The 57,671-nt window shown below is 42.1% G+C and carries 45 protein-coding genes (2 of these 45 cut by a window edge); 24 read left to right on the forward strand and 21 right to left on the reverse strand.

Going from position 1 to position 57,671, the window contains the following annotated elements; genetic code table 11:
• Both ABJF11_RS13180 and ABJF11_RS13185 read right to left on the reverse strand, forming a co-directional pair.
• Positions 1-139, reverse strand: the start of a protein-coding gene (locus ABJF11_RS13180; protein WP_348120339.1) for a TonB-dependent receptor. 2,960 nt of this gene lie to the left of the window's left edge; 139 of the gene's 3,099 nt are visible here — the first part of the coding sequence; its start codon is at positions 137-139; its stop codon lies off the left edge, out of view.
• A 255-nt stretch (positions 140-394) separates the two neighbouring features.
• Positions 395-1,120: a FadR/GntR family transcriptional regulator gene (locus tag ABJF11_RS13185; RefSeq protein ID WP_348120340.1), complete on the reverse strand. Its 726-nt coding sequence runs from the start codon at positions 1,118-1,120 to the stop codon at positions 395-397.
• 360 nt (positions 1,121-1,480) lie between these two features.
• Between ABJF11_RS13185 and ABJF11_RS13190 the strand changes: the two genes are divergently transcribed.
• A complete protein-coding gene (locus ABJF11_RS13190; RefSeq protein WP_348120341.1) occupies positions 1,481-3,433 on the forward strand; it encodes a polysaccharide lyase family 7 protein in 1,953 nt (650 codons plus the stop codon).
• Between the two features lie 203 nt (positions 3,434-3,636).
• Here the strand turns inward: ABJF11_RS13190 and ABJF11_RS13195 are convergent, their stop codons facing one another.
• Complete coding sequence (locus ABJF11_RS13195) at positions 3,637-4,668, reverse strand: LacI family DNA-binding transcriptional regulator (protein ID WP_348120342.1); 1,032 nt, start codon at positions 4,666-4,668, stop codon at positions 3,637-3,639.
• 165 nt (positions 4,669-4,833) lie between these two features.
• On the opposite strand from ABJF11_RS13195, the gene ABJF11_RS13200 reads away from it, so the two are divergent.
• The 4 genes from ABJF11_RS13200 (at position 4,834) to ABJF11_RS13215 (ending at position 8,496) form a co-directional block, all read left to right on the forward strand.
• Positions 4,834-5,874, forward strand: coding sequence for a sugar kinase (locus ABJF11_RS13200; protein ID WP_348120343.1), 1,041 nt, complete (start codon positions 4,834-4,836; stop codon positions 5,872-5,874).
• A gap of 91 nt (positions 5,875-5,965) precedes the next feature.
• Positions 5,966-7,186: a 6-phosphofructokinase gene (locus ABJF11_RS13205; RefSeq protein ID WP_348120344.1), complete on the forward strand. Its 1,221-nt coding sequence runs from the start codon at positions 5,966-5,968 to the stop codon at positions 7,184-7,186.
• Between the two features lie 3 nt (positions 7,187-7,189).
• Positions 7,190-7,858, forward strand: coding sequence for a bifunctional 4-hydroxy-2-oxoglutarate aldolase/2-dehydro-3-deoxy-phosphogluconate aldolase (locus ABJF11_RS13210; RefSeq protein WP_348120345.1), 669 nt, complete (start codon positions 7,190-7,192; stop codon positions 7,856-7,858).
• A 197-nt stretch (positions 7,859-8,055) separates the two neighbouring features.
• Positions 8,056-8,496 carry a hypothetical protein gene (locus ABJF11_RS13215; protein WP_348120346.1) on the forward strand — a complete coding sequence of 147 codons (441 nt, stop codon included), beginning with the start codon at positions 8,056-8,058 and terminating at the stop codon, positions 8,494-8,496.
• Between the two features lie 70 nt (positions 8,497-8,566).
• Here ABJF11_RS13215 and ABJF11_RS13220 read toward each other — a convergent pair whose 3' ends face one another.
• The 4 genes from ABJF11_RS13220 to ABJF11_RS13235 all read right to left on the reverse strand — a co-directional run bounded on the left by ABJF11_RS13220 (position 8,567) and on the right by ABJF11_RS13235 (position 15,557).
• A complete protein-coding gene (locus ABJF11_RS13220; RefSeq protein WP_348120347.1) occupies positions 8,567-11,206 on the reverse strand; it encodes an ABC transporter permease in 2,640 nt (879 codons plus the stop codon).
• The gene (locus tag ABJF11_RS13225) at positions 11,191-11,544 is read right to left on the reverse strand and encodes a helix-turn-helix transcriptional regulator (protein WP_348120348.1); all 354 of its coding nucleotides are present in this window, start codon (positions 11,542-11,544) and stop codon (positions 11,191-11,193) included. Before ABJF11_RS13225 ends, ABJF11_RS13220 begins: the two co-directional genes overlap by 16 nt.
• Before the next feature lie 191 nt (positions 11,545-11,735).
• A complete protein-coding gene (locus ABJF11_RS13230) occupies positions 11,736-14,801 on the reverse strand; it encodes an ATP-binding protein (protein ID WP_348120349.1) in 3,066 nt (1,021 codons plus the stop codon).
• Positions 14,802-14,957: 156 nt separating this feature from the next.
• The gene (locus ABJF11_RS13235) at positions 14,958-15,557 is read right to left on the reverse strand and encodes a ribonuclease HII (protein WP_348120350.1); all 600 of its coding nucleotides are present in this window, start codon (positions 15,555-15,557) and stop codon (positions 14,958-14,960) included.
• 78 nt (positions 15,558-15,635) lie between these two features.
• Here ABJF11_RS13235 and ABJF11_RS13240 point away from each other — a divergent pair, with 78 nt between their 5' ends.
• The 5 genes from ABJF11_RS13240 (at position 15,636) to ABJF11_RS13260 (ending at position 19,534) form a co-directional block, all read left to right on the forward strand.
• Positions 15,636-16,256 (forward strand): L-threonylcarbamoyladenylate synthase, encoded by a 621-nt coding sequence (locus ABJF11_RS13240; protein WP_348120351.1) that lies wholly within the window; start codon positions 15,636-15,638, stop codon positions 16,254-16,256.
• 99 nt (positions 16,257-16,355) lie between these two features.
• On the forward strand, positions 16,356-17,543 hold the full coding sequence (locus tag ABJF11_RS13245; protein WP_348120352.1) for a phosphoglycerate kinase: 1,188 nt from the start codon (positions 16,356-16,358) through the stop codon (positions 17,541-17,543).
• Positions 17,544-17,710: 167 nt separating this feature from the next.
• Entirely contained in the window at positions 17,711-18,310 is a 600-nt protein-coding gene (locus ABJF11_RS13250; RefSeq protein ID WP_348120353.1) for a Crp/Fnr family transcriptional regulator, read from the forward strand.
• Between the two features lie 49 nt (positions 18,311-18,359).
• Positions 18,360-18,809: a DMT family transporter gene (locus tag ABJF11_RS13255; RefSeq protein WP_348120354.1), complete on the forward strand. Its 450-nt coding sequence runs from the start codon at positions 18,360-18,362 to the stop codon at positions 18,807-18,809.
• Positions 18,806-19,534, forward strand: a complete 729-nt coding sequence (locus ABJF11_RS13260; RefSeq protein ID WP_348120355.1) for a GNAT family N-acetyltransferase — start codon at positions 18,806-18,808, stop codon at positions 19,532-19,534. The genes ABJF11_RS13255 and ABJF11_RS13260 overlap by 4 nt, the downstream gene beginning before the upstream one ends.
• On the opposite strand, the gene ABJF11_RS13265 is transcribed toward ABJF11_RS13260, so the two are convergent.
• Positions 19,535-21,232: a pseudouridine synthase gene (locus tag ABJF11_RS13265; protein WP_348120356.1), complete on the reverse strand. Its 1,698-nt coding sequence runs from the start codon at positions 21,230-21,232 to the stop codon at positions 19,535-19,537. It lies immediately after the preceding gene.
• A gap of 387 nt (positions 21,233-21,619) precedes the next feature.
• Between ABJF11_RS13265 and ABJF11_RS13270 the strand changes: the two genes are divergently transcribed.
• Positions 21,620-22,654: an adenylate/guanylate cyclase domain-containing protein gene (locus ABJF11_RS13270; RefSeq protein WP_348120357.1), complete on the forward strand. Its 1,035-nt coding sequence runs from the start codon at positions 21,620-21,622 to the stop codon at positions 22,652-22,654.
• Between the two features lie 29 nt (positions 22,655-22,683).
• Here ABJF11_RS13270 and ABJF11_RS13275 read toward each other — a convergent pair whose 3' ends face one another.
• Complete coding sequence (locus tag ABJF11_RS13275) at positions 22,684-23,232, reverse strand: TetR/AcrR family transcriptional regulator (protein WP_348120358.1); 549 nt, start codon at positions 23,230-23,232, stop codon at positions 22,684-22,686.
• 108 nt (positions 23,233-23,340) lie between these two features.
• Between ABJF11_RS13275 and yiaA the strand changes: the two genes are divergently transcribed.
• The 5 genes from yiaA (at position 23,341) to ABJF11_RS13300 (ending at position 28,458) form a co-directional block, all read left to right on the forward strand.
• Positions 23,341-23,751 carry an inner membrane protein YiaA gene (gene yiaA, locus ABJF11_RS13280; RefSeq protein ID WP_348120359.1) on the forward strand — a complete coding sequence of 137 codons (411 nt, stop codon included), beginning with the start codon at positions 23,341-23,343 and terminating at the stop codon, positions 23,749-23,751.
• Between the two features lie 78 nt (positions 23,752-23,829).
• Entirely contained in the window at positions 23,830-25,380 is a 1,551-nt protein-coding gene (locus tag ABJF11_RS13285) for a phospholipase D family protein (protein ID WP_348120360.1), read from the forward strand.
• Between the two features lie 235 nt (positions 25,381-25,615).
• Positions 25,616-26,281, forward strand: coding sequence for a hypothetical protein (locus ABJF11_RS13290; RefSeq protein ID WP_348120361.1), 666 nt, complete (start codon positions 25,616-25,618; stop codon positions 26,279-26,281).
• A gap of 30 nt (positions 26,282-26,311) precedes the next feature.
• A complete protein-coding gene (locus ABJF11_RS13295; protein WP_348120362.1) occupies positions 26,312-26,776 on the forward strand; it encodes a hypothetical protein in 465 nt (154 codons plus the stop codon).
• A 98-nt stretch (positions 26,777-26,874) separates the two neighbouring features.
• On the forward strand, positions 26,875-28,458 hold the full coding sequence (locus tag ABJF11_RS13300; protein WP_348120363.1) for a DUF4157 domain-containing protein: 1,584 nt from the start codon (positions 26,875-26,877) through the stop codon (positions 28,456-28,458).
• A 22-nt stretch (positions 28,459-28,480) separates the two neighbouring features.
• On the opposite strand, the gene ABJF11_RS13305 is transcribed toward ABJF11_RS13300, so the two are convergent.
• The 3 genes from ABJF11_RS13305 to ABJF11_RS13315 all read right to left on the reverse strand — a co-directional run bounded on the left by ABJF11_RS13305 (position 28,481) and on the right by ABJF11_RS13315 (position 30,838).
• On the reverse strand, positions 28,481-29,050 hold the full coding sequence (locus ABJF11_RS13305; protein ID WP_348120364.1) for a hypothetical protein: 570 nt from the start codon (positions 29,048-29,050) through the stop codon (positions 28,481-28,483).
• Positions 29,043-29,858, reverse strand: a complete 816-nt coding sequence (gene murQ / locus ABJF11_RS13310) for an N-acetylmuramic acid 6-phosphate etherase (protein WP_348120365.1) — start codon at positions 29,856-29,858, stop codon at positions 29,043-29,045. Before murQ ends, ABJF11_RS13305 begins: the two co-directional genes overlap by 8 nt.
• A 137-nt stretch (positions 29,859-29,995) precedes the next feature.
• On the reverse strand, positions 29,996-30,838 hold the full coding sequence (locus ABJF11_RS13315) for an N-acetylglucosamine kinase (protein ID WP_348120366.1): 843 nt from the start codon (positions 30,836-30,838) through the stop codon (positions 29,996-29,998).
• 155 nt (positions 30,839-30,993) lie between these two features.
• On the opposite strand from ABJF11_RS13315, the gene ABJF11_RS13320 reads away from it, so the two are divergent.
• The gene (locus ABJF11_RS13320; protein ID WP_348120367.1) at positions 30,994-31,554 is read left to right on the forward strand and encodes a hypothetical protein; all 561 of its coding nucleotides are present in this window, start codon (positions 30,994-30,996) and stop codon (positions 31,552-31,554) included.
• Positions 31,555-31,758: 204 nt separating this feature from the next.
• Entirely contained in the window at positions 31,759-33,192 is a 1,434-nt protein-coding gene (locus ABJF11_RS13325) for an ATP-binding protein (protein WP_348120368.1), read from the forward strand.
• A gap of 29 nt (positions 33,193-33,221) precedes the next feature.
• Here the strand turns inward: ABJF11_RS13325 and ABJF11_RS13330 are convergent, their stop codons facing one another.
• From ABJF11_RS13330 to ABJF11_RS13340, 3 genes are read right to left on the reverse strand one after another with little or no spacing between them, the layout of a single operon-like run.
• Positions 33,222-33,455 (reverse strand): cytochrome b5 domain-containing protein, encoded by a 234-nt coding sequence (locus tag ABJF11_RS13330; protein ID WP_348120369.1) that lies wholly within the window; start codon positions 33,453-33,455, stop codon positions 33,222-33,224.
• A complete protein-coding gene (locus ABJF11_RS13335; RefSeq protein ID WP_348120370.1) occupies positions 33,455-35,842 on the reverse strand; it encodes an endonuclease MutS2 in 2,388 nt (795 codons plus the stop codon). The genes ABJF11_RS13330 and ABJF11_RS13335 overlap by 1 nt, the downstream gene beginning before the upstream one ends.
• A gap of 21 nt (positions 35,843-35,863) precedes the next feature.
• Positions 35,864-36,304 (reverse strand): DUF4296 domain-containing protein, encoded by a 441-nt coding sequence (locus tag ABJF11_RS13340; RefSeq protein ID WP_348120371.1) that lies wholly within the window; start codon positions 36,302-36,304, stop codon positions 35,864-35,866.
• Between the two features lie 53 nt (positions 36,305-36,357).
• Between ABJF11_RS13340 and ABJF11_RS13345 the strand changes: the two genes are divergently transcribed.
• The 3 genes from ABJF11_RS13345 to ABJF11_RS13355 are packed head-to-tail and all read left to right on the forward strand — an operon-like array spanning position 36,358 to position 39,167.
• Positions 36,358-37,236, forward strand: coding sequence for a DUF58 domain-containing protein (locus tag ABJF11_RS13345; protein ID WP_348120372.1), 879 nt, complete (start codon positions 36,358-36,360; stop codon positions 37,234-37,236).
• A complete protein-coding gene (locus ABJF11_RS13350) occupies positions 37,229-38,122 on the forward strand; it encodes a hypothetical protein (RefSeq protein ID WP_348120373.1) in 894 nt (297 codons plus the stop codon). The genes ABJF11_RS13345 and ABJF11_RS13350 overlap by 8 nt, the downstream gene beginning before the upstream one ends.
• Positions 38,115-39,167, forward strand: a complete 1,053-nt coding sequence (locus tag ABJF11_RS13355; RefSeq protein ID WP_348120374.1) for a VWA domain-containing protein — start codon at positions 38,115-38,117, stop codon at positions 39,165-39,167. The genes ABJF11_RS13350 and ABJF11_RS13355 overlap by 8 nt, the downstream gene beginning before the upstream one ends.
• 12 nt (positions 39,168-39,179) lie before the next feature.
• Here ABJF11_RS13355 and ABJF11_RS13360 read toward each other — a convergent pair whose 3' ends face one another.
• The 3 genes from ABJF11_RS13360 to murB all read right to left on the reverse strand — a co-directional run bounded on the left by ABJF11_RS13360 (position 39,180) and on the right by murB (position 41,961).
• On the reverse strand, positions 39,180-40,316 hold the full coding sequence (locus ABJF11_RS13360) for an MBL fold metallo-hydrolase (protein WP_348120375.1): 1,137 nt from the start codon (positions 40,314-40,316) through the stop codon (positions 39,180-39,182).
• 1 nt (position 40,317) lies between these two features.
• On the reverse strand, positions 40,318-40,878 hold the full coding sequence (locus ABJF11_RS13365) for a TetR/AcrR family transcriptional regulator (protein ID WP_348120376.1): 561 nt from the start codon (positions 40,876-40,878) through the stop codon (positions 40,318-40,320).
• Positions 40,879-40,941: 63 nt separating this feature from the next.
• Positions 40,942-41,961: a UDP-N-acetylmuramate dehydrogenase gene (gene murB, locus ABJF11_RS13370; protein WP_348120377.1), complete on the reverse strand. Its 1,020-nt coding sequence runs from the start codon at positions 41,959-41,961 to the stop codon at positions 40,942-40,944.
• Positions 41,962-42,200: 239 nt separating this feature from the next.
• Between murB and gyrB the strand changes: the two genes are divergently transcribed.
• The gene (gyrB, locus tag ABJF11_RS13375) at positions 42,201-44,171 is read left to right on the forward strand and encodes a DNA topoisomerase (ATP-hydrolyzing) subunit B (protein ID WP_348120378.1); all 1,971 of its coding nucleotides are present in this window, start codon (positions 42,201-42,203) and stop codon (positions 44,169-44,171) included.
• Between the two features lie 74 nt (positions 44,172-44,245).
• Here gyrB and ABJF11_RS13380 read toward each other — a convergent pair whose 3' ends face one another.
• From ABJF11_RS13380 to ABJF11_RS13390, 3 genes are read right to left on the reverse strand one after another with little or no spacing between them, the layout of a single operon-like run.
• Positions 44,246-44,971 (reverse strand): hypothetical protein, encoded by a 726-nt coding sequence (locus tag ABJF11_RS13380; protein WP_348120379.1) that lies wholly within the window; start codon positions 44,969-44,971, stop codon positions 44,246-44,248.
• Between the two features lie 59 nt (positions 44,972-45,030).
• Entirely contained in the window at positions 45,031-45,414 is a 384-nt protein-coding gene (locus ABJF11_RS13385; RefSeq protein WP_348120380.1) for a DUF423 domain-containing protein, read from the reverse strand.
• Positions 45,407-46,642, reverse strand: coding sequence for a pyridoxal-dependent decarboxylase (locus ABJF11_RS13390; protein WP_348120381.1), 1,236 nt, complete (start codon positions 46,640-46,642; stop codon positions 45,407-45,409). The genes ABJF11_RS13385 and ABJF11_RS13390 overlap by 8 nt, the downstream gene beginning before the upstream one ends.
• A gap of 693 nt (positions 46,643-47,335) precedes the next feature.
• On the opposite strand from ABJF11_RS13390, the gene modA reads away from it, so the two are divergent.
• Both modA and ABJF11_RS13400 read left to right on the forward strand, forming a co-directional pair.
• Positions 47,336-48,100: a molybdate ABC transporter substrate-binding protein gene (gene modA / locus ABJF11_RS13395; protein WP_348120382.1), complete on the forward strand. Its 765-nt coding sequence runs from the start codon at positions 47,336-47,338 to the stop codon at positions 48,098-48,100.
• Between the two features lie 320 nt (positions 48,101-48,420).
• On the forward strand, positions 48,421-57,671 hold the 5' portion of the coding sequence (locus ABJF11_RS13400; RefSeq protein ID WP_348120383.1) for a DUF2341 domain-containing protein. The gene runs 4,555 nt beyond the window's last position; 9,251 of the gene's 13,806 nt are visible here — the first part of the coding sequence; the start codon lies at positions 48,421-48,423; its stop codon lies beyond the right edge, outside the window.

The raw sequence follows: 57,671 nt of genomic DNA on the forward strand, positions 1-57,671 counted from the left end.
TGTCTTCTGAGCTGACTGCTCCTGACACTTTGATGTCCTGAGCAAATACCGGAGTTATTATCATCACATGCAACACCATCAGCAACAAAGCAAAATTGTGCTTCTGGTAGCGTTTAGATAATAGTAAAATGTTTTTCATTTTAAATGATTTTGTTCACACTTAGTATAATAGTTAGATGCTGATGCGGGTAGTTAAAAAAGACGATCCTTTCCTGTAGAATAACAGTAATTGGTTATCTTTGTATCAGCAATTGATCGCTTCAATGGAAATACCGATGGCCAAATTGATATTTTATACATTGATTTGATCGATCCCGCGACGGATGGGTTAACCCTTGGTTAATCCATCTTTGTTTTTGGTTTTGCGTCAGTTCTTCATTAGCCTCTTTTTTTCTTAGTTATATAATTGTTCTACTTGTATCGTTTTCGAATAGTCCAGGATATCTCCTAAATGCTCTCGCATCACCTTCCCTACTTCCGTAGCATCCTGGTTTTTTATATGTTCTAATATTTGTTCGTGCTGCTCCACAGCCTTTAAGGATCTCCCATCACCACATACATCGTGTTGCTTGAAATAGGACAGTATATCAGGCGTAATAATCAACATCAGCGACTTCAGTACAGAATTCTTACTGGCTTCAGCTATTTTGAGGTGAAACATCAAATCTTCTTCTACGGCATGATCCTTTTGCTCAATTTTAGCTCTGTGAGCAAACAAGGCCTTTTCGATTTCTCTAATATCATTACCTGTTCTGCGCTCTGCAGCCAACACTGCACTATTGGTTTCGAGAATTACACGCGTTTCCACTAAAGAACTGAAATCATTTCCTTCCAGCTTAAGTACATCCGAAATCAACCCCTCTAAAGCAGTAATTCCCATTCCTGCCACAACTGTACCGCTCTGTGGCAAGGTTTTTAGTATTCCGTAAAATTCCAGTTTTTTGATAGCATCTCTCAAATGAGTCCGTCCAACCCCAAGCACATCACACAATTTTCTTTCTGAGGGTAGCTTATCTCCCGGTTTTAGCTGCCCTGATGTAATGAGTTGCTTGATCTGATTGATGATCTGATCAACAGGTGTTTCGATAACTATCTGACTAAAGTTCTTAAGCAATTCCATTGATTTGTTTTAATACAATTATTAATTGGTCGACCAATCTAATATTATTTTTTTTGAAACACAAGGAATAGCATATAAATACCTGTCTTTTCGCAGATATCAGCATTTTAATTGATCTCTATAAATCGGCCAAAGCATTTCATTAAAAGCCATTTAGGATAAAATAGGGTCAATATTGGCTGTTTTTATAAAAAATTTCAAATTCCTGTTTGAGTTACAAAAAAACACTGATCAACCAGTTGATATTTTGAAAACGAGTTGTTAAAAATGGCGATTTTCTACTTATTACTAATTGGTTTACCAGTTAGTCATCGACTAAAATAGACCAATCTAAATACTTATTCATCTAACTAAAACAAAATGAAAAACAATTCAATTTCTTCTAAAAATGGGGCGTATACCCTTTTTATGAGTCTTTTTCTCCTTCTTTCTACCAGTTGTCAAGAAGAAAATCTAGAGCCTGGAGCCTCAGGAATTCAAAATGAAAAAATGGCCGCTGGTGACATCGTTAGTTTATCGAATGCTGGATTTGAGAGCAGCTGGTCCGGATGGAATGACTCTGACCCATCAGCGATTTCAAGTAGTGCAAACTCGGGATCAAAATCCGCTAAAATCACCGGCTCAGCGGGAAGATTTGAGCAGACAGTAGGCGTATCTGAAAATACTAATTATGTCTTGTCCGCCTATATACTTGCAAAAGGCACAATCGGTGTCACAGCAGGGAGCAGTGATCACAATGATGGCGGTGACTATAGCGAATGGACACAGGTCAGTGTTTCCTTCAATTCAGGAAGTAGTACAAGTATCACCATTTATGGAAAGTACAACGGAGGTACAGGCAGATTTGATGATTTTAGCCTGGTTGAGGGAAGTAGTTCTGGATCAGGATCATCAGGAAAATTGGCAATTTCATCCTCCTCGGCTAGTGCTAATGATGGCAATGTACCATCCAATACTTTGGATGGTAATTTGGGCACCCGATGGTCTGCCAATGGAAGCGGCCAGTATATCACATATGATCTGGGAAGTAGTAAGAGTGTCCACAGCATGAAAATTGCCTGGTACAAGGGAGATCAAAGAAATTCATATTTCAAAATACGTGCAGGAGCAAGCACATCCAGTCTTAGCACAATATATGATGCTTCTACCTCTGGCAGCTCTGGGAATACCACCGCATTAGAAACTTATTCTTTTGATGCCATAAATGCCCGATATGTGAGAATTACGGGATTTGGCAACTCGAGTAATACCTGGAACAGTGTAACAGAAGCTGAAATCTGGGGGGCTACTGGTGGCGGTGGAGATAACACTCCCCCTGGAGCCGTATCGAACCTTAGTGCTACTGCTGGCTATGGTCAAGTCAGTCTGTCCTGGAGCAATCCATCAGATTCGGATTTTGACCACGTATTGATATCTTATAGCGGCGGGAGTACCATTTCATCGTCTACTAGCAAGACAATTACAGGATTAACTAATGGCACCCCTTATACTTTTAGCGTAGTTGCCTTTGACGCCTCAGGAAATGGGTCGAGTAGCAAGTCTGTTACTGCTACCCCATCTGGTGGAAGCGGTGGAACAGCCCAATATCCTTCTGACTTGATGGCTAACTACAATCAATGGAAAATCACCTACCCAGATGGAGTCGAGGATAAAACACTCTATCAGGAATCGAATGAGTACTTTTATGTAAATGATGATAAAGATGCCATCGTCTTTAGAGTACCGATCAGAAGCAACAACGGCTCAACTCCCAATAGCGACTACATCAGGTCTGAACTGAGAGAAAGAAAAGCTGACGGCTCATCGGACATCTATTGGACGACCTCAGGAACACACGTAGTGTATTCTAAGCAAGCGATTACGCATCTCCCAATCAATAAAGATCATCTGGTCGCCACGCAGATCCATGGCAACAAGTCTGATGGCATTGACGATGCCATGGTGCTAAGACTAGAAGGTTCTCATCTATTCTTAAGTTTTAATGGAGGCGTACTCAGAAGCAATCTCACAATCAAGACTAATTATACTTTGGGCACTCAGCATGAGGTGATATTTGAAGTGGTGAATGGTAAGCACTATTGTTACTATAGCGAAGACGGAAATCTAGCCAGCGCATATGCCAATGGAAGCGCATCCGGTTATCTGGTCAAAGATGGAAGCAACTCGTATGTGATGAACCTTAACTATGATCAATCGTATTTCAAAATCGGAAATTATACACAAAGTAATCCAAACCAAGAGGGAAGTGATACAGACAATCCCAATAATTATGGAGAAGTATTGGTATACGATTTCTGGGTTTCGCATGACTAGAACACATCATCAGTGAGCTAGGTCATGCGTGGCTGCTCATTGATTGCAACAATTTAGAAGAGGCCATTTCAAAAGTCAAAACAACCGTCATCGCAGTGAGCGCAGTAAACTCAATCTTCGCTTCACGTCGTTCGCAATGACGAAATACTTTTGAGATGGTCTCTTTGAATTTAACCTGGATTCAATGCCGTTTAGTTAAGAGTTTAATTCGCAAACTCAACATTCTCTTTCGTGAGTATATCCAGAGGCATGTATTGGAGTGGTGCAACTTCTCCTTTGATTATCAGATGTTTGTACAAGGCCTGGACGCCCAAATAGCCTTGTCTATACGGATTTTGATTAATTATAAAATCGACCTTATTATCTTTTAGAACATCTACATTCAACTGGATTTTATCATATCCGATGATTCTGGTCAATCCTTCGTATTGTGTGCTTTCCAGGCGTTTTACAATTTGATGTGTTCTCGAATTCGGAATGAACAGGTGTAACCTGCCATTGTTGATAGTCCACTCTTTCACTTCCTTGATCTCAAACCCACTAGGAATCTTTAATTCGCTTATCAAACTTAATGGCCAACCTTGTTCTAAATAGAATTTTTTAAACCCGGAAATTCTCTCATCTATCGTTTTGTTCAAGCTGTCAAAGTCCGTATATATCGTAATTACAGCTTGGTGTCCATTGTCAAATCCAATATTTAGCAGCTTAGCAGCTAAATATCCGCTTTGAAAGGTATCCTGACCAATAAATGCCAACGGTTCTGCAGACTTCAGATTAGAATCAACAAATACGTATGGAATATCACCTCGCTTCAACTGCGCACAGATCTGTTCCGCCTCATCAGTTATTATAGGCGCTAGTATTACCCCATCCGGCTTAGATTCAATGGCCAGGTTCGACTGCTCTAGAAAAGAATCACGATTACTTCGATCGAAAGTATAGAATTGTAACTGGACACCCAAGGATTCATATTCACTGGCAGCATCCTCTATTCCTTTTCGCTGAGTCTTCCAATATTCGTTGTCCTCCGGTAGTAAGATCGCCAAATGATAGGTCTTATTGAGCTTTAGGTTTCTTGCAAATACATTGGTTTGATAATTACCCTCCTTGGCAATTTTCAAAACCAACAGTTTTGTTTTTTCCGCTACCTCTCCCCTTTTATGCAATACCCGATCCACAGTTCCTACGGATACTCCAGCCTGCTGGGCGATTTCCTTTATAGTAATTCTCTTCATTGACAGCAAATATTAAAAAAAAGCACCAATCATTTTGTAATTACCAGCAATATACTACATTTGTATTCATCGTTAACGAAAACGGTATACAAATCCTTCTTCTGAGGGATTTATTTTTAAACAGTTCCGTTAACGTACACGGCAAAAGCAAAACATTATAAGATTATGAAAAAAGTGGTGACATTTGGAGAGATCATGTTGAGATTAGCTCCTCAGGGATATTTAAGGTTTTCTCAAGCTAACAACTTCGATGTGGTGTACGGCGGAGGCGAATCTAATGTAGCTGTATCACTGGCCAATTACGGTGTTCCAGTGGATTTCGTGACACGACTCCCTAAAAATGATATCGGCGAATGTGCTCTGATGGAAATGAGGAAAAGAGGTGTAAACACTGAAAATATAGTCTTCGGTGGGGATCGTCTTGGGATTTATTTCTTAGAAACAGGTGCTGTGAGTAGAGGAAGCAAAGTAGTATATGACCGGGCTCACTCTGCAATGGCTGAGATCAAAGCTGGCATGATAGATTGGAAAAAAGTATTCAAAGAGGCCGAATGGTTTCATTGGACGGGCATCACTCCTGCCATCTCACAAGGTGCAGCAGATGCTTGCCTGGAGGCGGTAAAAGCTGCTAGCGAAATGGGTATCACTATCTCCACTGATTTGAACTACAGGGCTAAACTATGGAAATTTGGTGGCGACAGAGAAGCTATCATGACAGAATTGACTTCTTATTGCGATGTCATTTTGGGCAATGAAGAAGACGCTGAAATGCACTTCGGTATTAAACCTGAAGGCCTGGACATTACTACTCAGGGGCACGACGTGAAGGCCGAGGCTTTCTTATCCGTTTGTCAGCAAATGATGAAAAAATTTCCAAAGGCTAAAAAAGTAATTACTACGCTCAGAGGGAGCATATCCGCCTCGCACAACACTTGGGCAGGCGTCCTGTATGACGGCAACAAAATGTTTGAAACCCGTCAGTATCAAATCACAGACATTGTGGATCGCGTGGGTGGCGGAGATTCATTCATGGGTGGTCTCATCTACGGTCTATTAAAATATCCTGAAGATGATCAAAATGCATTGGACTTTGCAGTAGCAGCCTCATGCCTAAAACATACTATTAAAGGAGATGCCAATCTGGTAACGGTAGCAGAAGTTGAAAAACTGATGGGTGGAGACGCATCAGGTAGAGTAGCAAGATAGTGCATCGGGGAGGGTTCAGTTAGAACAATAGTTTTTTCCTAGAACTCTAAAATAAACCATGACTGTCCCTCCCCTTATTAAAAAAGAAATTATGTCAAATCAATCAATAGCTATCATATGCGGCGGCGGCCCGGCACCCGGAATCAATACTGTGGTCAGCACTGTTGCCAAAACCTTTTTAAAAAGTGGCTATCGAGTACTTGGCGTACACGGAGGCTACAAAGGAATCCTGTCAGAAAAGCCAGACCTGATTGATTTTGACTTTGCATACGCAGATAGAATATTCAGCAGAGGTGGATCTACCCTGGTCATGAGCAGATTCAAACCTAAAGAAGAAGATTTCAATGCTAAGTTTTTCATTGATAACAATGTAAAACTGCTGGTAACTATCGGTGGTGATGATACGGCCAGTACGGCCAATCGGCTAGCCAAATTTCTAAAAAAGAGCCCTGCCGATGTAAAGAATATTCATGTACCTAAGACTATAGACAACGATCTACCTCTACCTGACAGGAATCCGACATTTGGATTTCACTCTGCTAAAGATGAGGGCGTGAAAATCGGCAATACTATATATGAGGATGCCATCACAAGTCAAAATTGGTTTATTATGTCTGCCATGGGAAGGTCGGCTGGTCACCTCGCTTTTGGGATCGCTTCAGCCTGCCACTTTCCCATGCTCATTATTCCAGAGATGTTCAATAAAACAAATATCACTTTGGACAAAGTGGTCAACCTGATTATCTCATCGATGATCAAAAGGAAGATAGAAAATATCAACTACGGCGTAGCTCTGGTAAGCGAAGGTGTTTTTCATTTGATAGACGAGCAAGAATTGAAAGATTCTGGCATCCTTTTTACTTATGATGCACATGGCCATCCTGAGCTGGGCAATGTGAGTAAGTCAAACATATTCAACGTCCTCGTTCAGGAAAAACTGAAATCGCTAGGCATTGAAATCAAAAGCAGACCTGTAGAATTAGGTTATGAACTTAGATGTTGTCGGCCCATCGGCTATGATCTGACGCTTTGTACGCTACTTGGAATCGGCGTGAAAAAGTTATTTGACGACAATATTACCGGCTGTATTGTAACGACCAACTCGAGAGGAGATATAAAACCAATGTTTCTTTCGGAGTTTGAAAATAGCGATGGCGTAATACCGCCTCGGCTTGTCGACATCGACGCAGAAATATCAAAGTTAGGTTTCAAAAATCTACACTTCCTGGAAGAAGCAGATTCAGCGAAATCCAGTAAACTTATTGACAACTCTCAAGAATTCGAATTCAACAAAATATTAAACTGGAACTAAAAAATGGCACGATTTACAAGAATAGAAGTAGCACAACAGATGAAGGATACCGGAATGGTACCTGTGTTTTATCATCCCGATATTGAAGTCTGTAAAAAAGTACTAAAGGCTTGCTACGATGGTGGTGTCCGTGTATTTGAGTTTACCAATAGGGGTGACTATGCTCACGAAGTATTCAACGCCCTAAATAAGTATGCCGCAGAGAACACGCCAGATATGATTCTTGGTATTGGGTCGGTAATAGACGCGGGTACAACCTCTCTGTATATTCAAAACGGTGCTAACTTTATCGTATCCCCTATACTCAATGCAGATATGGCAAAGGTGTGCAATCGCAGGAAAATTGCCTGGTCTCCAGGTTGTGGTTCCCTCACCGAAATTTCATTTGCCGAAGAGTTGGGTGCAGAGGTAGTCAAAATCTTCCCTGGTACACAGGTGGGTGGTCCATCGTTTGTGGCCGCAGTAAAAGGACCATTTCCATGGAGCAGTATCATGCCTACCGGTGGTGTAGAACCGACTGAGGAGAACCTAAAAGGTTGGTTTAATGCAGGCGTTCATTGTGTTGGGATGGGCTCCAAACTTTTTGCTAAAAATGCGGATGGTGAATATGACTACGTCAAACTGACCGCTACGGTCAAATCTACCCTTGCGATGATAAAAAATTTAAGATAGGATTTTAGTGTGTTTATTAGAAAATAATCCATTGCCCGGTGGATTATGCATCAATGAAAAGCCCTCTTCGGAGGGCTTTTGTATTGGTTTATGATGGCAACTAAAAATCCCTACAAATAAGAAAGCTATTTAGAGTATCTTTTTCATAAGTCAATCGTTATTAGCATTTTTGGACATCAATAGTTTAGATACTGACTGTGATCAGCATAGAAAAAAACGAAAGATACTGGAACATTGGATTTGGCTTATTTTCAATCCTGTTTGTAGGTTACTTATTTGATTTTAAATATCTCACAAAATTTGAGCCTCCGCTTGAGTTTTTTTCGATTATTACAAATCCTCTATCTGCCATTTTTTATCTCGGTGCCTGCCTTATAGCCTTTCGGCATAGCTATATGCTTATGAAATTTGTGGCCAAAAAAACTCCGAGTTTATCGTTGGCCTTCGCCCTGATTTTTGCTGCCGTCATCTTTGGATGTATAGCGCTGATCTACTTGAGCTTTGGATATAATATCTCTACCCTCACTTATCCATTTGAATGGTATGTGATGATCTCTCTAGAATTTGTAGTCCTCTTCTGGCTTCTGATGATTGAAATGATTTTGATAAAAAACATTTCCAAATCACCCAGCAAGTAGAATTATTATTCAATTCCTTATTTGTTCAAAAAAAGATATTGATCTCGAATCCTTCTCCCTTGTTCATTGATTATTCATATTTCAGGGTCTTCACCGGATTGATAGTGGAAGCTTTAAGAGAATGGGCGCCGACAGTAATCATGGCAACCAAAAAAGTAGCTATGCCTGCCACCAAATACGGCCATGCAACTATTTCGACTCTATAGGCAAATCCAGCCAGCCACCAGTCAATCATCAAATAAGCAATAGGGACCGCAATCACAAAAGAAACGCCTACCAGCAGCATAAAATCCTTGGACAAAAGCATTACAATCTCTCCAGTCTGAATCCCAAGTACTTTCCTGATTCCGATTTCTTTAGTGCGTTGCTCCATTGTGAAAGTCGCCAATCCAAATAGACCCAGACATGCCACCAATATGGCCAGGCCAGAAAAGATAGTCGTAATAGAACTCAATTTGGTTTCTGCCTTATACGAATCGTTCAATCTGTCTTCCAGAAAGAAATATTCGAATGGTCGGCTGGGAATGAATTTTCTCCAGGTAGACTCTACAATCGCAATCGACTCTTGCAAATGCTCTGAATCTACTCTGACTGCCATGTATTTCATAAATAGGTTGAAAGTGAACGGCTGTGCCCACAAATCAATAGCAATCGGAGACATCGGATGATGTTTGGATGTAAAATTAAAATCCTTCACCACTCCTATTATTTTACCATCTCTATTGCCGATGAGATTGACTGATTTGCCAAGTGCATTTTCGGCAGTCCCATAACCCAGCTGCTTGATCATAGTCTCATTTACGACAAGGGCCAAACTATCGTCAGTCACAAAATCCTCGCTATAAGTTCGCCCAGCCAAGAGAGGTATATCAAAAGTTTTGAGAAAATCATGTCTTACAAACATTCTTGGATAGGGTCGGGATTTTTCGGTGCCTTCAAACTCGTAGTTCATCACTTGATGCTTTGCGCCAAGCACTTCCTCCATCGCCGTCACTGATTTAATCATCTGCTGAGCCAGCATCTCGCTTTTCATGTTTTCATAATGCTGGGCAATCGGTGTACGAATGACCGGCACCATCAGCACAGCTTCCTTATTAAAACCCAAATCATCACTTTGGAGAAACTTCAATTGTTTGATCGCCATAATCGTCCCCACAATCAAAACCATTGATATTGAAAACTGAAGTACTACTAGCAGCTTTCGGAAATTCATTCCATGATTGTTGAGCTTCCCTCCCTTGATCACTTCTGTAGTTTTGAATGAAGACAATACGAAAGCCGGATAAAAACCAGCCACAAGCCCTACAAACAACGTGAGCGAGGCAATAGAACCAATATATAATGGAGACCAGAATACTGTGAGACTAATAGATTTTTCGGCCAATGCATTGAAACTTGGAAGAATAAACACGATGGCAACGAGTGCAACGATAAGCGCCAGTACGGTTTGTAAAACCGACTCAAATATGAACTGATATACGAGTTGTTTTTTCAGGCTTCCCAAGGCTTTTCTAATACCGACCTCCTTGGCTCGTTTGGTGGCTCTTGCGGTGGACAAATTGATGAAATTGATAACGGCTATGAGCAGAACGAAAAAAGCTACTGCTGAAAACACATAAATGTTGCTCTCGTTGCTATTGGCCTGAATCTCATAATCGAGCTTCGACTTAAGGTGAATGTCTTGTAGTGGCTGCAATTCCATGGTGATATCATCTCTAATATTTTCCTGGAAATACTTTTGCACAAAATCGGGGAGCATCTCTGTCAATGTAGCAGCGGAAGCGTTCTCATTGAGCACAAGGTATGTCCAGCATGGATTCCAGTACCAGCCTCTCATCGTTCGGCCTGGATAGTTGGATCTCAAGGTGGAAAACGAAACTAAAAAGTCAAACTGAAAGTGTGCGTTCAGTGGTGCATCAGCCATGATCCCCTTGACTACAAAATTTTGCTCTCCTTGAAACTGTAAGATCTGCCCAAGTGGGTTTTCGTCGCTAAAATATTTCCTTGCCATTGTTTCGGTGATCAATATAGAGTTTGGCTCGTCGAGGGCCGTCGATTTTTCTCCTACGATCATTTCAAAATCAAAGACATCAAAGAAGGTAGAGTCTACAAAAAACAAGTTGGACTCATTAAAATCACGCTCCAGCTTTCTATTAGCCAGGGATAAAAATGGAGACTGGAAATTGAATAGCCTCGTCATATGGTCAATTTGCCCGGGATAGTCGTTGACCAAAGTAGGCCCCACTGGAAACGGCTGACTGGCAGAATGCTCTCCAACTCCGTCGCTCTCGAAATGCTCTATTATTCTGTAAGTACGGTCAGATTTAGAATGAAATTGATCGAAGCTCAATTCATTATGAATATAGAGAAAGATCAAAAGAAAGCAGGCCACGCCTATAGCCAATCCGGCTGTATTAATTATACTATACACACGCTGTCGCATGAAATTTCTGTAGGCAATTTTGATGAAGTTTTTGAACATGGCTGTAGTATTATTATGAGTAATTGAGTTTTTTTTGAGTACAAATGGTCTTAGCAAATCAAGGACGTCGAACAGCACCAATAATTTGGCCCGACGCTCACCCTTTCTTTTGCATCGCTCTACATAGAGCTCGTGTAAGTCACCTTTGAGCATTTCTGCGTGCTCCTCCTTACAGCATCTATCCAGCAGGCGGATGGTCCATTCGGGTGGTTTTATTGATTCATCCATGCAATTGTCAAACGATCAAATGATAAGCTAGGCAGCGCCTGGTACAATCCCGTACGGAGATCGTGTGCATCGCGAGCAGCAGCTCGTCCAGCCGAGGTAATGGAGTAAAACCGTTTTCTACGTCCGCCTCTTTCCTTGGTCGCTCCGCCTTCTTCTGAACTAATAAACCCTTTCTCTGTCAATCTATTGAGGGCAGAATGTAGGGCTCCTATACTTGGATTTCTTCCCGTACGCTCCTTAAGTTCATCTTTTATAGAAATGCTGTAAGCGTTATCATTGAGTACACCGATGACAAGTAGTACCAACTCTTCAAATTCACCGAGGTAAGTTCCTTTCATAAGTCAGACAATTTTGTTAGAGATAGCTTCATTTTAGAATCAGGATTCATTCAAATCATTCATTAATGGTTGTAAGTCTATTTATTCTACAATTAGGAGTTTAATACGCTAATTAATCTTATTAGTTTCCTAATTGCAAATCAAATGTCAGAAGAATATTCCTGGTGCTGATTGCAGCACAAAAAGACTACCTATTTATTCGGAAATTCAAGTGTAAATGTCGTGCCCGACCCTAGCTCGCTACTGACATGAATAGACCCATCGTTGAGAGCAACAAACTCATTGACGAGCACCAGGCCAAGGCCTGTACCTTTTTCGTTGTTAGTACCATAGGTAGAATGAGTAAGCTCGAAGATTTCCTCTAGTTTATCGGAGGAGATACCTACCCCATGATCTATGATTTTAATGGTTGTCTTTTGATGATCACAGGAATATTCCACATAGATGGCCGAACCTTCTTGCGAAAACTTTATTGCGTTATTAATCAAGTTTCTGATGACAGTGGACAGTGAGTTTCTATCCGCATGAATCAAGCATCCTGAAGAACCCCGTAGTTCAATGTTTATCTTCTTCGACTTGGCTGATTCTTTCAGCACTGAGACAATTTCCTGAAGAAAATAATCAATTTTGATTAGTTCAGGGTTGATTTTGAAATTTCCTGACTGGTTCATAGCCCAGGTCAGTAAATTGTCGAGCAAGTGCCTCAGTCTTTTTACCGAATCGGCCATATGATTAACCATTTCGTCCACCATTTCGGGCTGCTGCTCCACTTGATAATGATGGATCAAATCTGTAAGTCCCTGAAGCGAATTGAGCGGACTACGTAGATCATGACCGATAATGGAAAAGAGCTGATTTTTTGTGTCATTAGCATTTTGCAATACCAATCGCTGGACTTCAATGTCTCGTTTTTGAGCTTCTACCTCAGCTGTGCGTTTGGAAATCAGTTTCTCGAGTTTGTTTTTGGCCTGCTCCAGACTTGTCATTCTTATTTTGAAAATCCCGTAGACTAGGGCTACAAGAAATACTATATATCCAAATATGCTCCAGTTGGTGAGATACCAAGGTTTTTGTACAAAGAAATGATAGGCGTCTACTTCGCTGATTTGATTAATGGCATTTTTTGCCCTTACATGAAAGATATACTCCCCTGCGCTCAAATCTGTATAATCTTTCTTAAACTCTCGGGACCAGTCGGACCATTCACCCTCTCTACCGACCAGTCGGTACTGAAAGGAGGTTTCACCAGCAGCATTATTTTCGTTAGTAAAAAAGGTGAATCGAATATCTGTCTTGTCATAAGGTAATTTGACTGAACTCACGTTGAATCCATTTTCAAAAATCAAAGAATCTTTACCCCAGATCATTTTGTCAATATGGCATTTGAAGCTCTCATTGGGATTTTGTATAGGTATCTTCTGATCATATCTAACTACTCCTCCATCACCAATAAACCAAATCACATCATCTGTATCAGCAAAGGATGAGCTGACATGAAAATGTGATCCAAAGGCAAGACCTGTCGCGGAAATACCATTTTCACCTAACGTGACATGTTCATTGTAATTAATTCTCATGTTGTCCTGATAGCTCAACCAGTATTTGCCGTCGCCAATACCTACCAGCTGTTTGATTTTAGCTGGCGTATTTGACAATCTCAATGGCTGCTGGTCTACGATTTGATTTTCATCATCCAGAAAAAATGAGGAGGTACGTGATACCACCAAGACCCTGTCTCCGGCAAGAACAATATCTGAACTCCCGATCGAATATTGCTCCTCCAACTTAAGGTAAGGCATGTTATTATTGGATTTGATACTCACCACACCGAGCGTTCCGTACTTGGTCATAAAGACTATTTTATCATTAATCTCCACCACCTTATTTATGGGCTCATTCATCCCGCTGAGCTTAATCAAATTCCAGCCATTTTCACTCCTTAGATAAACTCCCAGTCCAATCTCTCCCGTCCCACAAAATATTTTAGTTTGATCCCTGGCTACTTTGGCATAGTGAACTGGAAGCGGAGATATGACTTCAAAATTGGAATTATCATAAGTTATCAGTCCTTTCTGAGTGGCAATCAGCATCTTATCCTCAAGCAGGTCAAGCGAGTATACCTCATTGAAATCCTGCTGATTAAATCTCGAAAAACGAGCTGCGTTTGGGGATTGATCGAGCTTATATAAGGCGCGTAATGTGCTGGCATAGATACTTCCTTTGTATCGTATAATGTCTGACCCCACATCTATCAGTCCTCTCCTGCGGTCAAAATATGACAGCGGTGACAGCACTTTGACTTTACTGGTACCTACACCATTCGCAATCCACAAATTGTTGGCGTCATACATTCCGACAAACAAATACTGATAGTCAATCAAACCAGACGTCTCATCAAGCATTTGCAACTGTTTGCCAGATGGATCCAATACTACTACCCCTTTGGTGTAGGCAGCAAAAGCATAATTACCATCATAGGTGACACATCCATGATAGATTTTGTATTTTTTCAAAAAATCATCCGCCTCTGTTTGAAATACTTCTACTTTACCATCAGCTACTAGATAGAGACCATCATAGCGGCTACCCACCAATAGCTTATCACCATAGGGCAAGAAAATATTCACCTTCATGTCAGCAAAAATTTCTCCTCCAGGCACTCTATGCATCCCCTCTTCTGAGAAATAAACCAGACCATGTTCTACGTCTCGGCTATATACAGTGTCTCGCACGGTAAATGCAACATCAAATTCCTTACTTGTAGGATGAAAAACAGTGATCTCGTCATCCACAAGTCTAAAAATGTATTTTTTTGATCTAAATATAGTTTCCCGGCTGGTACACGCTACTTCCCAAACCACACCAAACTCGTGATACTCAGTATCCAGCTTGTCCATGAGTGACACGTAGGACATACGACCACTCTCAGAACTTTTGAGGTAACCAAATTCACCTGTGGCTCCGACATAGATGGTTCCCTTAGAATCCTGCTGCAACCAGAACGCGGTTTTTTCATCGGCAATTCTGATCAGATTCCAATCCAGGCCATTGTAAACCAATACACCATCATCATTTGAAAAATAATAGATGCCTAAAGAATCTCGAATAACATTGAAATTGAAGCTTCCAGCCCTGTAGTCGGACGGTGCGTAGTAATCTATAAATGGCAGACCCTTCTCGTTCACTTGTGCAAATGAAGAAGAGAAAATAGCGGCACGTATGACTAGAAATACAACTGCTAACTTTATTAAACTCATCAAGCTTTATAGTTAAATTAAAGACAGGCGGACGAATTTTATTAAGTATAGTTGGTAGGACGGTTTGCTAAAAATAATAGAATCTGATTTAATTCACCTAACATATGTCAAAATTAAATGTCGTGACATGTGTTCCGGATTACGAATCAGGCTTATTTAGAATAATTCAAGCTGCTCAGGTAGGAGTCTGAAGCTCTTCCGATGATGTGGTGTGATTCCATAATCGCGTATGGCTTGCCGATGTGCCATGGTTGGATAGCCCGCATTTGTGTGCCAGCCATACTCGGGGTGCTCTTGGTGCAGCTCGTTCATCAGCTCGTCCCGGTGTGTCTTGGCTAACACCGAAGCTGCAGCAATCGAGAGGTATTTACCATCTCCTTTTACCACTGTCTCATGAGGCAGATTTTCATAGACCTTAAAGCGATTGCCATCGATCAGCAACAATTCGGGTCGTACTGTGAGTTGATCAACTGCTCGATGCATGGCCAAAAACGAAGCGTTTAGGATATTGATTTCGTCAATTTCAAGATGTGAGACTACACCGACGGCCCAGGCAATGGCATCTCTGCGAATGTCCACTTTCAGCAAGTTGCGTTGTTTTAGACTGAGCTTCTTGGAGTCATTGAGAATGTCGTGAGAATAATCTGCAGGCAAAATCACAGCGGCCGCCACCACTGGCCCGGCGAGACATCCTCTACCGGCTTCGTCACATCCGGCCTCTACTGTATTCTCTCTAAAAAAAGGAAGTAATGGCATACGCCAAAAATAGGAATCTTAGTGATTAAAATTCATGTTTTAAATGTATTCTGTACCTTCGCATTTCTTTTATTCTCTATGGCGAAAATAGGAACAGACATATCTCATGCAGCTGAGCTCCTCAGCGCAGGAAAACTGGTGGGCATACCTACCGATACCGTCTATGGTTTGGCCGGGCATGCGTTAAAAACAGAAAGTTTAGAGGAGATATTTCGCGTAAAACGAAGACCTCAGGACAAACCACTGATCGCACAGGTAGATCATCTGGATAAAGCGATCGGATATGTAAAAAACATCCCAAACTATGCTCGAATATTGGCAGAAAAATATTGGCCGGGAGCCCTTACTCTTATATTCGAAGCAACGGATGAGGTATCACCAGTAATGCTATCAAATGGCAATACCATGGGACTGAGAGTGCCCAATCATGAGATGGCTTTAGAACTGCTGAGCCAGCTCGATTTTCCATTGGCCGTGACGAGCGCTAACATCAACGGGATGCCGAGCCCTACTACTGCTGGCGAAGTAGAGGAGCAACTCGGTGACCAGATCGAGTACATCCTGGACGGAGGACAGAGCCAGCACGGGCTGGAATCTACTATCGTGGCGTTTGAGAATAAGAAGCCAAAAATATTGAGAGCTGGTGCCATTTCAGAAGCAGAAATTCTGGCTACCTTAAATTTGAATTTAACTCCTTGAAAATAGAAATTTACAATTCATAATAAATGAACGCTTGACCCAAAAGCAGGACGACTGCCATGATAGCTTAAAATTTATTAGATATTAAATAAGATAACAATGAACACACTAGATCAATTCAATTTCGAAGGCAAGAAAGCCTTAGTCCGAGTGGATTTCAACGTGCCCTTGAATGCCGAATTTGAAATTACCGATGACACCAGAATTAAGGCGGCTACGCCTACGATTAAAAAAATATTGACAGATGGCGGCTCTGCTATTCTGATGAGCCATTTGGGAAGACCCAAAGACGGCCCCGAAGAAAAATTCTCGCTAAAATATCTGGTGAATACACTTTCGGAAAGATTGGGTACCACGGTAAAATTCGCTGAGGATTGCATAGGACAAGACGCCGTAGAATTAGCCGGGTCGCTTCAGGCTGGCGAGGTGTTGCTACTAAACAATCTTAGATTCTACAAGGAAGAAACTAAAGGTGACGAAGCTTTTGCTGAGAAGCTTTCCAAACTGGGTGATGTATATGTGAATGATGCGTTTGGCACCGCTCACCGCGCACATGCTTCTACAACTATAGTAGCAAAATTTTTCGCTGACAAAGTTTGTGGATATGTGATGCAGGCCGAGCTGGACAATGCAGAAAAGGTCCTTAATGATCCCAAAAGACCATTTACAGCCATTATGGGCGGAGCCAAAGTTTCTGACAAAATACTGATCATAGAAAAGTTGCTCGACAAAGTAGATAACCTCATCATTGGGGGTGGGATGTCTTATACTTTCAACAAAGCTAAAGGAGGAAAAATAGGAAATTCACTTTGCGAAGATGACAAACTGGAGTTGACTAAGGAGCTCGAATTAAAGGCAAAAGCAAAAGGAGTAAATCTATATTTGCCTACAGATACGGTAATCGCTGATGACTTCAGCAATGATGCCAATATCCAAACAGTAAGCAGCGAAAACATCCCTGACGGATGGATGGGACTCGATATCGGCCCGGATACCCGCAAGCAGTTTTCTGAAATAGTTGAAAGCTCCAAGACGGTACTTTGGAACGGTCCTATGGGTGTATTCGAATTTTCGAATTTCGCAAAAGGCACGGATACCATAGCCGAATCAGTCGTGAAAGCTACCGTAAACTACGGTTTTTCATTAATCGGTGGTGGGGACTCTGCCTCAGCTATCAACAACCTGGGTTATGGCGACAAGGTATCATACGTATCGACAGGCGGTGGCGCATTGCTCGAATACATGGAAGGCAAAGTACTGCCCGGAGTAGCAGCACTGGAAGACTAAGCAGTAATCAAAGTATATAAAAAAAGCCTGAGTAGATTCTGATAACCATCGGAGGCCACTCAGGCTTTTTTGATATTGCGCGTCCCTGGTTTATTGATATTTCTAAATATAACTACTAGATAACCTACTAGCCAATACATCCGTCATATGGCTATTATTATCATAATATGAATCATGCAAGCTGCTTATCGCTATTAAAAGATGCTATTGATAGCTACTCGCCGATCACTGATCAAACCTGGTCAGAATTTCAGGCATTCTGTACTATTCATGAGCTCAAAAAAGGTGACCTGCTGCTTCAAGCCGGACAGCGAGCCAGATACATGTACTTTATAGGACAGGGACTCGCCCGAACGTACTTTACTGATGCGGATGGTAATCACTACAACAAGAATATTTTTTCTGAGGGTCATTTCCCAGCTTCTATGGTCTCTTTGCTGGAAGGCTCTCCATCTTACTTTACCATAGAGCTCCTGGAAGATACCACTTTGGTGAAGGTCAATTTTGAAAAATACCGTCAATTGATAGATCAAAGGGACGATTTGAAGAACTTCTATATTGCCTATATGGAAAGACGCTGGGTCATAGAAAAGGAGAAAAATGAGCTAGCGATCGTCACACAGCATGCAAAAGATCGATACTTGACTTTTTTAGAAAAAAATCCTGGCATTATCCGCAGAGTAACGCAGAAACACATAGCAGCCCATTTGGGCATTACGCCTACCCAGCTCAGTCGCATTCGTGGTGAGTTAAAAAAATCCTCTTGAATCAACATATGTAAATGCAAATGGCAAAGTCCTCTGCTAGTTTTGCCTGATGAATCAATTAATAATATCAATTCTGGCTTTCGTTGCCGGTATTTTGCTAACCATACAAGGTGGATTAAATACCCAGCTCGGCATCCTATTGAAACATCCCTTGTTGGCCACACTAGTCGCTTTTTTCTTCAGCATGTGTTTCTCTATAATTTTCGTGCTTTCCAGTGTAAAAAGCTATCCGACAACGCAGCAAATCAAGGCCATACCCACCTACCTCTGGTTTACGGGCGGATTATTTAGCATGCTGGGTGTGAGTCTATACTATTATACTATCCCAAAATTAGGGGTATCCACTATGATATCATTGGGTCTATGCGGTCAGTTGTTCTTCTCCGTCATCGCCGGGCATTTCGGGTGGTTTGGACTACCCGTAGAACCCATCACTCTCAAAAGATCACTTGGTATATTGGCAATGGGATCAGGAATATTACTAATTAATCTCAAATGAATAAAATTGATCTGAACATCGATAATTTGACCTCCCTTTGGGAATCAGTAAGTGCACCTTTTGATGGGTTTGGCCAACAGCCTGAATTTGACTACGCCTTGCTCAAAGATTCAGAATGGCCCAATCGATTGTGGTTAAAACAAGACCTTAGCGAAATCGATCTTTCACAACTGCGTCTACAATTGATTCATCAGGGCAGTAGTGTGAAGGTTGCCCACTGGGTACGGCAACAAACTAATCAGCAACCTACCTTCGAAAAAGCCGGGTTTGAGTTGATAAGCAGTCAGTTGGGCATGTCCCTGTCTCTAGAGAACCTAAAGGCTTTCCCCAAAGAAAAATTGACCGTCATACCCGTAATCGATACCTCCACAGGTGAGATTTGGAGTGAGCTATTTCAGGAAGCCTTCGGATATTTCATTCACCCAAAACAATTGATCTTATCAAACAACACGCTAGCTTTTGTGTATTCTTTTGAAGGTACGCCAGTAGGCACGGGACTGATCCACTACACCGGAACAGTAGCTGGCATACATGCCATCGGAGTCCCTCCAGCCCATCGTCGCAATGGATATGCCGCAGAAATCATGCATCACTTGCTCAACCTAGCCTTGCTCAAAGGGTGCTCCGTATCTACACTTCAAGCTTCTGATTTAGGAAAAGCTTTGTATCTGAAACTAGGTTATCAAGAAGACTTTTCGATTCAGAACTATAAGCTCAGACATTGATCAAAACTCCGCTGGCAACTCAAGATGAACTCTCTCCCCTGTGACCGGATGCGTAAATTCTAGCGCTGCGGCCTGTAGGTGAAGTCTACTGTCCGTCTTGCCATACAGATCATCACCCACCATGGGTGTATTCAGACCGTCCTGATGAGCAGCATGCACACGGAGCTGGTGCGTTCGCCCCGTCAATGGCCAAAGATGAATGAGTGTCCGATTGTTAATGACTTTAACTACTCGATACTTTGTAGTAGCGGGTTTGCCATACTCATGACAGACCAACTGTCGGGGTCTATCTTCGATATCGGGTCGTACGGGAAGATTGATCATTCCCTCTTGATTATCTATATTCCCTTCTAACAAGGCGACATATCTTTTTTTGATGGAGCGTGTTAAAAATTGATCCTGTAGAGACTTATGCACTTCTTTGGTCTTAGCTACCAACAACAATCCTGAAGTGGCCCGGTCCAATCTATGAACCAGCAGCGGGCCAGTGGCCTCGGGATATTGTTTTGCCATCCGAGCGAGTACAGAATCAGCATTGCTCTTGCCTGGAACCGACAAAAATTCATGAGGTTTGTTGACCACCACTAAGTAATCGTCCTCAAAAACGATTTTCAGTCTTTTCTCCTCAGTAGAAACGGTCAGCATCGGACTTTGATCTACAGCCATACCTGCAAGCATGTGTGATAAAATAGGCTCACACTTACCCTTGCAGGATGGATAGAAATATCCGTGCTTACGTATTTCTGAACTTGGCGACTGGCCCCACCAAAACTCTGCCATCGCCAGAGGTATCATTTTGTTTTGAAAAGCATACTGTAGCAGTTTTGGCAAAGCGCAGTCACCTGCACCAGACGGTGGGATTTTGAAAGCAGTCGTTTCAAAAATCTCACAAACACTTTTTGTCTGACCCTCTATATTTAGAAATTGATATTGATCAAATATCTTCTGCTGGAGCTGATTGGACAATGCCCTTCTCCTGTCCTTCAAGCTCGCCAACCGCTGTTCAAAAGCTCCAAAAATCGTTTCTAGTTCGGCAATCTCACCCTTCCATTTTCTTTTAAGATCCTTGCACTCATAGTGCATTTTCATGCTTTCGGCCTCCAACTCTGAGGCCACCGCTTTGTATTCCTCTACAGTTAGCGTTTTCGATGCTTCTTCCCTTCTCGCCTTTCTCGATTTCTTAGCATTTTTTAGTATTTCCTTAGACGAAGCCAGCTCCAGTTCGGCTGTATTTTTCAACTGCTCAAGCTTATCCTTAGCTAACTGGTATTCCCTGGAGTCAACCAAAGCCATTATGTTTTCGGTCACTTCTTCTATTTCCTTTTCTCCTTGACGGAAAAAACTGTCCACCTGAAGATAATCCACTATAGGAGGAACAAATCCAGGTAGATTGTGCTGTTCAGCCAGTTTGCCGGAGAAAGCAGACAAAAAACCTATCTCGCCCCGCGCATTTCGAACGATCAAAACACCAAACATTTTGCCAATATTGACACCTTCTACATAGTGGTCGATCCCAAAATCATGCTGCCAGTCTGTTTGCAAAAGAAGCCTTTTTTGTAACTGCTCTACTGCCAGACGACAGAGCGCATGAGGCTCGTAAAAGAAAGGAAAAGTAAATCTATCTGGTAGCGCAATACCCTCGATCGACTGATCGAATTGTGTAAAGTATTGATCCTTAAAAACTGCCTCCTGATTCATGGATACAAAGGTAGAATTTTTCTTTCAGGTTGAAGATGATTAATGATTGGCAGTGTTCGCTGAAATCAACTATTTCCTGAGCATTTATGGATTTTTTTGACCATACTCTCATTTATGTGCGATTCTAGACCGTACAATGGGAAAGTAGTGTCTATAATCCCTGTGTATTAGTTGTATGGTGGATCGACTCACTCCACTATCGAACAAAGTCAGAACCCCATATTGTTTTATTTGCTGCCAAGCGTAAGGATGAGTACTCATATCTTGTCTGTCGGCACATTTCAATTTCGGTTCATTGGAACTTAATTGAGCCACCAGTCTTTATTCTGGGACTTGCTATCTTCGCTGTAAATAATGTAGTAAAACCACTGGTATCAAGCACGGAGAATGAATTTCAAGAACAAACGTCGCTGGCAGATCATCAAACAATATGGCTTGGGCTGGACGCTGGCGTTTATCTTTTTATCTATCGTACGAGGTGAAGGCACACGCGAGCTGGGCTCGGTTCAGTTTGAGATGTGGAAAGCCATCTTAAATGCCTTTTTTATGGGGCCTCTGTTTGGGAGTATTTCTGGTCTCGCTCAGATACTCATGGAAGAGCATGGCTATAAACGCATTTCATTTCGAAAATTGATTTTACTCAGGCTTATTTTCGCCGTTGCATTCGTCATTACCATCGTTCTACTTGCTTTTGCTATCCACGCCGAAAATATCAGCTTATGGCAATTTGCCTTCGAGCCTGGAAGCTTTGCCATCTACTTTTATATCATCAGTGTTGACATATTCATGGTTAGCCTCCGACAGGTCAACCTTTTTTTAGGAAACAATAATCTCTGGCAGCTACTAAAGGGCAACTTTTATACACCTCGAGAAGAGGAACGAATATTTATGTTTCTCGATCTTCAATCTTCAACGCAGCATGCCGAAAGACTAGGCCATATTCGGTATAGCAAAATGATTCAGGACTGCTTTGATGACCTTGGGGTGGTCATAGAAAATGAATCTGAGATTTATCAATATGTAGGCGATGAAGTCATTCTTATCTGGAGACTGGAAGATGGCCTGCGAAATCAAAATTGCTTAGAAGCATATTATGGTTTCCAAAATCAACTCATCAAACGAAAAGAATATTATGCAAGTCAATATGAATGCCTCCCACACTTCAAGGCTGGGCTGAATGAGGGAGTGGTGACCGTCACGGAAGTGGGGAAATACAAAAAGGAAATTGCTTATCATGGCGACACGATCAATACGGCCGCCAGAATCCAGAGTAAATGCAACGAGTACAAAAAGGAATTGCTCATATCTGAAAATTTGTACAAAAGGCTAAAAACCGAAAAATTCGGTTTTGAAAAGCAGGATGAATTAATTCTGAAAGGAAAACAGCAAAAAGTGACCATATACGCGGTATGCCAGAATTGATTTTCAGGCCCTTGATTTCAGTTCTTAAATTAGCTCTTGCTATTCATATAGCTATGAAGTAGCACCAATACATCTCTCGGATTGGATTCAACTGAGCCGTCTTTGACCTGACCATGATGAATATAGTAGAAGTCACGAACAGCTCTAAACAAGGTCCAGGATTCAGTCGAGTCATTGCTTTGCTGATTGAATGCCGACCAGAGTTCGTAAGTTTTAGCTTCTGTATGCTTCCGTGCTTCGTCTGAGCAAGATTTGTATCTAGCCACAGACTCGTGGATCAGAAGCTGACGTTGAAACGCCAGCTCATCTTTGTGCTGCATGACTTCATCTTCGAATAGCATATCAAATTGATCATAGTCTTTAATCAGATCGTAGAAAAATGCATATCGTGAGATATGATAGGTGAGCAACTGTGACTCAAATACCTCCATGTCACCAAAGTAGTGATAGAAACTAGACCGGTTGAGTCCAATAATGTTGGAAAGTTTCTCCACATTCAAGGCAACCGGACCCATTTCACCAAAAAGTTGATATCCGGTAAGTATCCATTTCTGCCTATTATCAATGTTTTTGTCCATGGCGACGAATATGAGAATCAAAGGTTCTGTACAACACTGTCTACAAGGAATAATTCTACGCCTATATTTTTGAATTTCAAAATCAATTTATTCATTAAAGAGATTATTATGACACAGAAAACATCAAGTGCCTTTGTCGCAGCTTCGTGGGTTGCACTAGGCACAGGTATCATCGGTTATCTAATTGGACTATTCAGAGCGGATATGATGCTCAATGAGAAAGGTTATTATTTTACCATACTCATGTTCGGTTTGTTTGCCGCTGTATCCTTGCAGAAAAGTGTACGCGATAAGCTAGAAGGAATAGCGGTGACGGATATCTACTACAGTATTTGTTGGTTTGGGACTATTCTAGCCATCGTTTTACTTGTGATTGGGCTCTGGAATGCCACGTTATTACCCAGTGAAAAAGGCTTTTATAGTTTTGCCTTTTTGCTCTCTATGTTTGGGGCCATCACCGTGCAGAAAAATACGCGAGATATCCTTCAGCAAGAACGTGAGTCAAATAGGACATCATAACTATATTTGAGTTAACGGCGGGAAGCGAAAGCATGGAATCATGATTCGGTTCCTGCCTTTTTATACAAAAAACAATATATGATCAAGCATCGAAGATCTATTCTCCACCTACTTTTGATGGCTGTATTTACTAGTTTGTTCATCAAGGGATGTACTTCCAAAAGTGAATCTCTGATTCCAGCTCAGGCCAACTATTGCGAGCGGCTCCGACCTACAGATTCGATCCGTCTGGCCCAATGGCTTCCAACCATTCTTCCAAATTCCGAAAAGGAAACTGCGGCTTATGTATTGGAAGATGGGGGTACTTCATTGGTGGCTAGAGCTTGGTTTACGGCTCATGCCGAAAAATCCATCGACATCCAATACTTCATCTTCTCGATGGATAATATTGGCCTTATTGGATGTGACTATCTTGTGAAGGCTGCTGATCGTGGGGTACAAGTCAGGATTCTAATCGATGACATCATGGTGGATGCCGAGCTTGAAGATGTATTAAAATTAGATTCTCACGATAATATAACTATCAAAATCTACAATCCGGGTATCAATCTGGGCAAGTCCATATATAGCAAAATCACCAAGCTAGCCACTGATTTCAGATCAGCCAATCAGCGCATGCACAATAAGACTTTCATCGTAGACGACATCGTGACCATCACGGGAGGGCGCAATATTGCCGATGAATACTTCGACTATGACCATGAGTACAATTTCAGGGATCGTGATGTACTCCTACTGGGCAAAGAAACTCAGTCAGTTAGCAAATCCTTTGAGCAATTTTGGACGAGTGACCTTAGTGTTCCAGCGATTTCGCTGTCTCAAGATTCGATAGACAAAGCTGAGGTCAGATTTGACCGGCTACATGAATATGCCTGTAACCCTGAGAATTTTTGGGAAAGTGTTCGGTTGAAAGTCGAAGCATTTCCAGCTACGCTAAAAAACCTGCAGAGTCAAAATCAACTCATCAGACCCGATAGTCTGATTTTCGTATCTGATCTACCCGGCAAAAACGATGGCACCAGTGGGCTCAGTGGTGGTGGAATCACAACTACGGCATTGATAGAATTGATTGAAGGAGCAAAATATACCATTGACATACAGACCCCATATTTGATCACCACGGACCTGGGCAAAGCGCTTTTTCGAGCGGCGGCTGACCGAGGGGTGAAGGTTCGAGTTCTCACCAATAGCCTGGCTTCTACTGACAACGTGGAAGCCTTTAGCAGCTATCAATCTGATCGAGAAGAATTACTGAAAACCGGAATCAGGATCTTCGAATTCAAGCCAGATGCTGCCATCAGAAAACAAGTTATGTCCGGTGCTCTCCAAAAAGAAATCGACTTTGCTCCTATTTTTGGGCTTCATGCAAAATCAATGGTGATAGATGGTAAAATCACGATAATTGGTACCTTCAATCTAGACCCACGCAGCGCCAATCTCAACACAGAATGTATTGTGGTGATGTACAGTGATAGCATCGCCGAAGGTGTACTTCATGGGATGGAAGAAGAGTACAAACCTGAAAACGCATGGGAAACCACACTCGAATTCAACCCAGACAGTCAGGTTGGTCGATTAAAACGAGCCAAAACGTGGACAAGAAAAATATTGCCAAAAGCTATTCTTTAGTTGGTATTAAAATAAATTATCAAACCTATTATTACCAGTACATTCGATTTGAACTAATGGCGATTGCCATTCCGGTTTTGGTATGTTATCTTGCCACAATTATTTGGTAATAGACTTATTTTTATCCCCCATTTACAATTCATAATATATTGACCGATACATTCAATCAAAACATCATCTCTGTTATTTGATTGACTAAACGTGAGATTATCAGACTTGTAACAACTAACTACACATGAAGAAGATTCTAATCGGAATTGCACTGATCAGCCTGTCATTCCACCCCACTTTCAGTCAAGAGCAACAAGTCGACATAATGGATCTCATCAGAGACCTACAGCAATGGAAAAAAGAAGACAGCAATATGAAAATGGTTTGGTGGATTCCCACCAAGTATTGGGAAATAACCGCAAAGGGAACTCCTAACTTCACCCCTGAGGCACTCGAGGAGATCATAAGTAGTGTTGATGACTATACTATAATGGCCTGTCTGGACGGAAATATTGGTACTCTCGGTTTTACTTATCAGGAAACCACCGAAATCAAGATAATAGATAAGGATGGAATCGAATACCAGTCTATAGATAAAACCACACTCCCGGACAACACAAATAATCTTCTCAATATTCTAAAACCAACATTGGCCAACATGATCGGTCAGATGGGGCAAAACATTGAGTTTTATGTCTTTTCCAACAAGAAGATTAATGGCGATGCAGTGCTAGACCCTGAAACGGCTGGGAAGTTTTCGGTTGTCTTCAACGGTCATAAATTTAACTGGAGATTGCCTTTGGGTTCTCTGGTTCCGAGAAAAAAATGTCCAAAGGGTGATGAACTACACAGCGGTAGTTGGAGCTATTGTCCATGGCACGGTTCTAAACTAGTCAAACAGACTAAATAGAATTCAAAACCAGCCATCAAATTAAATCCTATGGAAGAAAATGAAATTGTTGACGCTGAATTCAGTAGGCGTCAAGTCAAGAGAAGAAGTTTGCTTCCGTGGTGGATCAAATTCTTTACTTGGGTTTTCATTGTCATTGGTGTTTTTGCTCCGGCAGGATTAGTAATGGGAATTCTGGGATATCAATTCAATATTTCGCTCTATGGGCTAAATTCTAGCCAACCGCTGTCCATTGTGGGATTAGGCCTAACAGCTATAATTGTATTGAAGTGGATCACTGCTATCAGTCTATGGACAGAAAAGGATTGGGCCATTTCACTCGCTCAGGTAGATGCTGTTGTCGGTATTCTCATCTGCGTATTTGTAATGCTCATTATCCCATTCTATGAATCTGGATTTCGGTTTAGTTTTCGTATTGAAATTGCATTGCTCATTCCCTTCTTAATTAAAATGAATAATATCAAAGAAGTATGGGAGAATTCCATATCCACCTGATACGATATAAAGTACTCTAAACACGAATTATATATCTTCAGCATCAATAATTTCTGGTAGATTTATTATATTTCATAAAAATAATAACCTACCTAACCATGTATGCCAATCCGAAGAAGTCGTCCGAATCAAAGGCAACTACCACTACTCAAAAAAAACAGTCCGACTCATCTACGCGCATTTATGATCTGCGTCCGGAGCACACTATTCAAAGAAAACTACAATCTGAAGCTAATCAAAGTCCGCAAGTCCAAGCCAATCAAACTGGCCTGCCTGATCAGCTAAAAGCTAGTATTGAGGGGCTTTCTGGTCACTCACTGGACGATGTGAAGGTCCATTATAATTCTGCCAAACCAGCCCAGCTTCAAGCGCATGCTTATGCTCAAGGGTCGCAAATCCATCTCGCATCGGGACAAGAGAGGCACCTGCCACATGAGGCGTGGCATGTCGTCCAACAAAAACAAGGAAGGGTAAGACCCACCAAACAAATGAAAGGCGGTGTTGCCATCAACGATGACGCGGGATTGGAAAGAGAGGCTGATGTGATGGGAGCCAGAGCTCTGCAACTAAAGAGCACCGGTAGATTACAAACTGAACCTGATACTATAACAAAAGCAGCACTTCACACTTCTCAACTACGAAGTGCTGTGATTCAGCGCACCATCACTGTGGACCACATTGATTATGACCCGGTGGCAGGTGCCTACAGAGATGGTATAATTGAGGTAGATCCGTTTTTCGATGCCCTGAGAGTATCTCTTTGGGCCATGGCCGCATTCAATGGTTTTCGAGCACAATGGCAAAATGTAAGAGGAGTAGTTTCTCTCATGAATTTCAACAACCCGGATATCCCGCAACTCGCCACCGCCATCAGAGCTGCAATAGTTGCTGAATACGGCAATCGAGGTTTGGTCATAGCAGGCGGTTTACTTGCCGGAATGACTGCTCCCATAACAACCGCCCTTACTACAAACATTAGAGCCGATCATCAAATGGCGATGGATGCCGGAGAACAAAACGTTTTCGATGCCTTGATCGCTGCGGCTGGAGTGGCTGCCTCTCGTGCAAAAGGTGCCCCAACTCAAGTGGCACAAAATCAATTGAATGGAGGTACAAATGGTCAGGTCAATGCCCGATTAGCAGAAATAGCTGCTGAAAGAGCCAGATGGAATATTGCGATGACCAATGCTGAGTACAAGAATTACTTCTTCTCCTCAGTAGACCAGTTCGCCCCGGAAATAATAGGCCGACAGAACGGGATAAGATATCAGGGAAATCACACCAATCTCGCTGGATGGCTCCCAGCTGTGGCTGTACCTGTAGATGTAGTACCTGCAGCCAGAGCTGCCATTCGAGCGGCCATGTCTAACAGACTAAAACGTGTATTGAGAGATCCTGCATGGTCTGATCGTCTAGGCTTCACCGGTCCACATGCTGCCAGACCTAACCCTCTTGGAGCAGAATTCAATGCACTCGTCGCAGCCCATGTAACACCGATCGGTACACCAGCGCTTCAGCAGAGCGCAATCGATGCGCTTTGTCAAGGTGTATCTGCCTATATAGAATTTAGTATGGGTGGAGGATTTAGCAGATTTGTATACGATCCGGTAAATGATCGAAAATACATTACAGCTCATTACAAGTGGCGGGATGGCTACAACCCTTTCTTTAGAGTGAATTAAGTACAATTTGATCGTACAGACATCACATTCCTAGTCGCTTCATTATTAAACCATCCACCTGCTGACAGAGCGTTAGGGGTTTTAGTGTACGCCAATTGGAGATTTCAAGTGGCCCACCAAAGTTGATATAACTGTCTAGATTATAATTAGTCATTTCGTCAATGACAAAGTCCCGGAAGCCGATACCCACAAGCCAACCGTCGTCTATGTCTTCAAACCATTCCTCATAGTAGCTATCATCCGATCCATGAAAGTTGAGCACATTTTCCCCAATCAGTACAAACTTATTTATCCCTTCCAAATGAAGTTCATCTATTACATTTCGTTTGAGATGCATCACATCGTTGTGCACAGCATCATTCCACTCACCGATGAACTCTATCACCACATAGCCAGCTTCATATTCTGCGAATAAGATTTTAGCGTAGAGGGTTTCGGAGCCTATATTGTCCCATCCCGGATCGATGTAATAACCATATATAGTCTCGGAGTACAAATCATAATTGTATTCTAACCCATGAAATGGTGAAAACTCATCGCTGGATGACTCATAATATTTTAACCAGCCGCTATAGGGTTCTATATTATGCATCAGAATTTCTGAAGTGATCAACTGCTTTGCGAACTGAACCATGTTCGGCCACCAGAACTTCCGCTTCGGCCTGTCCGAGCTGGGTCTCCTCCATGACCATTCGAATGGCACGATCGACCAATTTATCATTGCTCAATTGCATGTCCACCATCTTGTTGCCCTGCACATGACCGAGCTGGATCATCGTGGTGGTAGAAATCATATTGAGAACCAATTTCTGGGCTGTACCTGCTTTCATTCTTGTACTACCGGTGACAAACTCGGGTCCTACTATCACTTCTATTGGGAATTGAGCAGTTTTTGCCAGTTGACTTCCTTCATTGCATGTAATACAGCCTGTAACCAAGCCCATTTCATTGGCTTTAGACAAGCCTCCTATCACATAAGGTGTAGTGCCTGAAGCGGCAATTCCTATCAGCACGTCATCTTGATTGATTTCATATTCCATTAAATCCTGCCAGGCTTGGTTTGGGTCATCCTCCGCATTTTCCACCGACTTGCGAATGGCACCATCCCCTCCAGCAATCACCCCTACCACCTTGCCGTGCGGCAAACCATAAGTCGGAGGTATCTCTGAGGCATCCACCACTCCTAATCTCCCACTGGTACCTGCTCCGATATAAAAAAGCCGACCACCATTAGACATCTTTGCCACCACCTGTGTCACCAATTCTTCGATCTGTGGAATGGTCTTTTGTACAGCTAGTGGTACACCTTGGTCCTCATTATTGATGTTAGTCAACAATTCGTTAACTGTCATTTTTTGTAAATCACTGTACTTGGATGAGGATTCTGTGGTACTATTCATGATTCAAAATTGAAGGAATAGAATGGAAAAACTAAATTAATTGCACAGAAAAAATAGAAACCTTTTCTATTCTATGCAACTGGCGGGTTTATTGACTTAAGCAAACTAATGAATGTACAGCTAATTTTGAATTCGAATTATCGCTTTGGCTGGTGATATTGAGTTAGGCCATCGATTGGCCCGACAACCACCTCCTGGATGTTGATACCCAGATCATCGCCTACTTTGCGTAGCACCTCTCCATAGTGAAAGGCCACCGACCCGGTAAAATGCACAGGCAAATCAGCGTAGTTGGTGTATTTCATTACATTCAATTCTACAAATTTTTTGAAGGCCTGGTAGACCATATTGTATATCATTGGGTCCTTCAAGTACTTGAAAATGAATTTTGAGAAGCTCGACAGATAAAGAATTGGCATGTGGTGGTGGTAGATATTTTCCAGAATATCATGAGGCTCAAGATTGAATTCTTCATAGAATTGATTAGCAACCGCTTCGGGTAATTCCTTCTTAAAATAATGAGTTAGAAACTGCTTACCCAAGTAGTTGCCACTCCCCTCATCACCCAAAATATATCCAAGTGATCTTACATTTTCTATGATACCAATACCGTCATACAAACATGAGTTTGATCCTGTCCCCAGGATGCACGCAATACCTTTCTCTATCCCACACAGAGATCTCGCGGCGGCCAGCATATCGTGATTGATCTCAATTTTAGCCTTAGGAAAAAGCTGCATGAAACAATCCCTTATCGTCTGTTTGTTTTTCACAGATGAGCACCCTGCTCCATAAAAGTAAATTTCATTTACCGGTGCGTCTATGTATTCTATCAATCCCATTCGCATGACCTCCAAAATGCCAGAGGCGTCCAAATAGTATGGATTGATCCCACCTGATCGTGCATGAAAAACACTTTGTTTCGAATCAATGATTCTCCATTCTGTTTTAGTCGAGCCACTTTCTGCAATTAGAATCATATAGTTTCTAGAGATTTAGCGCATCCAATCGTCCGATGCCAGGTTCGAAAATAACAAATAAATAAAGATTCATTTCTAGTTGTTAGAAAATAATGAAAGGTATTTCAATTGTCCCTCGCACCCTTTATTATTGAATCAAAATTCAAAATACTCAGATGATCCGTCAACTCATATTTTCCATAGCCATAATTTTATTCAGTTCTTTAGCTTTTGCTCAGAACAAGGCAGACGCCAATGAAATTATGAGTATTCTGGAGAATTTCGAAGGACGCTGGCAAGGTACAGCGACTGCATATTTTCCCAGAGACAAAAGCCTTGAAAATCGGAATGAAACAATCGAAGCTGTAGGTGAAAAAGTCCTCAAAGACTCGTACGTTGAACTGCGATCTACCTGGACTCAGGCCAATGGAGACTATCGAAGTTTAATCACCTTCTGGAATTATCATATCAAAAAAGATAGCTTTCAGATATTATATCTCTATGACAACTGGCCGGGTCGAGTAGATTACGCCTTGGACTATGATTCTGCCACCCGTACCTTCAAGGGGTATGACACCTTCGTTGCCAAAGGCGGAATTCAGGCCGAAGAAAAAGTAGAATGGGTCATCTCCGAAGATGGCAATGAAATTAAAAGTACCGAGTATAATCATTTGGCCACCGACCCTGACGACTACTGGCCAGTCACTTTTGAATTTGTCCTAAGAAGAGAAGAGTAAGGTATTCATACTCTGACGACCTCATCAAAATAATACTGAAAATTAGTAGCTAGGAAGTTCAAACCACCTGTCATACCAACAGCAGCAAGCCCTTATTAGTTTTTGTTTTAAAACATAAAAAAAGGCTTTTTAATCTTAATTATGTATAATATTGTAAATAAGACTATTATATAGTTCTTATTTATAAATAATATTTATTTTAAGATGTCATTAAAATCAGTATCTGAGAAGCAAATAATTGATAGGTTAAAATTCGAAAATCCATGGTGGGTTCGTAAAGAAATTGAAGATTTCTACAATGAAATGCCTCGTAGATTATATTTTGATCTTTTCAAACCTCAAGTTTACGAAACTGAAATAAAGCGGGCTCTCATTCTGATGGGGCCCAGAAGGGTCGGTAAGACGGTGATGTTGTATCATACAGTTCAGGATTTAATCGATTCTGGCATTCCACCGAACAGGATAATATTTATTACTGTAGAAAGTCCTGTTTATTTTAATATAGGATTGGATGAAATGCTGCAATATGCCATCCAGGCAGCAGGGGTGGATGAGGCTTCTGAACTATTCGTTTTCTTTGATGAAATCCAATATCTAAAAAATTGGGAAGTGCATCTCAAATCCCTTGTGGATAGCTATAAAAAATGCAAGTTTATCGCTTCTGGCTCAGCGGCAGCTGCACTAAAGTACAAAAGCCTGGAAAGTGGAGCAGGGCGATTTACAGATTTCCTGCTACCCCCACTTACATTTAATGAATATGTCCATCTAAAAAATTTAGATACTCTAATCATTCCTTCAAAAGTGCAATGGAAAGGTTCTGACAAAACCTTTTACTCTACTACTCATATTGAAGAATTGAATCGACACTTTATTGATTATCTCAATTTTGGAGGTTATCCGGAGGTGATATTTTCTGAAAAAATACAAGCAAACCCCGGGCGTTTTATAAGGCAAGACATTATTGACAAAGTATTATTGAGAGACTTACCTAGCTTGTACGGCATTAGAGACTTGCAAGAATTGTATTCGCTATTTACAACAATAGCATACAATACTGGTAACGAATTTTCCTTAGAGACCTTAAGCAAGGAATCTGGCGGAGTAAAAAAACAAACTATAAAAACATATATCGAATATCTGGAATCTGCATTTTTAATCAAAACAGTGAAAAGAGTTGGGCAAAACTCAAAACGATTTCAAAGAGATAATTTTTTCAAAATTTATCTAACTAATCCTTCTCTTAGAGCAGCTTTATTTTCTCCACTTTCCGCTACAGATGACATGATTGGAAATATGGTGGAAACCGCGATTTATGCACAATGGATGCATAGGGACTGGTTCACACCTTGGTATGCTAGATGGCAAAATGGAGAGGTGGATATGGTTTCGCTATCAGAATCCAATTTTCGACCGATTTGGGCATTGGAAGTAAAGTGGTCGAATAGGTATTTTGAGAAACCAAGAGGGTTAAAAAGTCTCTTGAAGTTTAGTCAGGAAAATAAATTATCGAATGTGCTGGTCACTTCGATTGATAAAGAAGGAAGCCAGCAATTGGAAGGTATCAATTTACACTTCTTTCCGGCAGCCACCTATGCCTATACCGTCGGGAGGAATACCCTGGATATGAAAGGCGTATGATCGGAGATCCAATAACTAATAATTTGACGTTAGACCAACCTTCCAATCACCTCAAACTTCTCAAAGACCTTACCAGTATGTGGAGCGTCGGTGAGTTCTTCTGTCAGGTCTTGACCCGCCCAGTGCTCGTAGTGCTGCCCTTTTCTCCAAAGCCTGGAGGCGGAGACATCATAAATATTTTTCTGATAGGCTACCCAAATTTCTTCACGATCCTGGCCATTGCGCAAAGCCAATTGTTGGCGACTGTAGATGGGAAGTTTCATTAGTTTTCCAGGGTGACTACAGTGATCCCGGCACCTCCCTGCTCCACGTGCTCATCTTTTGCGCTGATGATTTTATTGTTTTCCCGGAGGACATTACGTACCAGTTCGCGAAGTACACCATGGCCTTTTCCATGAAGGATTTTCACCTCTTTTTGACCTAGTAAAAGTGCCTCGTCTATGTAATATTCAACTTTCCCAATCGCTTCCTCTGCACGTACACCTCTGATATCGAGCGTAGCCTTAAAGCCAGTCATCTTTTCATTCAGATTGATACCGGACATTTGCTGCACTCTGCTTTCTGTAGATTTTTTAAACTCTTTGGAGGAGATTTTTAATAGATCCTTGAGCTTCACTCTGGATTTCAATCCCCCAAGAGAAATTTCTGCCTGATTTCCTTTGATACTCTCGACTTCGCCAACGGCACCAGATTTCACCTGCACCTTATCTCCTACTTCAATTTGACTGGTATCTACTTTTTTAGGCTCTTCTGTTTGCTGCGCCGGTTTAGCTACTTTTTTGGCATGTACTTTCAGCGCTTCCCTGGCCTGGGTGGTTCTTTGCTGATCTGCCTTCGATTCTTTGATCTCCTTGATAGTTGCCTCTATTTTCTTATTCGAGGTCTCTATCATTCTTGAAGCCTCCTCTTTGGCCTGCTTGATGACTTTGTTTTTTTCTTTGTCTAAGTATTTTTTCAGATCCTCGTAGTCCTTAATGGCTAATGTCAATCTGGAATTTTTGGCCTCAATCGCCTTCTTTTCTTTTGCTATAAGGTTCTTCTCAGATTCTAACTCGCTCAGCAGTCGATCAAACTGCACATGAGATATCCCGGCTTTCTTTTTTGCTCTGTTGAGCATGTCAGGATTAAGGCCAATCTTGCCTGCAATTTCTAACGCAAAAGAACTTCCTGGCTTTCCTATCTCCAACTCATACATGGGCTCGAGCCGTTTGACATCAAACTTCATGGCGGCATTTACAATCCCTTTTTCTTTATCCGCGGCCTTTTTCAAGTTGCCATAGTGCGTTGTAATCGCGCCAAAAGCCTGAGCACGATTCAGTTCCAGCAATACCACCTCGGCTATAGCGCCGCCAAACTGAGGTTCGGTGCCTGTACCAAATTCATCAATCAGAAAGAGCGTGTTGCGCGTGGAGTGTTCGAGAAAGTACTTCATATTCGTAAGATGCGAACTGTAAGTACTCAGATCATTTTCTATGGACTGCTCATCACCTATATCAATAAAAATCGATTGGAACGTTCCGAATTCCGACTGCTCTCCCACAGAAACCGGGATTCCACACTGTGCCATATACTGAAGCAATCCAAGCGTTTTGATACACACAGATTTTCCACCTGCGTTGGGTCCGGAGATCAGCAGAACCCTGTTTTCTCTGGATAGTGTCAGGTCCAACGGAACAATTTTTTTGTTTTGTTCTTTCAAAGCAGCCTCCAAAATGGGGTGCCTTGCTTGCTTCCATTGTATCTTTTGCGACTTAGACAGCACTGGACAGGTACAGCTAAAATCGAGGCCAAACCGAGCTTTTGCACGAATAAAGTCCATGGTGCCCAGTACCTTGATGGCCTTTCTAATCTCAGGTAAGTTGACACGTAATTGATCTGTAAGCTCGGTCAGAATTCGAATAATTTCTCGCCGCTCTGCATATTTCAATTCACGGATTTCATTATTGATTTCCAGTGCCTCTGCTGGCTCCAGGTAGACCGTCTGTCCGGTGGCAGACTCATCGTGTACAAATCCCTTGATATGTCTTTTGTGCTCTGCCAGTAGGGGAATCACCATCCTGCCATCACGAATCGTCAACGAAGGAGACTCTGGGCAATAGCCGTGCTTCTGCGCATCTTTCAAGATTTTATTGACAGCCGTACGAGCTCTAATCTGACTTTTAGAAATCGCCGATCGGATGGACATCAACTCCCGGCTGGCATCATCTCTGAGCTTCCCTTTTTCATCTATTTTCCTATCCAGAGCGAGGTAAAGTTGATCATCCAAAGAAATAGGAGTTACCCGAATGGCCAGTACAGGGTATTCCTCCTGATTATTTTTGAAAAATTTAATCATTTTCAAGAGGGTGTCTATCACTAACTTGACCTCAAAAAATTCGTCTTCATCGAGGAAATTACCTTCTAATTCTGATCGTTTGAGCGAGGAGCTAACATCTGTATAATTGGATTGAGGGAAAGAATCTCCACTGGTGAGAATTTTCATGAATTCTCTCGTTTGATCCATCCATTCATTTATTTTATCCGAACGGATAGATAGCATTAGTTTGTCGACATACTCTTCTCCCAGGGAGCTGAGGCATCGATCCTTCACCAGTTGCTTCACTTTATCAAAGCCTAATTTTACTTCTATATCGTTTGGATATGAATTCAAAATTGAGAGTAGTTCTAGATGTTATTTTTCTTGAATTGGCTTTTCTACCAAACTTCTTGTGGTGCTGTTGACTTTTGTAGAATCTTTGGACACTTCAGGATCATTTATTTCTTGAAGTTCGGAATCCTCCTGGTAGCCTCTTTTCTGAATCACGTTGAGGCTGTCTACCACCACATTGTAGATACCGTCGAACACAGCCGGCTCAGACAAGTAATACTGATAGCTCTCCTCGTAACTGGACTTGTCGACGCCATACTTATCAAATATCTCTTGCTGCAACGTATTAAAAATCATGTGTGCAGAATCACTTGGCAGCCGAAGTTTATCCACTCTGGCCTCCAGGATATGGATATCAGTCAGCAGCTCTACCATCAATTCTGAAGGGATGGCTGCTTTCTTTTCTACCGTTGAAGTACATCCGAATCCGACGATAACATTTATTAACAAAAAATATTTTTTCACAAACCCAAATTATTAAGTAAAGCCTTAATTTTAGCGCCTCAAAAGTACAATGAATGAAGGACATCCTCAAGAAGCTTAGGAAATATGAGATCAGGATCAGGAAGGCCATCAATTCCCAGATGCAAGGGGATTATCATTCTATTTTTAAAGGCTCTGGTTTAGAATTCGACGATGTAAGATCCTACCAATATGGTGACGATGTCCGCAGCATAGATTGGAATGTATCAGCCAAAGGTCATGGAACTTTTGTAAAGACCTATAAAGAGGAGAAAGAACAGAATGTATTTTTCATCCTGGACGTCAGCGCTTCTCAGAATATTGGCAAGGAAGGGCAACAGAAGCTGGATATTTCCAAAGAGATTTGTGCGCTACTAAGCATCTCAGCAATTAAGGAAAGCAGCCAGGTAGGTTTGATTTGCTTTTCCGATCAGAAAGAAAAATACGTAAAACCAGGCAAAGGACTCAAGCACTCTTTTAATATTTTGTCAACGATTTTCAACCTGCAACCTAAATCAAAACAGACGGGTTTGGCCAATGGCATCCGTTTCACTCTGAATCTTCTGAAACGAAAGAGCGTGATTATTCTGATCTCAGATTTTGTGGATGAAAACTATGAGCATGATCTAAAGGCACTAGCCAAATCACATGATCTGGTCGTGATACAGATCTCTGACAAGCGTGAGTCTACATTTCCCAATCTTGGGATAATCCCTCTTCACGATCAGGAAAGTGGTAGAACCATCTGGAAAAACACCTCCTCAGGATCATTTCGAAAGCTGCTGGATCAGACATATGGCGAAAGGCAGCAAGAGTTAGAAAGATTTTGCCTGCGAAATCAGGCCAACTATGTCAACATTCTTACAGATGAAGATTATGTACCTAAACTAATTCGACTGTTTAAAGTGAGAAATAAAATGAAGAAAAGTGGGTAAAAGCATTTCAGTTGGCATATTATTCAGCTTAATTCTTTCTTCTACTTTCGCACAGGAAGTTTCGCCATATGGTAAATTCCAACAGGACAGCGTGATGATAGGAGAAGAAATACAGTATTCTTTGTCGGTGCGCTACCCGAAAGAGTGGAAAGTCATATTTCCTGATTCTACACATGATTTTGCTCCATTCGAATTCTACGAGAAGCAATATTTCCCGTCAAGGACAGACAGCACTCATGTATTTGATAGTGCAGTGTATAGGCTCTCTACATTTGAAATAGATCTAGTCCAACAACTGCAGTTGCCTGTCTATCTGCTGAATGGCAACGACAGCACCATTATTCGCTCCAATACTGACTCTGTACTTTTCAAAGAGCTAGTCGTACAGGTCCCTGACTCATTAAAGTTTAGAGAAAATCTAAGCTTTCAAGTTGTGGACTATGCCTTCAACTATCCTTATTTTATGTTGGGTTTAGGCATTTTTATTGTACTTGCCATCGGTTCTTTTTTAGTTTTTGGAAAATCCATTCGTGACAAAATCAAGCTTTATCGCATGAGAAAGGCCTACGAGAAGTTTTCGCTGCAGTTCGAAAGAGGGATCATCAAGATCAAACAAAGTGAAACCAACACCGCTCTAATAGAGGAGCAATTGGTGATTTGGAAAAAGTACATGGAAAAAATTGAGGACAGACCTTTCACCAAATACACCTCTAAAGAAATATTACAAATGGGATTTGAACAAGAACTCAAAGAGGTGCTGCAAAATATAGATATGTCCATTTATGGGGCCATTGACAGCGAAGAAATGCACAAAAACTTTGAGGCTCTTGAAGATTTTACTTTAGTTAGATATCAAACCAAGGTCAAGGAGGTGAAAAATGGGTGAACAACTGGATCAATCTAAAGATTGGTATGCCTGGCATTGGCTAAAACCAAGCACATTTGAAAATTTTCAATGGGAAAACCCGATCCTCCTCTACTGCTTTTTATTGCTGCCGTTGCTCATTCTTATATGGTGGGTGTGGAGTCTGAGCAAAAAGAAAAATCTCGCTATTGCTCTTATTAGCAAGGATATCAAGTGGAGTCCATCTGCAATGCTTCGTCATATTCCCAATCTAGTTTTTTGTCTTTTCGTCTCCTTTATCATAATTGCGTTAGCCAGGCCTCAAAAAACTAATGAAAAGGTGGAACAGTGGACAGAGGGAATCGATATCATGCTGGTGATTGATATTTCAGAATCCATGCAAATTGAGGATTTCAGGCCCAATAGACTTGAAGCAGCAAAAGACGTAGCACGCAAGTTTATTGGCGGTAGATTTCAAGACAGAATTGGATTGGTGGTGTTTTCTGGTGAAGCCTACTCCCGCTCTCCCCTGACTTCAGATTATGAACTTCTTGGAGAGTATATAGATGGTATTTCGTTCGACTTGATTGAGAAGGGAGGAACGGCTATTGGGAGTTCGCTGGCAGTCGCTACCAACAGAATGCGTGAATCAGAATCCAAATCCAAAGTGCTGATTCTACTCAGTGATGGCGACAATACTGCAGGGAATATTGACCCTATCACCGCGGCTGAGTTAGCCAGCGCTTACAATATCAAGATCTATACGATAGCCATTGGCAAAGAGGGTAAAGTGCCGTTTGGCAAAGATTTTTTCGGTCGTACTCGCTATGTAGAAAACACGCTTGATGAAACAACACTTAGAAAGATTGCTGAAATTGGTCAGGGACAATTTTATCGAGTATCTGACAACAAAGCGCTGGAAAGCGTTTTCGCCCTTATCGATAAATTCGAAAAGGCAGAAATCAAAGAAAACAGATTTAGAGACACTACAGACTTCTACAGTATTTACCTCAAGTGGGGCATCTGTTTCTTCCTTCTTTGGATGCTGCTCAAGTCTACCTTTGTAAGCAATATCCTTCAGGATTAGCCATCGAATTGACTATTTATAATTCGCCCACCAATTAGACTTTCGAACTTCTGCAGGAATAGAAATTATTTCTCCGACTTGTGGCGTATGCGTCTGTAGCTCGTTGGTATTGGCTGCCTCAATAAATCTCTCTACTGGGTCTTTCCATAAATGCAGAGCCAGATTGAATTTTCCCCAATGAATCGGCATAGCTACTCTTGCTTTCACATCCAAGGCTGCTTGCACGGACTGCTCAGGTTGCATATGGATATCTGGCCAATTGTCCTCGTTGTAGGCTCCACATTCGATCAGTGCCAAATCGAAGGGTCCAAATTTATTGCCGATCTCTTCAAAGCCATCGAAGTATCCAGAGTCACCGCTGAAATACATCTTTTGAGTCTTGCCTTCAATCACCCAGGATCCCCAAAGGGTAGCAAATTTATCCGTAAGACCGCGACCTGAAAAATGTCTCGTCGGCGCAAATGTCAACTTCAGACTATCTGCTAAATCAGCCGTATCCCACCAATCAAAGGTCTTAATGTTGGATGATTGGACACCCCAGCTTTCTAGATGAGCAGCTACACCAAGTGGCACATAAAACAGATTGACCTTGTCTATCAGTTGAGTAATCGTCGGATAATCCAGATGATCGTAGTGATCGTGAGAGATAATTACCAAATCTATTTCTGGAAGCTGGCTTACGTCCATGTGCTGAGAGTAGTCAAATTTTTTCGGCCCCATGAATGAAAACATAGAGGCGCGATCACCGAATACCGGATCAGCCAAAATTGTCTTCCCCTGCATTTTTATCAGAACCGAAGAGTGTCCAAACCAGCTCATCATAATCTCATCTTCAGATCTGGACTCCCACTGCTCTGCATCAAATGCAACTGTTTTGATTTGCCTCTCGGGCTCTCGTCCTTTGGTGTTGGTCATCATTTGATACATCACTGTGAAGTATTTCAAGAATGGGAATTCGGTGTTGGTTTTTACAGCATTGTGAAATTTATCTTCCTTATACTGTTTCGATGCCACGACCCGCTCAAGCAGTTCGCCAGATGGCTTCTCTCCTATTTGCGGTGCGGTATTAAAGAATATGATCACGAAGATCACTAAAGCCACGATAGCAGCCAGAATAGAAAATAAAGTCATTTTTAAAATTTTAAACATGTTAATTTTTTTTAATCCCATTCCATAAGATTTCAAACGAGGTTTGAATCAGTGCCTCTTGTTGGTCATTATTTTGCAGCGTGAGGTATTGGATGATTGATAAGAATTGGCTCGTAAATAAGGCCATCAAAAACTCGAAAGGCTGATTGATTATCAATCCATCAGCAATTGCCTTTTGCATCACCTCAGCTACAAATTTGTGATCCTCGCTCACCTCATCCATTGTAATTCTTGTCAGATAGGGTGAGTTTTTAAATTGCATGAGAAATTTAAATTTGTCCGGATTGGCAAGTCCCCAGTGCACAACCTCAACCCAAAAAGTATTGAGCTGATCTTTGAACGCCAGATTTGAATTTGAGAATACATGATGGTAGACCTGCATCTCCTTCTTTATTTCCAGATAAAGGTCATTCACGAGTTGATCTTTCGATTTAAAATAAAGAAATAATGTTCCGGTACCAACGCCAGCCTCTTTTGTGATCTTCGTGGTCGAAGTATTCTGAAATCCCAATGAACAAAACAGCCGAATGGCTGCCTCCATTATTTTTTCTTTTTTAGTCATAATGAGTGATTACTCAGTCAGTGAACGGATGATCATCATGTAAGTTGCTTACCTTAGAATAAATTAAATAATATTAACCTCAGGAATGATATCCACATTGAATTGGTCAAGGACCGACGTTCGAATACGGCCAGCCAAATCCTGGATCGCCTGACCCTTACCACAGCCATGATTCACCAGCACCAACGCCTGTTTATCATGTACACCGACCTCACCTTCTTTTTTACCCTTCCAACCGCATTGCTCTATGAGCCACCCAGCAGGGATTTTGACCAGTCTATCAGATTGTGGGTAGTTTGGCATATTTGGGTAAGTCTGACGGAGCTCTTCAAAATGACTCGTGGTAATCACTGGATTTTTGAAAAAACTGCCGGCATTTCCAATTTCCTGTGGATCTGGCAGTTTGGAACGTCTGATACTTATTACAGCATCACTGACCTGTTTTATCGACGGATTAATTATGCTCTTTTTGCTAAGTTCGTTTTCTATAGCTCCATAACTCGTATTCACCTTAGGTTGCTTACTTAGCTTTAAGGTGACTGAAGTAATAAAATATTGGCCTTTCAGCTCTTTTTTAAATACACTTTCTCTATAGCCAAAAGAACAGTCCGCTTTAGAAAAGTCTGAGATTTCCAGTGTAGATAAATTCAGTGCGGACAAAGATTCAAATACATCCGTAATCTCCACTCCATAGGCACCAATGTTTTGCATAGGCGCTGCTCCTACGGTACCGGGAATAAGAGATAGGTTTTCAATACCACCCCACCCATTTTCGATGCAGTGTAATACCAATTCATGCCAAACTTCTCCTGCACCAGATTCAACCCAAACATAATCTGCGTTTTCATCAACTATTTTGATACCTGTCAGTCGATTCAGGATGATCAACGGATAGGTGGGTACTGTCATTAGGACATTTGATCCTCCACCGAGCAAGATCGGCTTCATATCATGATCTCTGGCCCACTCAATGGCCTCAGCAATCTCCTGATTATTAGTGACTTCAATGAAATTTTCGGCGACAGCCTCTATTCCAAAAGTATTGAATTTTTTAAGTGAGATTTGCTTTAATATTTGCAACATGCCGCTGTGAAATTATCAGATAAGGTACTTAGCAGTTGCAATTTACCCAACACAAAAAATTATCTCAGTTTTTATTAGAAAAATGTTAAAAATTCACCTGTTTGGGGACTCAGAAATTCGTACTTTTGTCAGATTTTATTCGGGTAATTTGAGTCCTGTTTCAGTAATCGATTAAGACTATTGATTGGAAATCATTTCAGATAAAAAATATCCCGAACGAAGAATACAAAAAACGTCAAATGAGCGAAGAAAAGAAGCAAAAGAGCGGAGCACAAAAAGGTGATTATTCAGCAAGTAATATCACCGTCCTCGAAGGACTGGAAGCGGTAAGAAAAAGACCTGCGATGTACATTGGTGATGTTGGGTTCAAGGGCTTGCATCACATGGTCTGGGAAGTAGTAGACAACTCTATAGATGAGGCTCTGGCTGGACATTGTGATACAATTACAGTGACTATCAATGAAGACAATTCTGTCTCAGTATCGGATAACGGCCGGGGCATTCCTACAGACATGCACGAGAAGGAAGGACGATCTGCTCTGGAAGTAGTCATGACTGTATTACATGCAGGTGGTAAGTTTGATAAAGACACCTACAAGGTCTCTGGTGGACTACACGGTGTAGGTGTATCTTGTGTCAATGCACTTTCATCCATGCTTGAGGTCACCGTCCACAGAGGTGGTAAAATCTATAAGCAAGAGTACTCAGAAGGTATTCCGAAGTATTCTGTAAAGGAGGCTGGCACCACCGACATCACAGGTACATTCGTACATTTTCTACCTGATACCAGCATATTTACCGAGAGCGTATACAAATACGATACCGTTGCCACAAGACTGAGAGAGCTCTCTTTTCTTAACGCTGGAATTAAAATCTCGCTCACTGACAAAAGAGAAAAAGACGAAAATGGAGAATATCTCTTCGAAGATTTCTTTTCGGAAGGTGGTCTGGTAGAATTCGTCAATTATCTCGACGGATCAAGAGAAAAACTAATCCCCGTACCAGTATACATGGAAGGCGAAAAAGGTGATATACCTGTACAAGTGGCGCTGACTTACAACACATCATATACTGAGAATGTGGTTTCCTATGTCAATAATATCAATACCATAGAAGGCGGTACACACGTTGCGGGTTTCAGAAGGGCACTTACTCGTACTTTGAAATCATACGCGGACAAATCAGGGCTACTCGAAAAAGCCAAAGTGGAAATTGTAGGCGATGACTTCAGAGAAGGACTTACTGCGATCATTTCAGTGAAAGTACAGGAGCCTCAGTTTGAAGGTCAGACGAAGACCAAATTGGGTAACTCAGAGGCGATGGGTGCAGTAGATACCAGCGTAAGCGAAATTCTCAACAACTACCTGGAAGAGAATCCTAAGGAAGCCAGACTTATTGTACAGAAGGTAATCCTCGCTGCACAAGCCCGACAAGCAGCCCGTAAGGCTCGGGAAATGGTACAGCGTAAGAATGTGATGTCCGGCTCAGGGTTGCCAGGTAAGTTGGCCGATTGCTCGTCAAGAGATGCCGCAGAATGCGAAATATATCTGGTAGAGGGAGACTCTGCTGGTGGATCTGCCAAGCAGGGAAGAAACAGGAAATTCCAGGCCATACTGCCGTTGAGAGGAAAAATTCTGAACGTAGAAAAAGCACAAGAACACAGAATCTACGAAAACGAGGAGATCAAGAACATGATCACCGCACTTGGTGTAAAATTCGGTACCGAAGAAGACCCAAAAGCGCTGAATATGGAGAAGCTGAGGTATCACAAGGTAATCATCATGACGGATGCGGATATCGACGGTAGTCACATCCGAACTTTGATCCTGACTTTCTTCTTCCGATATATGAGAGACTTAATAGACAACGGGTTCTTGTATATTGCGCTGCCTCCATTATACCTCCTCAAAAAGGGTAAACAAGAGCGATATGCGTGGTCAGAAGATGATAGAGAACGCGTCACAAGAGAATTGGCCGGAGAAGGCAAGGAAGAGTCTGTAGGACTTCAAAGATATAAAGGTCTTGGAGAAATGAACCCGGAGCAGCTTTGGACTACTACTATGAATCCTGAAAATCGAAGTTTGAAGCAAGTGACCATAGAGTCAGCGGCTGAAGCTGATCATTTATTCTCCGTATTGATGGGTGATGAAGTTGCCCCTAGGAGAGAATTCATTGAGCGAAATGCTAAATATGCTAACGTAGACGTTTAATATTTTACGCAAAGACACGATAAAAAAAAGGACTTCTGATTAGAAGTCCTTTTTTTTATGTCTTATCTCGCTTATTACTGCTTGGTAATCGAAGCTGTATAGGAGCAACCGTCTTCATTGTCGTCCCAGCTCACATCACCAGTATTGCCGTCTATGGAATAAGTCACCGCCTGGCATCCAAAATCACCCGACCAACAAAGGTTGAGCGTGCTGCCATTGGCATATCCAAAACCTGTTCGTTCGGGCTCATCAGCAAATGTACCATTAAAGGCTCCTGTGGAGGAAAACGTATATGTCAGGCAATCCTGAGTACAGGTTCCATTGTCAGAATCATCGTCACATCCCGTAGCTGTAGCTGATTCGGATACCCAGGTACCTACGAGTTCAGAAGGAAATTCTGGCTGTACGATGGTTCCGGTATAAGTACACCCATCTTCGCTATCAGTCCAGGATACTGTGGTCACCAGTTCGCCAATGTCATAGGTCACGTCCGTACATTCTCCAGTGGGATCACATAGGCGTAAAGTATTTTCGTTGGCTGTGACCGTGCCCAAAATAGTCTGCCCGTTTAAAGAACCGCTAAATGCGCCTTCTTCAGTAAAAATGAATGAAAGACAGCCTACAGAACAGGTGCCGTTGTCTGAATCGTCTTCACACCCCGAAATAGTCAATTCAACTGAATTCCAGGTACCTTCCAAGGCCTCAGGAATATCTCCGAAACCCGAATCATCATCATCACTGCATGAACTGATCAATGCGGCCACAGTGAACAAGCCGCTAATAAGTAAATGATTTTTCATAATAAATTAAGTTAGTTATAGATATGAGGTTAGCCCCCATGCATCCATAAGAACCTAATTTATCCAATTTTATTTTGCCTGTCAATACCTAAAACCAGCGATATCCAGCCTAAAATCAGAAAAACACCGCCTACAGGAGTGATAGCGCCAAAGTATCCAATATTGCTAATACTCAAAATATATAAGGATCCGCTAAAGACGACAATTCCGGCGGTAAAGAAATAAACTGCTCGTTTCAGCCATTTCTCGGCGACCTGTCCATTCACAAGGCCAAGAACAAGTAAAGCCAATGTATGGAAAAATTGATAGCGTACAGCAGTTTCAAAAACCTCCAGTCTACCATTAGCTATCAGAAGGTCTTTCAGCGCATGTGCACCAAAGGCTCCAATGATCACCGAAATCGCTCCAAAAATGCTCCCGAGGAGCAATGCTTGCTTAGCCATTTTTCAATTCTTTATCAATGTCTATTAAAAATTGGTCCAATATGCCTTCCGTCACATGATCCATCACTACTACTTTCCACCAGGAAGGTGACTCATGGTCATCTGGCACGAGGAAATACTTGGCAGCCAAAGAAAGGGAAATAGGCTCTGGTTTCAAAGTCACAATGTTCATTCTAGGATGCCTATAGAATTTCAGACCGCGTTTGGTCAATTGAGCACAGAGCCACTCAGTACGATCAAGTAGCTCCTCTATCTTTGCCTTCCAACCTGCTGATCCATAGGCTCGTAGTATCATCCAAATTGCTACTGCATTGGCACCAGAGCGGCTTCCCACCAGGGTATAGTCCTTCCCTTTTACATAGTTGGCTTCCTTGGTCATAGCATACTCTATGTACCCCTTCCGAATCAGAGCAATGCCAGTACCATATGGAGACTGTAGCATCTTGTGCGCATCCAATGAAAACGAGATCACATGCTTGTTTTGAAAGGAGTATAAGGGGTCTTCTGTAGAAAAAGGATAAATAAACCCTCCATAAGCTCCATCCACGTGGATTTTAAAATTCAACCCAAGTGACTCCAGCGAATCTATTGTTGAGGCCATATCGTCTACCGACCCAAACATGGTTGTAGACATATTCATCACCACGATAAAATTTTTGATGCCCTGCTTTTCGGCCTCTTTTAATTTTGCTTTTAGTTGGTCCTGATCAATGAGGCGTGTTTCCTGATCTACATCAGCTACTATTGACTGTATACAAAGTAGATTGCCCCCTTTAGGCATAGAATAATGTGCATCAGCAGAATATACAATCGCTATTTCATCCAATGAAGCACCATGCACTTCCATGAAATAATTGCGCATCACCCAAAATGCCTGAATATTGGCCTCAGTGCCACCAGAGGCCACATAGCCATCGACAGAGTCCGGTTCTGCACCAAAAATTTGCGTGGCACAAATATCAATAAGCTCTCGTTCTAGCTGCTGCGTACCTTTAAAAACAGGCTCAGAATCCCCTAGTGTATGGCATCCAATGTGATTTGGATTGGCTACCATCGTGCTCATAAATGGAGCATCACCCAAAAAAGGAGCATCCGAATAGAAGACCTTAGAGTCTAGATATGAGGCTGGTAATCCTATTGGGGGTGAATCCCGGTAGTTCAGGTTATTTCCAATCGCCTCAAAAACGACACTGTTTATTTTTTGCCTACTGTACTTTTCCCAATGCATGTTATCCTAAATTTTAAGCGTCACAAATTTAACCCTTACACTTATTCGAAAACCATCAAAGCATATGTTTTCCATGCAGGAGAATTTAAAATGACAATCCAGTTAAATTCAAGAATAATATTCCAATCCGTTTTTTTATTCAAGTTCTATTTTTATGTCAAACGATCGGGTAAAAGTTGTCATTTTATCAATTCACAAAATATAATTTTGTTTCGAAAATTAACTTTGATTTGTCGTCAAAAAGACACAATTATTTTACGGTATTTAATGCCGCAAAAGCGTGTGATATTCCCATTTTCAATAATAATATTCCGTGATTATTAAAACTTGTAATATTTAATTGGTGAAACTTAAAATTCTAAATAAAACCTCTCAAAAAGCTCTGTTCAGCATTTTATTAAAGATAAGGGGTTCATTTCCACTAAATGTTTTTGCAGTGTTAAAGGTTAAATTCTCAATTTGTTGATACATAGCAGATGTATCTGACAAAGAACTAAGTGAGCTTATGAGCGTCGCAGTCTTACAAATTTTGAGGCCAACATTTAACATCCAATTTGTCGGTTTTTCTATTGCTAACATTTGAGAAAATCTGACATTAATTACTCATTGGATTAAACGAAATTCAATCAGTAATTTTCTCATAATAAAAAAAACGAGGTTTTGGTTTTCCTCGTTTTTTTTTATGTTTAACCTATGCATCGCAGACACCTTCTTTTTTTCGTACTGCCATTACTCTTTCCATACTTTTTAATCGCTCAACCACCCACGGTTAGGGTGGCCTTGGCGTCAAGTCTCATGCCTGCTATCGAAGAAATCAAAACGCTATTTGAATCACAGTCGCATGTAAGCATTGAATTGATACCTGGAGCCTCTGGCACATTAGCCAATCAGATTATATATGGTGCCCCTTATGACATTTTTATTTCAGCAAACAAAAAGTACACTCTGATTCTAAACCAAAAAGGACTACTAATACAAAAACCCTCCGATTGGGTCAGAGGAAAGCTGGTGCTGTGGTCGGACAAAAAAATTCAAGACTGGTCAGAGGAAAACTCTGCCAGCCAAATTGGTGCCCTTCTGATTCACCCCGAAACCAAAAGCATTGCCATTGCCCAACCTGGGTTGGCTCCATATGGTGATGCCGCCAAATCATACCTCAACAGCCTTGGACTCAAAAGTCAAATTGATGATAAATTGATATATGGAAACAATATTTCAATTACGAATCAATACATCTATACAAGAAGCGCCAATGTCGTAATCACTTCGCTTACCTCAAAAATTGCACTCATCGATCGTAGCACAGGATACTGGTATCCGATAAACTATCCTGCAGAATTAATCCAAACTGTAGGAATATTACAAAATTCCTCACCAGAGGCATCTGATTTTTACGATTTTCTATTCACAGCACCCTGTCTGTCAATATTAGCGTCCTATGGATATATACAGATGTAACAATTTATAGTAGCGTAAATACTTTTACATCTTGAAATAGTACAATTTTCACACATTTTCATTGCCAATATCACTAAATCTATCGGTGAATCAACCTATATCTCTAGGAAAATAACCATTTTCTTCAATTAGAGAGGATTACTGATGCATCAGCGCTTGGTACAACCTTACTTTGTAATTCGACTTTGACTCCCCCCTTTGTCTAAATAATACCACTCGTCGAGCAATTCTAGTTACTCAACGAATAAACAAGCATTGACACGAGCCAAGGTCTAAATTCGAAGAACAGTATGCACGCATACAATTTTGAAAAGGTTGAAATGAGCAAATTGACAATTAGTTATTGGGTATTGCCCCTACTTTGGATACTGAATTTGAGCGCATTTGCTCAGGATGGCCCAGGAGGTATTGGCACTTCAACAAACCTACCGATTTGGTTGAGAGCATCCGATCTCGCAGTTGGGGACGGAAATGAAATCACGACCTGGCCAGATAGATCTGGTAATGGAAATGATTACACATCAATAGCTGGAAATGGAGGGCTTCGTCCTACGCTAAGCAGCTCAGCCATCAATTCAAGACCAGGTGTTCTTTTTCATGGAGATGCTTCTCGATTCGAAGATGCAGATGGTGAAAACTACATCAACAATCAAACTGGATATACGCTACTGACTCTCATTCAATCTGATGAATTGGCTACTATTGATGTCGGGATTTTCGACTCAGAAGATCCTGATGGAGCCGACGATGAATTTACCTGGCGATATGACAATGCAGGTGCTTTTGGTGGTGGCGATAATGTCATTAAATTCGGGGTTGAAGCTGGAGGCCAAAACCAATATGAATCTTCAAACAACACCCACACAACCAATCCACAGCTCATGCTGGGACTCTGGCAACAAGGCGAATTCAATGAATTATGGCTTGACGGTACTCAAGACTCTCCTACCAATCAAGGAACAATAAGATCTGGTTTAGTTACGGGCGCAAGCAAGGCAGTTATCGGAAGAGGGCCAAAAGATAGCGGCACTTCAGGATGGGATGGATATATTCTCGAGTTTGCCATATGGCAATATAAAATCAACAATGCCGAAAGAATACTTGTTGAAAACTACCTGGCTTCAAAATATCTATTATCTGTTGCCAATGATTTTTACCTTTTCGAAAACACGCACGGGGAAGATGTAGCTGGTATCGGTCAATCAGGAGTTGATACTCATACTGCTTCTTATTCGGATGGAATACTTGGGATAAGCAATCCATCTACACTGGCTGATGGAGATTGGCTACTATTTGGTCATGACGGAAACGACGACACGGCCTGGACTACCAACGAACAGATAAATGGAGATACCAACCTCGAACGACTTGCCCGCGAATGGAGGTTTGATCTTACCAATGATCCTGGTACAGTAACCATGCATGTAGACCCAACTGACCTGCCTGCTCTCAATACTGATTATGCGTTTTATATGCTTTGGGTTGACAACGACGGTGATTTTACTGATGGGGCTACCTCCTATCCACTTACATTAAATGGCGGAATCTATGAAGCCAATGGTATCACAATTACCGATGGCTCATTTGCAACAATAGCAGCCTACAGACCAAACGTTGAGTTTTCTACTGCAGCATCCAGTGGAGATGAAGAGTCTAATAACAGTCCTGATTTTACTGTCACGATAGACTATGCAGTATCTGGTGATATTGACGTAGACTATGCGATCAGCGATGGTACTGCAGTGAGACCAACAGAGTATACTTTCACTGATGCTACACTCACAATTTCTGCAGGTAGTACTTCCAATCAAATTACCACCGCCGCTATAGTATCGGATACAGACGTCGAATCTGATGAAACATTCATCATCGAACTCACCAATCCAGAATTTGGCCTTATTGGCACGAACAGTACGCATATCTATACTATAAACGACAACGACAATACCCAAACCGTGCAGTTTGATGCGCCATTTAGTTATGGATACAAAAAGAGAATTACCATAGATCAAACTCAAGTTTCGGGGTCCTCCGACCTAACAGATTTCCCTGTACTTATTTCATTGACCGACAATGATCTCAGAACTACGGGCAATGGTGGTAATGTCGAAAACATCAATGGTTATGACATTCGATTCACTTATGCGAATGCTGTCATATGGCTCAATCATGATCTGGAATACTATGATCCTACTACGGGTCAGATAGTAGCTTGGGTAAGAATACCTGTACTTGCGTATGACGAGGACACGGACATAGACATGTATTATGGCAATTCAGCCATTAGTACAAATCCGTCAACGACCAGCACTTATGTAGATTATCATGCCGTATATCATCTGGGTCAGGACAATTTTGCTGACGCCACAGCCAACAGCTATGACGGAACCAACTCGGGATCTGTAGATGCTGCGGGCAAAACTGGTAGAAGTCAACAATTCGATGGTACCGATATCATCGAGCTCACCAGTTTTCCCAATTTGAATACAGAATTTACCATCTCCATGTGGTTCAATACCACCGACGACACACACAATGGCAGGCTATTTAGTGATGATAGAAACAATACGCAAGGATATGCACTATCCTTTGGAGATCCAGGAAATCAAAGAGTCAGATCTTTCAGTAGAGGGCTCCCAGGTGCAGGAATAATAGATGCAGTCAATACTTTCACTACCGGCAACTGGTACAACCTGGTACTTGTTGTGGACAGAAGCAATGAAGACAGAATCATCTATGTAGACGGTGCATCCAGCATTAGTGATCTTTCTGACACTGGTACATGGGGTGTAGATGTAGGCAACGCGGCCATAGGTGGTGAAGCTGCAGGTGGAGAATTATCCAGATTTGAAGGATTTATCGATGAGGTGAAAATTTCAAGTGTAGTTAGATCAGCGACATGGCTGGCCACAGAATTCAATAATCAAAATTCTCCTGGTACTTTCATTTCTGTTGGCACAGAAGAAGTCCTCTCAGGATTTACCATAGACGAGTCTACGGATACCCTGGCTTTTACAGTAGCCATCAATGCGGCAAGCGGAAGCCTTACGCAAGTCAATTATTCCGCAACCGGTGGCACCGCCACCAATGGAGCAGATTATATACTGGCCAGTGGCACATTGGATATTGCCATCGGCGAAACCAGCAACAGTTTCACACTCGATCTGACCAACGATTTAGCTTTTGAAGCCGATGAGACAATTGTAGTTTCTCTTTCCTCACCTGTCAATGCCAATCTGGGCACCAACAGCGAAATCACTATTACAATCGCTGACAATGACAACGCACCAACCATTGCATTCGCCTCCTCAACAGCTACAGTGAATGAAGGCACGAATCAATTTGATGTACCGATCCTACTCAGCGCTACCTCAGGCCAGAGTACATCTGTCAACTATGCAGTGACAGGAGGCACAGCCACCAACGGTGTTGATTATGTACTAAACTCAGGAACGATAACAATACCGGCCGGTGCGCTCACTAAAAGTCTGATTGTCAATATTGTGGATGACGTTATGATCGAAACAACTGAGACTATAAATATCACGCTTTCCAGTCCTACAGGAGCTACTTTAGGAACTAACGTGCTGAATGTAATTTCAATCAGTGACAACGACAATCTTGGTTTTGATGGCCCCGGCGGTGTAGGATACAAAGATGGATCGGGCACTCTCACCATGTGGTATACGGCAGACTCAGCTACCGTCTCAGCAGGTAAAGTCACCGGATTGAAAAATCTGGTTGGGATCTCGGCTTATGACATGGTAACACCTGCTGCCGATCCGGATTTCGTTGATTACTCTGGCACAGGCACTCTCAATGGACATGCTGAAATTAGTTTTAATAACGTAGAGGACGTGTTGGCCACAAATTCAGTGCTAAGTGCTTCTACCTTCCCATACAACGAAGCCTCCACATTTATTGTGACCAGACATGATAACATGTCACAGCGGTCTAACACTTACGGTACCAGTACCTCCCAGACAGGTGGTTTGGCCGGTAATCGATTTTCCACCCATTTGCCCTGGAGCGGTGTAGCCTATTACGATATTGGCGATTGCTGTGGGTCGACAGCAAGAGTTAACTTCACATATGATGCTGGCTGGGTTGGCGAGTATAGTATATTCTCATATGTCGCCAGCAGTGCCGACGGCAAGGAAGTGTATAGAAACAACACCTTGGAAGGCGGACCTATCGCTGCTACATCATCATTTGTAAATCATACAAGCAACTACTTCACCATTGGTCAATCTCAATCTGATGATTTTGAAGGCGACATAGCAGAGTTTATGCTCTTCACCAGACCAGTCAATGATGCTCAACGCGTCATCATAAATAACTACCTGGCTGCGAAATATGATTTGACCATCGCAGACGATTATTATGTATGGCAAGCCAGTCATTCGTTTGAAGTTGCGGGTATTGGACAAACTGACGCTAGCAATCAGCACGTGGCAGCCAAAGCCGGAGCCATCACAATCAGCGCTCCTTCTGATTTAGGAGATGCTGAGTATGTATTATTTGGACATGACAATGAAGATGTTGCCTCATGGTCAGCCACAAACATACCTACTGGAGATTTTCAAAGACTCGCTCGACAATGGAGATTTGATGTCACTGGTGCTCCAGGTACCATAGTACTTTCAATAGATCCAAACCTGATTATCTCCGAACCTGCGGGATATGAAGACTATGTAATCCTAGTTGATACCGATGGGGATTTCACAAGCGGGTCAATGGTTTACCAAACAAGTTTGATTGATGGAGAATATCGATCATCGCCGATTAATATTGCCAAAGGAGATTATGTATCCATCGGGCTTCTCAAAAGATCGATTGGTTTTATAAGTGCAGGCATAAACGCCCCAGAGTCAAATCAGGGTCTGGCCACGCTTGAATTAGATTTTCCGTCGGCTGAGAATATTACTGTAGACTACGCCATCACGGGTACGGCGACCGCAGGCGTTGACTTTTCATCATCGACCACCGGCACCCTTACGTTTTTGGCCGGACAAACCAGTATTTCTCTTGACCTCGGAATCATTGACGAATCAGAAAAAGAAGGAGATGAAACCATCATTGTTACCTTGAGCAACCCAATAACTGGCACTCAACTTGGCGCGCAAAACATCTTCACTTATACCATTACAGATGATGACAATACGAGAGAATTGTTCTTTAACGATCCCTGTGAGTTTGGATATAACAAAACACTGACTATTGATAATACTCAGGTATCAGGTGCTGCCGATCTGACCAATTTTCCACTTTTAATCAATATTTCGGCAGACAACGACCTCAGAACAACTGGCAATGGTGGTCATGTCGAAAACAGCAACGGATATGATATCTACTTCAGGTATCAAGACAGTACATTTTGGCTTGATCACGAGTTGGATTACTTCAATGCCACTACTGGAGACTTGACAGCCTGGGTGCTCCTCCCCTCATTAGATTTTGATGATAACACGGTTATTGAAATGTACTACGGCAACACTGGCATTACACTAAACCCGTCTTCTAATAGGGTTTGGGATGATTATTTGGGTGTATGGCACTTGCACAATGATGAATTGGATGCCACAGCCAATGACTACCATGGTACCAACAATGGAACGGCTACTACCGCAGGAAGATTTGGTAATGGTCGAGATTTTGACGGTGCTGGTGACTTCATCGAGCTGGCATCCTTTCCAGATTTGCAACAGGATTTTTCAATCTCAGCATGGATCAATGCGACTAATGTAAACGCAGGGTCAAGAGTTTTTATTGATGATGATAACAATACCAATGGATATGCCTTGTCTGTAGGAGACCCGGGAAGTGGTAGGGTACGATTCTACAGTCGCGGGGCAAGCCCTACTTCGGTAGACGGTGGTGCAGGACAGGCAGTATCAGCAAGTACCTGGACTTATGTAACCGGTGTAGCCGACTATGATGCAGGCGGCAGGAGAATTATCTATGTCGACGGAGTAGAGGCTGCAAATCAAACCCACTCCAACCAAATGGGTACTGATGTAGGAAGTGCCGCCATAGGTGGAGAAACGCTATCAGGAGAAACTGCTAATAGATTTACCGGTATCATGGACGAGGTCAGAGTATATAATGGCATTCTATCGCCAGCCCGTATCATCACCGAGCACAACAATCAAATGGAAAGCTCTACTTTTTATGCGGTCAGTACAGAAAACGCTGGGGGTGGCTGCGTAGTGGTTGAAACCGCTGGCACGGTATCAGTAACCGTTTCTATCAATCCGTTTGACAATATCAGCACCACCACTGCTACCTATACAGCCACATCAGGATCTGCTGTGAATGGTGAAGACTATACGCTGGCAAGTGGAACCGTGACCGTGCCTAGTGGAGCTACTAGTGCATCCTTCGATTTCAATATCACCAATGACCTACAGGATGAAATAGATGAGACGGTTGTAATTACAATATCTAACCCATCTGTGAATGCTAAGATAGGTTCTAATAGCACCATTACTTATACCATACAGGACGACGATGATATACCTACTATAGAATTTATAGACACCTCCTCTAGTATCAATGAGGGTACAGCTACAGTGACCGTGGGCTTGACGCTAAGTGCAGAATCCGGTAACGATATCACGGTAGATTACGCCGTTAATGGTGGCAGCACCACAGCGAGCGATGGAGACGACTATATCTTTCCTGCTGGTACGGCGACTATTTCCGCTGGCAACCTGACTTCCAATATTTCTATCAGTATCATAGATGATGCTGACATTGAAGCCCTTGAAAATATTGTCATAGATATCAGCTCACCGACCAATGCGACCCTGGGTACCAATGTTCAGCACACGATGACTATCAACGACAATGATGATCTTGGATATAATGGACCTGGTGGAGTGGGAGAATTCGATGGCTCGAAAACCTTAAAATTATGGCTTGCTGGTGACTCAGCCACTGTATCTGGTACTGACGTGACAGCCTGGAACAATGCTGTCCCAAGTATCAACGGACTAGATTTTGGTCCAGCCAATGGCGGTGTATTTGCCACTAGAGTAGATGACGCGGTCAATGGTCATGCAGAAATAAGCTTTGATAACGAAAACGATGCGTTGGTGTCAAATTCAACCTTGACTGCAGCTACATTTCCATACAATGAGGCTACCTTTTTTATCGTCACCAGAACAGACAATCTTGCTCAGCAATCCAATGCCTATTCGACGGCGACTGCTGCCACAGGTGCACATGGAGGTACACACCTCTCAGCAGACATCCCGGGTAGTAGCAATGCCAGATTCGAGATATCGGGAGTCAGCGTTAATACAGCTTATCCATCGGCTTGGGCCAACGGTGATCATAGTATTTTTGCACATCGTATCACGTCAGATAGTTCTATTGTATGGAGAAACAATGGCATCATTGGTCAAACTGGAACCAACTCGAATCCATTCACCAATCACTCCAACTACAATTTCTATATTGGACGACAGGAGACGGATGTATTCCAAGGTGACATAGCTGAGCTAATTATGTTTACACGACCAGTCAACAATACTCAGGTCGAAATCATCAATAATTATCTTGCAGCGAAATATGCACTTACCGTTACTAATGACAAGTATGTTTACGACAACGCCTATGGCAACGAAGTAGCCGGCATCGGGCAAGAGTCATCTACAGATCAGCATGTAGCAGCTCAGGCAGGCGTAATCACAATTAGCAACCCAAGTCTACTAGATGACGATGATTATGTACTATTCGGTCATGACAACGCGAGCATAGATAGCTGGTCCACTACGGACACTCCGGTAGGAGACAGTATCAGAAGAGTGGCTAGAGAATGGAGATTTGATATAACGAATACACCTGGTACGATTACCATAGGATTGGATACCGACCTACTTCCATCGGTCTTGTCAGGCTATCAGGATTATGTGGTGTTTGTAGATGCCGACGGAGACTTTACTGAAGGTGCTACGGTCTATCAGACTACGCTCGTCGATGGACAATACAAGGCCTCGGAGGTTACCGTGACCTCGGGAGATTATGTCACTATCGGTATTATCATTCGAACCATTGATTTCAACCTGACAGATTCAAATGCACTTGAAAACAATTCATTGAACATAACCGTGGACATGAATTATGCTTACAATGAAGACATTTCATTAGACTACGCCATCACAAATGGCACAGCGACGGGAGGCAATATCGATTATTCGACAGCCAGCACAGGTACAGTTCAAATATTGGCAGGTCAAACCACTGCCCTACTTCCCCTCGGTGTAAATAATGATTCTGAAGTAGAAAGTGACGAAACTATTGAGCTGACGCTTAGAAATGCACCCGGTGGGTTTAGGCTGGGTGTAGATTCTGTTCATCTCTATACCATCAATGACGATGACAACACCAGAATGATAGAATTCTCTGCAGCTGCTTCCTCCGCGGATGAGAGCACTTCAGATGTCCAACTCACTGTGCAGATCAATCAAGTGGATCCCGCAAATGAAACTAAGGCTTATATTTCTGTGACCGGTGGAACTGCAGAATCGTCTCCTGCACCCGATTTTACTTTTGTAGCTGATACGGTTAGGATTCCAGCCAATCAAAGCAGTGTAACTTTTGACTTTACCATTTTCGATGATGTATTGGATGAAGCAGACGAAACCATGGAAATCAGCCTTACCAGTCCAGGCAATGCCAATCTCGGGACCAATTCGGTTTACACTTATACCATTCAGGACAACGACGCTTCTGTCTCTGTTGAATTTCAAAACTCAACCACGACGATAGATGAAGGGGGTAGCATAGCACAGGTGGTAGTAGAACTATCAAGCCCATCGGGACAAGATGTGACCGTCGACTATGCCATCACGGGAGGCACGGCCACTGGTGGCGGAACTGACTATGCTTTGAGTAGCGGGACTTTGACCATCGAAGCTGGATTGCAGATCAAAACCATCAATGTAGCTCTCACCGATGACAACGAAGAAGAAAGTGCTGAAACTATCATCATCGACATAAGTAATCCAATGGGTGCAAGCCTCGGCAGTACGACTCAGCATACCATTACCTTGGTGGACAACGATGCCAATTATGGATTTTACGGACCAGGAGGCGTCGGTGACAAAGAAAGTAATATCCTATGGCTAGATGCCGAAAATATCAATTTACCAGGTGCAGCGGGCCCGGCAGATGGAGCTAGCGTGAGTGAATGGAAGGATCGCTCAGGAAATGGATACGATTTCACTGCCATCGGAACCGCCCCAACTTATGATGCTACCGGGCTTAACGGAAATGGTACCATAGCCATAACCAATGTCACGGAAGGATATCGCGCTCCAGTAAACTTCAGCAACTCACTTTCTAACTACACCTTTATATCTGTAGTGAAACAGACGGCAGGCGAATATCTTGTCGAAACCAACACTGCTGGTTCTAATGACTTCAGGCTAAGTCAAAGCAATACTTATCTCTACCATTTGGATGGCAACGATCGTCTGGCAGGTAATAGCAGTACTGACAACGACATCATGACCTGGGTGTTCGATTCGGAAGCCACAAACAGTGCTATAGTAAGACGGGACGG

The sequence above is a fragment of the Reichenbachiella sp. genome, from assembly GCF_039941815.1.
In the GTDB taxonomy this organism is placed as follows: domain Bacteria; phylum Bacteroidota; class Bacteroidia; order Cytophagales; family Cyclobacteriaceae; genus Reichenbachiella.

Excerpts from the sequence above, each read along its gene's own strand:
- ABJF11_RS13185 (WP_348120340.1), bottom strand. The coding sequence starts at position 1,120 with ATGGAATTGCTTAAGAACTTTAGTCAGATAGTTATCGAAACACCTGTT.
- ABJF11_RS13190 (WP_348120341.1), top strand. The coding sequence starts at position 1,481 with ATGAAAAACAATTCAATTTCTTCTAAAAATGGGGCGTATACCCTTTTT.
- ABJF11_RS13195 (WP_348120342.1), bottom strand. The coding sequence starts at position 4,668 with ATGAAGAGAATTACTATAAAGGAAATCGCCCAGCAGGCTGGAGTATCC.
- ABJF11_RS13200 (WP_348120343.1), top strand. The coding sequence starts at position 4,834 with ATGAAAAAAGTGGTGACATTTGGAGAGATCATGTTGAGATTAGCTCCT.
- ABJF11_RS13205 (WP_348120344.1), top strand. The coding sequence starts at position 5,966 with ATGTCAAATCAATCAATAGCTATCATATGCGGCGGCGGCCCGGCACCC.
- ABJF11_RS13210 (WP_348120345.1), top strand. The coding sequence starts at position 7,190 with ATGGCACGATTTACAAGAATAGAAGTAGCACAACAGATGAAGGATACC.
- ABJF11_RS13220 (WP_348120347.1), bottom strand. The coding sequence starts at position 11,206 with ATGGATGAATCAATAAAACCACCCGAATGGACCATCCGCCTGCTGGAT.
- ABJF11_RS13225 (WP_348120348.1), bottom strand. The coding sequence starts at position 11,544 with ATGAAAGGAACTTACCTCGGTGAATTTGAAGAGTTGGTACTACTTGTC.
- ABJF11_RS13230 (WP_348120349.1), bottom strand. The coding sequence starts at position 14,801 with ATGAGTTTAATAAAGTTAGCAGTTGTATTTCTAGTCATACGTGCCGCT.
- ABJF11_RS13235 (WP_348120350.1), bottom strand. The coding sequence starts at position 15,557 with ATGCCATTACTTCCTTTTTTTAGAGAGAATACAGTAGAGGCCGGATGT.
- ABJF11_RS13240 (WP_348120351.1), top strand. The coding sequence starts at position 15,636 with ATGGCGAAAATAGGAACAGACATATCTCATGCAGCTGAGCTCCTCAGC.
- ABJF11_RS13245 (WP_348120352.1), top strand. The coding sequence starts at position 16,356 with ATGAACACACTAGATCAATTCAATTTCGAAGGCAAGAAAGCCTTAGTC.
- ABJF11_RS13250 (WP_348120353.1), top strand. The coding sequence starts at position 17,711 with ATGAATCATGCAAGCTGCTTATCGCTATTAAAAGATGCTATTGATAGC.
- ABJF11_RS13255 (WP_348120354.1), top strand. The coding sequence starts at position 18,360 with ATGAATCAATTAATAATATCAATTCTGGCTTTCGTTGCCGGTATTTTG.
- ABJF11_RS13260 (WP_348120355.1), top strand. The coding sequence starts at position 18,806 with ATGAATAAAATTGATCTGAACATCGATAATTTGACCTCCCTTTGGGAA.
- ABJF11_RS13265 (WP_348120356.1), bottom strand. The coding sequence starts at position 21,232 with ATGAATCAGGAGGCAGTTTTTAAGGATCAATACTTTACACAATTCGAT.
- ABJF11_RS13270 (WP_348120357.1), top strand. The coding sequence starts at position 21,620 with ATGAATTTCAAGAACAAACGTCGCTGGCAGATCATCAAACAATATGGC.
- ABJF11_RS13275 (WP_348120358.1), bottom strand. The coding sequence starts at position 23,232 with ATGGACAAAAACATTGATAATAGGCAGAAATGGATACTTACCGGATAT.
- yiaA (WP_348120359.1), top strand. The coding sequence starts at position 23,341 with ATGACACAGAAAACATCAAGTGCCTTTGTCGCAGCTTCGTGGGTTGCA.
- ABJF11_RS13285 (WP_348120360.1), top strand. The coding sequence starts at position 23,830 with ATGATCAAGCATCGAAGATCTATTCTCCACCTACTTTTGATGGCTGTA.
- ABJF11_RS13290 (WP_348120361.1), top strand. The coding sequence starts at position 25,616 with ATGAAGAAGATTCTAATCGGAATTGCACTGATCAGCCTGTCATTCCAC.
- ABJF11_RS13295 (WP_348120362.1), top strand. The coding sequence starts at position 26,312 with ATGGAAGAAAATGAAATTGTTGACGCTGAATTCAGTAGGCGTCAAGTC.
- ABJF11_RS13300 (WP_348120363.1), top strand. The coding sequence starts at position 26,875 with ATGTATGCCAATCCGAAGAAGTCGTCCGAATCAAAGGCAACTACCACT.
- ABJF11_RS13305 (WP_348120364.1), bottom strand. The coding sequence starts at position 29,050 with ATGCATAATATAGAACCCTATAGCGGCTGGTTAAAATATTATGAGTCA.
- murQ (WP_348120365.1), bottom strand. The coding sequence starts at position 29,858 with ATGAATAGTACCACAGAATCCTCATCCAAGTACAGTGATTTACAAAAA.
- ABJF11_RS13315 (WP_348120366.1), bottom strand. The coding sequence starts at position 30,838 with ATGATTCTAATTGCAGAAAGTGGCTCGACTAAAACAGAATGGAGAATC.
- ABJF11_RS13320 (WP_348120367.1), top strand. The coding sequence starts at position 30,994 with ATGATCCGTCAACTCATATTTTCCATAGCCATAATTTTATTCAGTTCT.
- ABJF11_RS13325 (WP_348120368.1), top strand. The coding sequence starts at position 31,759 with ATGTCATTAAAATCAGTATCTGAGAAGCAAATAATTGATAGGTTAAAA.
- ABJF11_RS13330 (WP_348120369.1), bottom strand. The coding sequence starts at position 33,455 with ATGAAACTTCCCATCTACAGTCGCCAACAATTGGCTTTGCGCAATGGC.
- ABJF11_RS13345 (WP_348120372.1), top strand. The coding sequence starts at position 36,358 with ATGAAGGACATCCTCAAGAAGCTTAGGAAATATGAGATCAGGATCAGG.
- ABJF11_RS13355 (WP_348120374.1), top strand. The coding sequence starts at position 38,115 with ATGGGTGAACAACTGGATCAATCTAAAGATTGGTATGCCTGGCATTGG.
- ABJF11_RS13360 (WP_348120375.1), bottom strand. The coding sequence starts at position 40,316 with ATGTTTAAAATTTTAAAAATGACTTTATTTTCTATTCTGGCTGCTATC.
- ABJF11_RS13365 (WP_348120376.1), bottom strand. The coding sequence starts at position 40,878 with ATGACTAAAAAAGAAAAAATAATGGAGGCAGCCATTCGGCTGTTTTGT.
- murB (WP_348120377.1), bottom strand. The coding sequence starts at position 41,961 with ATGTTGCAAATATTAAAGCAAATCTCACTTAAAAAATTCAATACTTTT.
- gyrB (WP_348120378.1), top strand. The coding sequence starts at position 42,201 with ATGAGCGAAGAAAAGAAGCAAAAGAGCGGAGCACAAAAAGGTGATTAT.
- ABJF11_RS13380 (WP_348120379.1), bottom strand. The coding sequence starts at position 44,971 with ATGAAAAATCATTTACTTATTAGCGGCTTGTTCACTGTGGCCGCATTG.
- ABJF11_RS13385 (WP_348120380.1), bottom strand. The coding sequence starts at position 45,414 with ATGGCTAAGCAAGCATTGCTCCTCGGGAGCATTTTTGGAGCGATTTCG.
- ABJF11_RS13390 (WP_348120381.1), bottom strand. The coding sequence starts at position 46,642 with ATGCATTGGGAAAAGTACAGTAGGCAAAAAATAAACAGTGTCGTTTTT.
- modA (WP_348120382.1), top strand. The coding sequence starts at position 47,336 with ATGCATCGCAGACACCTTCTTTTTTTCGTACTGCCATTACTCTTTCCA.